We start from the raw sequence: 56,552 nt of genomic DNA, 5'->3' as shown, positions 1-56,552 counted from the left end.
CTCAAATAGGCGCCCGAGTAGTCTTGCTTGGTGTTGGCGTTCGCCACCGTGATCGCTTGAATTATTCCGACATCCTCCGGCGCCAATACCAGCACTTGCTCGAGGTTCCCCCGGTACGTGATCGCGACCTGGCCGACACTGACCAAGTTGGCGAGCACGATCGGTAGCGTCGGTTGCACCCGATCCAGTAATTTGCGAGTCTCGTCGATCGCCGGGCTGCCCTGCTGCAGTAGCCCTTTGAAACCATTGTCGTTGGACTGAATCTGCGAGGTGATGGTCGCCAGGTGAGCGGCCCAGGCCTGGATTGAGTCGGAAGTATCGATTTGGGAGTCGAACACCGGTTTTGATTCGTCGATCAGGGTGACCAACGAGTCCAGGTTCTTTCGCGCGTCGATCGCCAGCCTCGTCGACCCCTTCACCAGGCGGGATACCTCTGGACCAAGCCCGCCGACGGCCGTGTAGCCCTCGTCGACCACTGTCTTCAAGTTTTCACGCGGGATGGCCTTCAGACCGCGGTTCGTCGCTGACAACAGCGAGTTGATGTCGGGCGGAACGTAAGTGACCCCGACAGGGATTACGTCACCGCCCTTTAGAGATGGGCCACTCGAGCTTTGCGGCAACAACTCGACATACTGCTCGCCGACTGCCGTCATGCTGTGCACCTCGACGCGCAAATTGGCTGGGATATGAATATCCGATTTCAACTGCAACACCGCTTCGGCGCCGGTCTGGTTCAACCGCACGGCGTTGACCCGACCCACCTCAACACCGCGGTATGTGACGTTCCCGCCTTCGTAGAGGCCGCCCGCCTGCGGGAGCTGTACCGTCACGGTGTAGCGATCAATGCCGAGGATCCGCGTCGGTATTTGCATATAGACGACCAGGATTACGGCGCTCATACACAGGCCCAGCGCGGCGAAAACAACCAGCTGAATTCTGACTTGCCTGTTCAAGTACATTTCATTTGCCCTGGTCGAAGTGGTAGGGAGCAATTAGCGGATTACCCGGGTTGAACGGACCGCCGGCTGTGCACGGGCTGGGCATCTGGCCGATGGTGCGCCCCCACTGGAGTTCCAGCTCTGTCAGATTGCATTCCCACCGGGTGCCGGTAAAGAACGACGCGTCAATTCGGCTCAGGGTCAAGTCGATCACGGCTGTCGAGTTCGCATAGTCTCCACGGATGAACTTCGTCAGAGTTGGGTTGACGAATGGGATCGTGGTAAATAGATCCAGTGACCTGGTTGCTGCCGGCCCGGCATCGGCAACTGATTGCAGCACCGGACCGAGATCGGCGAGCTCCTTGACCAAATTCTCTTTAGTCTGGTTGACCGAATCCGCTGTCAGCGCACTGAATTTCCCTACCTGATCGAGAGCATCTACGAGGTTCTCTCGAGTGTCTTTCAGCACCGCCAGCGCATCCGGCAGGGTCTTGAGCGCTTTGTCGATCACCGGCTTCTGGGCGGCGAATTGCCCAGTTAGGTTGTTCAGACTGTCCGTTGCCTTAATGATGTCATCTTTCTGATCGTTGACATAGCCGACGAATTTGTCGAGCTGTCCAATCAGGCTTCGCAGGTCCTGCTCGCGCCCAGAGAACGCGGTACTCAACGCTTTAGTAAGGTCTTGCGTCTTGCCGAGTCCGCCCCCATTGAGGAGCAGCGAAATCGCCGCCAGTGTCTGCTCGGTTGTCGGGTATGAACGCCCTGCCGCCAGGGGGATACGTGAACCGTCTTTGAGCTTGCCCTGCGCCTGCACGTCAACAGGAGCCGCCAGCTCGACATGCTTGGACCCCAGCAGGCTGGTCTGCCCCACGGTCGCCGTCGCGTTGGCTGGCAGGTCGACATCGGCGTTGAGCCGCATCGTGATTAGCGCATGCCAACCTTGCCGTTCGATCTTGGTCACGTTGCCGACTGCCACATCGTGGACGCGAACCTGTGAATTCGGCTCGAGGTTCTCAACATTAGGCTCCTCGGCCTGCACGGTGTACGAACCTGGGCCGCCGCCTTTGGTCCCCGGCAATGCAAGCGAGTTCAATCCCCGGAACCCGCACCCTGTTAGTTGGGCAACGGTCAGTAGAACCAAGAGGCTGGCGCCCAGCGGGCGTCGCAGCAATCGCGGCATCCTCATCGCCCGCCTCCTGCGGGCACCATCATGCCGGTCAGGCCTTGGGCCGGATCTGTCACCGTCGGTTGGGACTGCGGTGGCGGAGGCGCCTCAACGGCCGACTCAGCCGCAGGCGGGGCAGGAGCGGTCTCAGCGGGTGGGCTAGTCGCCGGTGGCGGTTGCGGCGGAATGTAATCCGGTCGCAGCCAGTCCTCGCTGTGGGTGACTTCGTTGGGACGAGCCGCGGGTCCCACGAAGGGATTCATCCCCAACGGCAAAAAATTGTATTGCCGATTCTTGATAATGGGGGTCAGATACTGCACACATAGCTTCGCCGATTGCGCGGCGCCCATCCGCGACGCGGCCTGCACTCCCGCGCACAGGAACTGAATTATGTTCGCGAAGTTGTTGAGGGCAAGCACGCCGCTCAGGGTGCTCTGCGCCGGCTGGTACATGTTCTCGACATTCGAGACCACGTTGGGGGCGACATGCAGGGTTTGCTTGAGGTCGTCCAAGCTCTCGACCAGCGCTTGAGACACCGATGCCAACTTGTCCGACGTCGTGCCGATGGCTTCTCGGTTGTCGCCGACGAAGCTTTTGACGTCACCAACGACATCGTTCAAGTTCCGGATCGCATCGCCGACCTCGGCGGGGTCGTTGGACAGCACTCGCGTCACCGCGGCCAGGTTCTCGTTCAGCTGACCCAGCAGGCCGCTGCTGTCCCGCAGCGCCGACACCAGAAGGGATAGGTTCTTCATGGTGCTGAAAAGGTCGTCGCTGTGGTCACCGAGCGCTGAAACCGCTTGAGATAACTCAATTATGGTGTTTCGGATATCAGCACCTCGACCGCGCAGGTTGTCGGCCGTGGTGTTGACGAAACTCCCCAGAGTGCTAACGCCGCCCGGCTTGGTCGGCTGGAGCATATCCGTCAGCTTCTCCAGCTGCTGACGTAGATCGTCATACTCCTGCGGAACCGCCGTCCGCTGCTGCGGGATCACTGCGCCGTCTTTCAGAGCTGAACCGCCGGTGTACGCGGGCGTCAACTGGATGTTGCGAGCCGTCACCAACGACGGCGACACGATCACCGCTTTGGCGTCGGCGGGAACGCGGTACTTGTCGTCGTACCAAAAAGAGATTTTGACGCGGTCGGGCTGCGCTTCGATCTTGGTGATCTTGCCGACCGGAATCCCAAGAATGAGCACATCATCGCCCACGTAGACGCCGGTACTGTCGGCGAAGTATCCGACGACGTTCGTGCGGCCGATGCCTGTAGCAAACCGCACTACCCCTATGACGCCACCGATCAACACGAGCACCAGCGCGATCGCCAACCCGATCCGCGCGGTCCGTGACCTCATCATCGCGTCCCCTCCGATCCTGGTGACGGGGTCGGTCGCGGCGGCTCGCCCGGGGCGGGCACGTACAACGGGCTCGGCGTCGGTTCGGGTGTGGATCCAAGTCCCTGTGGCGGGACTGCCGGCGGTCCGGGTGGCGGGCCGCCGGCTGGCGGTGCGGGGGGCGGTTGCCGATACGGGTAGCAGTGTGGGCCCGGCAACGGAACGCCGGGCATACCGCATGGTTGGTCGCTGGGATTGCCAGTGATGGCGTCGGGCAAAGTGCGTCTGGGTTCCCCGCCCTGGCCGGTCCGCGGATACGGCACCGGCAGCGGCGGCGTTCCAGGCTGACCCGTCTGCGGATCGGAGAGCTGCGACGGCGTCAGGGTCGCCGGATCCAATCCAAGGTCGCCGAATGCCGCATCGATAAATGGTTGAATGAACTGGCCCGGGAGCAGGTTGACGATGTACGCCTTGAAAAATGGCCCAGACGCCAGCGCCTCGCCTAGCGACAAAATGTAGGTGTTGAGCATTGGAATCGCTTCTTGGACACGCTTTTTGCGATTGTCTACCAGGGTCAACACCCCATTCAGCTTGTCTAACGCCGGCTTCATCGTTTCCCGGTTTTCGCCGATGAAACCTTTCAACTGCAGCGCCGCTGTCGAAAGGTTGCGGGAGATCTGGCCGAGCGCCTGGTTTTGGGTTTCGAGCTCGGCCAGAAGCCCGTTGGCGTCGCGGACGAGCCTGACCACCTCGTCGCTGCGGTCCGCGAGAACTTTCGTCGACTTTTTCGCGTTGCTCAACAGGTTTCGCAGCTGCTCGTCGCGCTGATCCAGCGTATGCGAGAACCGCGCCACACCTTCGACCGCAACCTTCAGCGCAGGCGGAGTGTCAGACAACGTGGTCGCCAGCACGGATAGCGAGTTCGACAATTGGCCGGTGTTGAGGTCATTGATGGTCCCACTGAGATCACCTAGTGCATCGGGCAGTTGGTAGGGCGAGGTGGTCCTGTCGAGGGGTATCGGTCCCCGTTGTTGCCCTTCTCCGCGGGAATGGACATCGAGGTACCTGATACCCAGCACGCTTTTCGACTTGATCGCCGCCTCGGTGCGTTCCCCCAACCGGATGTCGTTGTCGATCTTGAATTTCACCAGCACGCGCGGTCCATCCAGCGCGACACTGGAAACATTCCCGACCTTGAAACCCGAAACCTGAACGTTGTTGCCGGGTTTCAAGCCGCCCCCCTCGGCGAAATAGGCCGAGTATTCCTTGCGTGCGGCGATAAATGGCAGCTTCTCGTAATTTAGCGCTATCCAAGTCACAAATATGATGGTGACGATACCGAGCGCGCCGATGATTAGAGGATTACGTTCAGAGAAAGTTTTCATCGAGGCGTGCACCTCCCCGAGCTCTGGCCGGCTAGTTTGATATAGACCGGCTGACCTCCCTTGCCGTTTACCTTCAGGACAAGGTCACACAGGTAGAAGCTGAAAAAGTCGCCGTACAGACCGAGCCGGCCCAGCGTCCGATAGGCATCGGGCAAGGTGTCCAGCAAATGATCGACGTGGTCGTGGTCCGCCAGCACGACTCCGGAGGCCCGATCGGTCTCAGTCATCGTCTTCTTGAGCGGTGGTCGAGCGCGAGTCAACAGATCGGCGATCGACCCGGCGGCCGCGTTGGCATATGCGACCCCAAGGCTGATGTCCTGCTTGCGAGCGGCGAGGCCCTCCACGAGTTTGGACAACGAGTCGACCGCTTTGGCGAACTGGGTGCTCTGGTCACCTAGGGAACCGAGTACGGTATTTAAGTTGTTGACTACCTGACCGATCAACTGGTCTCGGTCGGCGAGCGTATTCGTCAGTGCCGCAGTCTGGCCGAGCACCGAATTCAGGGTCCCGCCCTCACCTTGGAACGCAGCTATCAGCTGACCGGTCAATGCGTTGACCTGGTCGGGGTTGAGCGCGCGGAAGAGCGGCCGAAAGCCACCGACCAATGCGTCCAAGTCGAGTGCTGGGTCGGTCCGGGTCAACGGGATGACATCGCCCGGATTGAGCCGCTTGAGTCCTTCGGTCCCCTGCTCAAGAGCCAGGTATCTGCCGCCGATTAGGTCCTGATAGTGGATCAGCACCTTGCTGCCCTCGGTGAGAACGACTGAGGGATCTGTGGAGAACTCGACGAGCACGGTGGAGTCATCTTGAATCTTGATGTCTTTGACTTTGCCCACTTCAACACCGGCGATGCGAACGAAGTTGCCCTTCGCCAGCCCGGACACATCCGTGAACTTTGCCGTATAGGTGGTCTCCGGTTGGAAACGGAGCTGGGCAAAGACGAGGAACATTGCAGACATGGCCGCCAGGCAAACCAACACGAAGGCGCCGACGCGCCAAAGCGTGCTTGCCAAGTTTCCTCGCACGTGTGTGTCCCTCCTTCGAATTCAGGTCGTGAGCATGTAGTGACTAGGGCGGTGGTGGGCCCGGTGGCTGGAAGGCATACGTGGGTTGCGCCTGGGCCGGGAACGGCGGTGCGAACGGCTCCGAGCCCGCGGGTGGCGGCCCCGGTTCGCGTGGCGCCCCGGGTGGTGGCGCTGGTGGCAAGCCGGGATACAGCGGCGTTCCGTCCGGTGCATATTGCTGCGCGCCGTAAGGTGGGGCGCCCGGGTACGGGATCGGTCCCGGTGCGCCCGGACCCGGATGACGAATGCTTGGCGGTTCCGGCACGCCTCGGGTGACCGGGAAGTAGTTGGCCCATCCCGGGAAACCGATGCCGGGATTCGGCCGCACGTCGATCCCGGTGCCAAATCCGGTGTCGGTGACCAGGTACCGCTGCGGGAAGTTCTTTCCCACGTCGGGCAAAGATCCGCAACCGGGCTTTCCGTCGGGCCCGCCCTTGGCGCCGACGACGGGCAGGTTCTCCGGATACCGGTATGGGTCGTCGCCAAACATGAGGCCGGCGTCCAGAATGGCCGACCTCCCATCGTGGCCGCCCATCATGTCTCCCAATTTGTATTTGTCGAGGGTGAGCTGTCCTCCCACGAGCAAGCACGTGATTTCTGGGTTGTACTTCATCAGCAGGCGTGTCGTGGGTTCGAGCCCGTTAACAGCCTTTATCAGATTGTCCTTGTTCGGGCCCAGAAGGTTTATGCCGCTGTGGGACAGCCCCACCACGTTGAGCAATAAGGAATCAAGCGCCTTCGAATTGTTGGTGATGGTGGAACCCGTGGTGCTTAAAGCGTCCAGCGTTGTCAGGATGTTGGCCGCGGCCGCGCCGTAGGCGTCGCTGAATCCTTTTATTGCGTTGAAGTTCTGTCGGATAGTCTCGCTGCGGGGATTGATCGCGAGCAGCACCTGGTTGAAATCCGTGGTGGCCTGACCAATGGCGTCCCCGTTACCACGAAAGCCGTCGGACAATGCCGATAAAATCGCATTCAATTTCGGGACGTCGACCTGATTGAGCACGTCCATCACATTTTGAAAGACCGTGTTCACCTCGTCGGTGACATTGCGTGATGTCAGCACCGCACCGGCGGCCAGCCGGTTCCGGCTCGGGTGGCTAGGGTCGCTCAGATCTACGTATTTAGCTCCGAACAATGTGGGAGAGACGATCTGCGCGTTGACGTTCGCCGGGATGTATTGCAGCTGGTTTGGATAGAGCTCCAAGCCGAGCTTCACCAATCCGGTTGAGCCGGTCGGCATAATCGAAGAAACTCTACCGATTTGAACGCCTCTGAATTTGACCTTGGCGTTCTGCTCCATCACGAGGCCTGCCCGGTCCGATGTAAGGGTCACCCGAGCGTACGGCTGTAGATCCCTATTGAACCCGAGGCCGGTCAATATGACCACCGCGGCGACTCCCACGATTAGTGACGCCGTCCACCAGGCCGGATGTACACGCCGTCTCTGCTTCATCTCCATATGGCTACGCCGAGAGATGGAAGTGGCCGGAATAGCCGTAGAGAACCAATGTCATCGCCAAGACCGTAAACATGGCGACGATCAGCGAGGTGCGCACCGCGCGTCCAGTCGCCTCACCAACGCCGGCTGGTCCCCCCGAAGCGGTTAACCCGTAATAGGTATGAATCAACATGATGACGACTCCTTCCACGCCCGCCGTCAGGGTCGACCAACAGAGATCGAGTGGGTCCAGGAAGGTGTTGAAGTAGTGATCGTAGACACCAGCTGACTGGCCATACACTTCGACAAGCACGAACCGAGTCGCCGTATATCCCGCCAACATGGCCATGAAAAAGAGCGGAACCACGACGATCACGCCCGCGACAACCCGAGTCGAGGCCAGATAGGCGATCGTCGGAATACCCATCACCTCAAGGGCATCGACCTCCTCGTTGATTCGCATTGCGCCGAGTTGCGCGGTGGCGCCCGCCCCGATGGTGGCGATCAGGCCGACTGTGGCCTGCCCGAGTGCAACAAGACGAGTGTTTGCGAAGGCGGAGAAGAAACCCGCTAGCGCCTCCACACCGAGGTCGCCAAGTTGGGAATGTCCCATGATCCCTAGGGTTGTACCGCCAGCCAGCATCAGGAAAGATACGACGACCATGGCGCCACCAACAGCGGCGAGCGCACCAACGCCGAGGCTCATTTGGGCGACTATGCGCATCGTCTCCAATTTGTAGCGGGTGAGCGCATACCGGATTTGACCGAAAGCCGTGGCGTAGAAAATCATCTGCTCGCCGACTCGATTCCATGCGTCGACCCAGTTCCGTAGAGTACGAATGGATCTCGGCCACCGAACTACAGCGACCTGGCGCAGGCTCACAGCTTCACCTGCACACCGAAGGCGTCTGTCACCGCGAGGATGAGCATCAGCGCCATAAACGAATACACGACAGTCTCATTCACCGCATTTCCGACACCCTGCGGACCGCCGCGCGGTGTTGTGCCCTTGTAACACGCAATCAAACCGGCAGTCATTCCGAACAATGCCGCCTTAAGGAAGCAGACGACTGTATCAGCGAGCCCGCACAGCAAGGCTATGTTCGCCGCGAAAGCACCCGGGGTGACGTGTTGAACATAGACCGAGAAGAAATAGCCGCCGGCGACGCCCACCACGCACACGACCGCGTTCAACAGAATCGAGCACACGGTGAGCGCAGCCACCCGTGGTACTAACAACGCCTGAATTGGATCGACACCCATAACCCGCATCGCGTCGATCTCTTCCCGGATCGTGCGTGCCCCCAGGTCTGCGCACACCGCCGTAGCGCCGGCGCCAGCGACCACAAACACCGTAGTCGTCGGCCCCATAATCACGACCGTGCTCCATCCCACGCCCGCGCCAGAAAGGTCAGTGGCGCCAATGTCGGCAAGGAGAATATTTAGTTGGAAAACGACGAACACGGTGAACGGGATCGCTAAGAAGGCAGCGGGAACGAACGACACTCGCGCAATAAACCAAAGCTGCATGATGAATTCACGCCAGGCGAATGGCGGGCGTATTGCCTGCACCCCAATGTCCAGTGATAATGATAAGAAAGCGCCCGCCTCGCGCACCGCCTTGGCAACAAAACCGGTCGGTCTGGTAATGAGAACTGTCGGCTTAGCCAGGACACTGGTCGGCTTGTCAAGGCTACCAACCGGCTCCGTAAGAAGCTCAATCGCCACGTTAGCCCCGCTCTCGCGTTGTCTGGGTTGGGATGGATCGATTGCTCCCGCGGCATCGCGATAAGCCTGTTGGTGGCACATAGGACGCGCGACCCCGAAAGTTAGCGGTGCACACCCTGAGCATCGACTTTTGGTGGTCTTCAGCCGACGTGGCCGTCCCCGGCACCGCGGCACCGGCAATCGAGAATCCTGCAGGGAAATGCGCGGTCAAAGGGGTGCTTGACCGAATGCACGAACGCGGTACTGGAATGTCAACAAACAGCACTGCCATTGCGGTGGGAACGTCGACCTGGCTCCGATGCGCGGCCACCGGCCTAGAGTGCGACGCGCTCGTTACGCGGTCACCCGATGCCCTACTTTGACGCATATGTAGATTCTCCACCGTAGGCGTATAATTCGTAGGCGCAGCGTATAAGAGGCGGCAGTCGAGGTCAAGGGTGCGGCCGATTGCCGGTTGCTGTTCCCGGAACTCGAGTCTGGGTCCCGTCTGGCCAAGGATTGAGAGCGAAATGAGCACCAGGTAGCGCCGAACGTAAGGCAAGGTGTATCAACATGGTCGTCAAATGTCTGAAACAAGGTTAGGTCACGTTGATGGCCACTGGGGCCGGCTGCCGCCAACTTACGAACTCAACAGTCGATGCCTCTGTAGTAGTGCATCTTTCGCGTTCATCGCGCAGCCCGATCACGGATTTTCCGAAGCATCACGGCGGGAGCGGCATCCGCGGATACGATTCCGGCAGGATCCACGAGTGAGGAGGGCGCGATGAGGAACGTATTGATCACCATCGCGGCCGCCGCCATGATGATCGGCGGTGGCGTCGGCTGCTCGCCGGGCACGACGGCAGCCAAGCTGAAACCTGGGACACTACCGCCGGGCACCGCGCAACTGACCGTAAATGGCAACCACGGCGTAACCACCGGCGCGGTGCAGTGCTCGACCATACGATCATTGACGATAATTACGTCAGGTAACGACACTTCGGGCGCGACGGTGATGGTGTCCAATGCCGAGAAACCCGTCGTTGAGTTCGTCAGAGTGCGCAATCTCAACGACTTCACCGGTGACTACAATCTCGGCCTGGCGGGCAACGCTACAGTCAACATGCGCGGCCCCACCTACCACATCACCGGGACGGCAAGGGGTTACAGCTCAACATCGACGGAACCTACGACGGAACCATTCGCGATAATGGTCTCGTGCTGACCTTAGGCTCCTCCATGCCAGCCCGGAGTCCGTCGCCAAATCAACGACGGTCCTCGATATGTGCGTCAATCCTGTCCGAACGGTCCGAATCTTCGGCTGGTCACAGAACATCGGCATGTCATCGGCATCGAATCCGTAGGTGCTTACGGACCGCTTATGCTTGCGCCGTGGCGCCGCTTCCCCCCCGCTTCGCCACGGTTCTCGCGGCACCAGCCGCAGCATTGGTCCTGTTGTCGTGCGGTAGCTCGACGACCTCTGACGGGCATACCATCACCACGGACAAACCCGTCTTGGCCGGCGAGCCCGCGGGCTACAATCTTGGCGACGTCGCGTTTGCGAACAACATGATTACGCACGCCCAACAAGGCATCGATATGTCGGCGCTAGTCCCGAATCGCTCCGCCGACCACGCAGTCGTCTCGATCAGCGCGAGGATCGCGTCGACCCTGCGGTCGAACATAGCGCCCCTGAAGGTGCTGTTAGTGCAGTGGAACGAAAACCCTGACACCAAAACGGATAACGGGCGGCACGGCGGTGGTGCAGCGAAGGGCATGGCCGATCCTGCCACCATCACAAGGCTCGATTCGTTGGTTGGGAGTGAATTCGATGCGTTGTGGTTGCGGTCTATGATCAGCCGTGAGGAGGGAGCAATCGAGATGGCTGATGAGGAAATCGCAACCGGAAAGAACGTAGACGCGATCGGTCTAGCCAAGCAGATCATCCCAGCACAGCAGACCGAGATCAGCCAAATGAAACAGATGCTAGGGGCTACCTGAAGCATGCCATCCACGCGGCGCTGTCGCTAGCCCCTCCGTCCACAGAGATCGACGCGGCTAACAAGTTTTCAACGTATGCGTCAAGCAGCGACTAGCGCTACAGCTTATTGGGCAAGAGGATTGACGACACAGATGATGACGGTCGGTATCGTTGCTGCTGCCCGCCCAAGCCGCGGTCGCACGGGCATGAAAGCACTGGCCTGAAGTATGGCCGGGACCACGCATGGAATCACGTCAACTTGACGCCAGTTCGCAAAACTTTCTCACTGCGTTCGAGCCAGAATCCCAAAGGGAAAGCCGGGCCTATGTGTTGAGACAGCTAGACGTACCTCAATTCCTAAAGAAACTGTCATCACGCAGACAGCATGCGAACCTTCACCTCGACAGCTTGGATGTTCCAAGTTGCTCAATGACAGATCCGATCAACGTTGCAAGCACCGTCTGCGATAACGAACGATAATGACGCGGTGACCGACAGCGAAGCAATAGACAAAGCGGGCCTGTTGGAGGGTCTGGATGGCCGCATTCGTGAGGAGCGGGCTGAGCTCGTAACCTGGCTGTTGGAGCAAGGTTTTGACGTGGAACAGATCCGCAGTGAGTTGGCACCGATGCTACTGCCCGCACGCCGGGCGCTGGGTGACGACGGAAGCCAGGTGTCTGCGCGCGCGATTAGCGAAAGCCACGGTATCGATTTGGAGCTGCTGCAGCGCGTCATGCGGGCATTAGGGCTGCCGAGGGTGGACGATCCAGACGCGGCTGTCTACCTGCGCGCCGATGCTGAGGCTGCGGCGCGCCAGCAGAAGCTCATCGAGGTCGGTCTGGACGCCGATCGTGTGGTCTTGATGGTTCGCAGGCTCACCGAGGGACTTTCACGCGCGGTCCCCGCCATGCGATATGGCGTGATGTCGGCGGTCTTGCATCCGGGAATCAGCGAGCTTCAGGTATCGAAGGCGCATGAGGCATTAGCGCGCCAGATCGCACCACTGCTAGGCCCGCTGATTTGCGACATCATGTTCGTGCAGTTGCGGCGCGCGGTCGAGGGGGAAGAGCTGAACGCGAGCGAGCGAGCAGCTGGTACTGCCCTCCCTGGCGCTCGTCTCCTCGCCGTTGCGTTCGCTGACATGGTTGGCTTCACTCGGCTGGGCGAGGCTGTGCCGCCGGAGGATCTGGTGGGACTAGTCGAACGGCTGGGTGATCTGGCACGTGACATCGTGAACCCACCGGTGCGATTGGTCAAGGCGATCGGCGACGCGGTGATGCTGATCTGTCCGGATCCTGCAAAGTTGCTCGATGCGATGCTGGAACTGTCGGAAGCGGCCAACCGCGACAAGGCCTTGCCGGAACTCCGAATAGGTATTGCGTCGGGTTGGGCCGTGAGTCGTGCCCGGGACTGGTTCGGCAGTCCAGTTAATGTTGCCAGCCGCGTCACCGAAGTCGCCCTACCCGGCTCAGTACTGGTGGCAGGATCTGCGCGAGATGCGGTCGGTGACGCGGACAGGTTCGCGTGGTCCTTTGTCGGAGCACCGCGACTTAAGGGAGTCCGAGGCAGAACGAAGCTATTTCAGGCACGCCGATCAGCCGGCTAGTGCGGTGGGCCATAATCACTCCACGCAAACGCTCACACCTACCACTCGCGAATATGTCTCACATTGCAGCGCACAAGCTTCCAGCTTCGGGCCCTGAAAGACTGACGTCGCATACACATGTTGTGATGCCCCTGCACGAAGCAACTCGAGGCGCCGACAAGGATGTCCATTGACAGACAAAGGACGGCTCGTTCAGATCGCACAGCGGTACCTCGGCGAGACACACAGCACGCTAGTGCATCGAACCGCCGCTGTGTCGCTCCCAGCACGGCCGTGCAGCGCACTACCCGGTGGAGCTGGCGTGGATCGGCGCCACCAAAGGTAGCGTCGTAGCTGGTCGACAGAGGCGCATGTATTGGGCCAGATTGCACGCAACTCTCCATATCGAGGAGAGTTTCAGAGCGCTCGAATTATATTGCGAAACTGCTTTTCTGGGATCCTACATTCACTTCAGTGCTGCGTTTTTCGGCGTCGGTGGGGTGCACGATCCGGTTCGGGCGAGGACAGGGCCGCTCGGATGGTGCGACTGAGTTGCGCGGCGACGTGGTCGAGCGGAGTGATGTTGCGTTGGGCGCGGCATACGGCGACGGTGCCTTCCACTGCGGTGACGATGAGGGTGGCGATCTGTTCGGCATCGGCCGAGGCCGCGCCCGCGGCGCGCAGTGAGTCGGCCAGCAGCGATGTCCACCGGAGGAATGCCACGGCCGCGGCGTCGCGCGGTGCTGCATGCTCGTCGTCGGGGATGTCTTCTATCGCCACCGCCAGGACTGGACATCCTGCATGGAAGTCGCTGTCAACGACGATTTTTCGCCACATGGACAAGAAGGCTTGCAGGCCCGCTTCGGGGCCTGCGGCTAGTTCCTTGGTGAGCGCGTTCACGGTGAGGTGATCGGCCCAGCGAACGGCCTCGGTCGCCAAGTCGTATTTGCCGCCCGGGAAGTAGTGGTAGGTGGAGCCGAGCGGGACGCTGGCGTGCTTGGCGAGTTCACGCACGCTAGTCGCGTTGAGACCGCGACGGCTGATCATGTCCGCAGCCCCGGCCACCATGCGCTGACGCCCACGACTGTCGTCTGTCATGACGACCCTCCTTGCTATGACGATCGCTATAGCCTACCGTGATCCTCACGCTATAACGATCGTCATAAGGAGTTTGGCCGTGCCGTTGGTGCACGACACCCTGCCGGCCCACGTCGATGTTGTGATCATCGGCGCGGGCCTTTCCGGCATCGGCGCCGGATACCGGGTGCAGACCGACTGCCCCGACGGGGATTATTTGATCCTCGAAGCGCGCCAGCACATGGGGGCACCTCGGATCTCTTCCGATACCCCGGAATCCGTTCGGACTCGGACATGTTCACACTCGGATACGCGTTCAAGCCGTGGAAGGACGCGAAGTCGATCGCCGATGGGCCGTCGATTTTGAGCTATATCCGTGAGACGGCGGCCGAGTTCGGCATCGACGACCACATCCGCTACGGCACGCGCATCGTTTGCGCCGACTGGTCCAGCGCCGATCACGTCTGGACGCTCACCGTGGACCGCGGCGGCAATCAGACGTCCCTGACGTGCGACTTTTTGTATATGTGTGCCGGCTACTACGACTACACCGCGGCCTACACTCCGTCATTTCCCGATCAGGACAAGTTCAAGGGTCGCATCGTGCATCCACAGTTCTGGCCGACCGACCTCGACTACGCCGGCAAGCGGATCGTTGTCGTTGGCAGCGGCGCCACCGCCGTAACTTTGGTGCCGTCAATGGCCTCGGCGACAACACACGTCACGATGCTGCAGCGCAGCCCCACCTGGATCAGTGCGGTTCCTAGCCGCGACACCAAGGCGGACTGGCTGCGCGAACACCTGCCAGAACGTCTGGCGCATCGGCTGATACGGGCCAAGAACGTCGCTTTCGGCATCGCCTTCTATCAGTTCTGCCAGCGCTTGCCCGATCAGGCGCGCAACCTGCTGACGAATCAGACTGCGCGTATTCTCGGTGACAACCGTGCTGTTGCTGAGCACTTCACGCCGACCTACAAGCCATGGGACCAGCGATTGTGCGCCGCGCCAAGTGCCGATTTCTTCAGGGCGGTCAAAGCCGGTCATGCCGAGGTTGTCACCGACACCATCGATGGATTCGTCACCGAGGGCATCCGGTTGAGTTCAGGGCGGGTGCTGCCTGCCGATCTGATCATCACGGCAACCGGCCTGCAGTTGCGGACCTTCGGCGGGCTTATGCCCACCATTGATGGGAACGACATCGATTTCGCTGATGAGTTCATGTGGAACGGGGCGATGGTGTCGGGCATTCCGAACTTCGCGTTTTGCATCGGCTACACCAATGCGTCGTGGACGCTGCGCGCCGACTTGTCGTCCCGGCTGTTCTGCCCGGTGCTCAACTGGATGCACGCCAAGCACTTTCACGCAGTGCTGCCGCGCCCACGCCAGCGCATGACGCAACATAACCTGTTCGGCCTCACCTCGGGTTACGTTCAACGCTCAGTAGCCGCCTTCCCCAAGCAAGGCACCCAACCGCCGTGGCGGATTCATCAGAACTACCTGCGCGACTCGTGGTCACTGCGACGCAGCGACTTTCCTGCCACTTTGACCCCGCTCCCCCGGGCAACCAGAGCTGATCCGTGGGGTCCCTCACCTGCTCGCGGGCGCACCGACAGCACACCCGCTGTGCTACTGCAGCACGTTGACCACCAATCACGCTAAGGAGACCTGATGAGAAGTCTGATGTTCGTCGAACCGGGACGGCTGCGCTTCGATGACGTCGACGCACCGACCCTCGCCGACCCCGGCGACGCCCTGGTACGCCCGCTGGCCGCGACCACCTGCGACCTGGACCACCGTGTCATCGCCGACAAAACACCATTCTCCGGAGTTGGGCCCTTTCCGCTGGGACACGAGTGCGTGGGCACCGTCGTGGAAGCCGGTCCGGGATGCACCACGGTGGCCGTCGGCGACGTGGTCGGGGTCGCCTGGCACATCGCCTGCGGCACCTGCGCCCAGTGCATACTCGGCCATCCAGCGCGCTGCCTGCTCTACGGCGAAGCGCAGTACGGGCTGCCCATTAACGGTCTGTGGGGGGGAACGTTCTCCGAACTGATCCGTGTGCCTTTCGCCGACTACAATCTCGCGCCGCTGCCCACGGGTGTCGATCCGGTCCAGCTGGCCTCGATTGGTGACAACCTCGCGCTGGGCTGGGAAACGGTCATGCCGACCGTCTCGGGCGTCGTCGATGCCCAGGTGGCGGTCTTCGGCGGTACGGGATCGATCGGCCTGTACTGTGTCGACGTGGCCGTGCACTGCGCCGGCGCGCGCACCGTGTACTACGACGACGACCCGACACGCATGTCGGTCGCCGAACAGCTCGGCGCCGAAGTCGCCGACATCAACGGCAAGCGGGAGAAGAACTTTCACCTCGCGGTCGACGCCTCTTGTGACCCCGACCGACTGCGCAAGGCCCTGCTCTCGGTCATGCCCGAAGGGCACGTCAACAGCGTCGGGATTTACTTCGCCGACGTCTCGCTACCCCTGTTGCAGCTCTACCTCCGGGGCGTGCACTTCCACAACGGCAAGGGCCACGCTCGCCCTAACATGACCCCCACCCTTGATGCCGTCGCCGCCGGCGTACTCCACCCCGAACTCGTCACCAGCGGAATCTACGAATGGGACGAGATACCCGAGGTGCTGACCTCGACACACGCAGGACACAAACCCATCTTCATACTCGACCATTAACTGCCGCAACGACATTCCGGCGAACACCAAAAGGACAGGCGCGGCGATGCTCTCGCTACGCCACGCACGCCTGCTGTGCTCCAAGGTCGACAAGACCGTCGACTTCTGAGTCCGCGGGTTCGACGCAACCGTTGTTTGGCGCCGTTGTGTTCGCCGGCGCGCGCAACGTTCTGCTCGCAGTCGGCCGCGGGCGCGTGCACCTCTACGACCAACCCCCTAAGCACATCGGACAGGGAACCGTCCACCACTTGGGGGTGCAGACCGAGGACCTCGCGGCAATCCGAACTCGCCTGCAGGACATGTGGGTATCGGTAACCCCCTTCCGCACCGCCCAACCTGGGGTTGCTCGTTGAGCAAAGCTGTGGGAGAGCTCCATCAGCTACTTCCGTGCGACCGGAAGGATCATTTCTTGAAGCAACGCCTGGTCGATACCAACGGTGTACGGCTACGGGTGACAGCAGCTTGGCGACCCGGGTGCGCCGGCGGTGGTCCTCGCGCACGGCTTCCCTAGCCTCGGATATTCGTGGCGCCGAATTATTGCTGCTCTGACCGCCCCCGGCTATCGTGTGCTGGCGTCCGATCAGCTCGGCTACGGAACCACTTGGGAAGCTCCGACCACCGCGGCGTACCGGAAGATGGTTGGTGACAGCTTTTTGTACATGCTGTATTTCCAGCAGCCTGGTGTCGCCGACGCTGAACTTGACGGCGACCCCGCTCGGGCGCTGCGCCGGATTATCAGCTTTGACCTACAGTCGCTCATTGACCCATCCGTAGCTACCCGCATGATCGCCCCTGGCCCCAGCGGATTCATTGACCGACTGTCCGAGCCAGGCGGTCCACCGGACTGGCTGGATAGCACTGAATTCGGTTACTATGTGACTGAATTCAGTCGCACGGGGTTCGCGGGAGCGCTGAACTCGTACCGTAACTTCCACCGCAATTGGGAGATCGTGGCCACCCCGGCGACTGCCACGATCGCTGTGCCGGCACTGGTGTTAATCGGCACCAAAGACCCCACAATTCACCCCACGCGACCGTGCCGCCCAAGTTGTCACTGGCCCATACCGCGAAGTAGTACTTGATGGCGCGGGGCATTGGCTACAAGAAGAGCGGTCCGCCGAGGTAAACGCCGAATTGCTGCAATTTCTTGCCGACCTGCCCGAATACCGAATCAGCAGCTGACGCGCTTAAAGTCGACTCGCGAGCGGGCGCGCCGGCTAACGCAGTGATGTGGCTCATCTGGCGCCGCTAAGCGTCCCTGCCGGTCAATTTCATGTATGGAGCTAGGACGGTATGACGGTCGCAGGGACGATGCTCGCACGTGTCATCCATTTCGCTACGACGCGACTGGCTTGCGCGGCAAGCGGATGCGGCTGATCGATGACCTGCCCACCAGTGATGCGGGCCATATGCAGGAAGCACTCATTGGTGTCACCGAGGTCATTTGCGTCGACGAAACGCCGAATGTCATGCACGACTTACGGGTGCACCCGGTAGGACACCCCGAGCTCGTGGCACGGGTGGAATTCCGGCAGCTCGCCCTCTACGACCAGTAGGGATGGGTTCGGGTTATAGCCCAAGGTCATGGTCGCTATCGCGGCTCCGGTTGTTGTCGACGTATTCGCGTATCCACCGATTCTGTTGGGCTCGCTCGGCGGCCTGCTGGCCGATCCAGATACGTTGCGCCGCACGGCGTTGAGAGCGGGCGCGAGCTTGCTGAGCCACAGCGCGCGCAACGCGGTCGGGAAGATCGTAGGGGTCGGTTTGGACGGCGACTTGGTGGACGGTTCGGGGTCGGTTATCGCGGCGGATGATCGCGCGGACAAGTGTGGTGGCTTCGTCGCCATCGCCCCGGCGCGTCCGGTGAATACCTGGGGGTGGGTCGCCGTGTTCGTGGTCACCTTCTCCGGCGATGCGCTCGTAGATATAGACACGGTTAAGGTCGCGGCCCCGAGTGAGTCCGACGTAGAGGGTGTTGCGGTCGGTGGTGGCGCGCACAATCGGGTAGGACGTGTCGGCGGTGACACCTTGGGCCGATTGCAGAGTGACCGCGTATCCGTGGTGGACGTACTCGCGCAGGTAGTCCCCGCCAAGCACGGTCACCGCGTTGTCGCCGAGGCGCCGGGCCATGACGCGCGGGCGCTCTTCGCGGGTATCGATGGCTTCGACGATCCAGCGTTGCCCGTTGCGCACCTGGGGAGCGGATTTGCTGGTGTCGAGGCGGCCACGGTGATCTCGCGCGGCCCAAACGTCGATGCGGGCATCGTTTTCACGGGTCACGACGATGTCACCCACGCCGATGTGGTGATCGCGTGCTCCGGTGACCGTGGGTGCGTCGTCGGCGACGCGATCGGCGTGGATCTGCTTGTTGAGCGCATCGCAGAGTTCCCAACTGTCGGGTATCAGCAGGGCGTCTTTGCCCGCGGCGATGTCGGCGCGGTAGGCCTCGAGGGCGTCGTGGGCCATGGTGACGGGGTCACCGCAGCGCAGCCGATCCTGGCGGCGATACCAGTCGATAGCGCGCCGCAGCGGTTGGGGACCCCCGCTGCGCAATGCCAGCGAGGCCGCCCGCTCCTGCGGGTCACGCATCCGCCACACTTCCGAAAGACGTTGCGCCCAAGGCAGATCGGAACATAACTGCTCGAACATTCCGCCGCGTTTGCGCACCGGGGCGAGCTGGTGGGCGTCGCCGACAAGCAGGACTTTTGTCCCGGCTTTGGTGGTGAACTCGAGCAGATCGCGCAGCTGGTTATTCCCGATGAGTCCGGCTTCGTCTACGACGACGAGGGTGCGTGGCGTGAGCGTTAAGCGGCCCTCGCGCAGCTCGCGCAGTGCCTTGTCCACGGTGTGGCCTTCGTCGCCGGCGCAGTCGTTGATGGCGACGTCGACGGCCCGCCCGTGGGGCGCAACCACGATGACAGTGCGGCCTACCCGGTGGGCAGCGTGGCGTAGCGCTTTAAGGGAATGGGTCTTGCCAGCACCGGCTGGCGCAGCCAGTGGCTGCACCAGCCACGGCGTTTCCGCCATGGCTGTCACAGCTTGTTTTTGGTTAGCGGAAAGCCCAACTGTGTCCGCGCGGGTGACCCGCAGAATACTGCGGTCATCGCGCGCGTCCACGAGCCTGAGCAGCTCGATTTCTTCGGCGAGGATCAAGTCGATGGTGTAGCGCTCGTGGCCTTCGCGGTGATGGGCTTGGCGCGGTGCGCTGATCCGTATCGCGATCTCATCGACGGCAGCTTCGATCTGTTCGCGAGGCGGTCGGTCGTCTCCATCGACCTCGACGGGCAGTTGCGCGCCGATGATCTCCACGAGATCAGCACGCGTGAACGCAGCTTTATCGATGCCCGCAGCGATGTCAGCGATGCGCCGCCGATCGAAGCTCACCGTGGCTGCCTGGCGCTGGGCGCGGGCTCGTCGTTGAGCGTCAATGTCGATGCGGTAACCACGCGAATCGGCGCGCCACAGCTGGCGTAATTCAGCCCAAGACAACCCCTCTGGCTTGCGTGGTCGGGTCGCTTTTTGCGCGATCGCCAGCTGACCTTGGGTGGGCCCGTCGATCAGGATGAGGTTGTTATCGGCCCATTCGCGAAGTTGCGTGCTGCGCCGGGAGTGCGCTTTGATCACCTTGGGATCGATGCCGACGAGCTCGGCCATCCCCGTGTGCGGGTCGATTGAGCCCCACTCCGCCCCAATCGACTGCGTCAGCGCCCGGCGCGTGGTGGCTTGGTAGATCACCCCGCCCGCCTTGGCTTCGTGCCAGAGCGAGTCGGTGTCGACGGCGCCGAGCTTGCCGTCGGTGCGGGGCTGTTTGTTGGGCACGATGACGTGGGTGTGCAGGTGGGGATCGCCCGCGCGGGAGGTCTCGTGTTGGTAGGCGGCGGCGACGAGTCCTGGCAAACGCTGCAGGTCTTTTCGGCCGGTGGCGTTGTTGTGCACGCGGGTGTATCCGGCATGTTGGTGAACGTATTCCATGGCTTCGCGCACCCCGGTGTGGTGCGCATCCAGCACCGCTTTCTGTACGACGTCATCGCCGAACGCCCGCAACAAACTGAGACTTTTCGGCGCGCAAAACGTCATGTCGATTCCGTGGTTGTCGCTCTCAGCGAACCGCCGACCACAGCACCCATTGGGCGCAATACCGGCATCGAGCCAACGCTGCACCACGTCCAAATCGGCCAGCCCGCCGGCGCGTTGTTCGCCGGACAAACCCACCAGCGCGGCAGCACTGAGGGCATCGCCGGCCACCAACCACACCGGCGCACGGGTGTCATGTTCGGAGTAGTACTCCCCCAGACCACCGTTGGCTGCCACCGCATCCTTGGCCGCCTGACCCGCCTCCCGCGCGGTGCGGTTGTAATAGTCAATCGACCACAACTTCAGCGGCGAACACGTCAGCATCTGCCACCGCCTCACATCACTGTTTCGGGCGCTCAGCCGCGCCGAGGTTGGGCACACCAGGGTATGCCCAACCCATACTCGCACAAATTGTGCAAATGTGCCAGGCGATCGGATGCTACGATACGAGGCAAGGTCGGGAAAGCTGGAAGAAGGCCCCATGAAGGGGCGAGAAGAAGCACGATTTGGCAGGGGAAATGACTTGCGAGTAGACCTGGTGGCGGTAGAACGTCACGTCGAACGGTGCGTGGCCAGGCTGTCGACCTCAGACCGGCGCGCGGTCCTCGACGCGCTCAACAACAGCATGCTCGAGGGCTACCAACCGACACGAGATGGGATCGCGCTGCTCATTGAGTTCGCGGCCGATGAGATCACCTTCGAGCAATACAAGGCGCGCGTACTCGACCAACTCGGTGCGCATCACAAACCGGACCGAATCTGATCGAACAAGGATCACCGTGCGCTACCCACTCGAACAATCACGTTCCCCACAAAGCCGTCGGGTTGGGCAACGAGATCCGTGGCCGGCCGCGACAGATTTTCGCGCCGCGCTCGACGACTACAGAGTTACCCAACATGGTCGCCGAGGAGCTGATTGCGCCGCGGCATGCGCAACGATTTCCGCGCAGCCGTCGGTGCCGACAGCTTGCACCGTTGGGCATACAGAATGCACGTCCCATTCACCGCTCACACCTGCTGTCGGACGCCCTAACACCGCACCGCCATACGCGGTTGCTCATCTTGACGACCTTCGTCGATGGCCGCCCGCCCTGACGCCGGCGCGGGCCGACCAAGAATCAGAAAGTGCGCGACGACGGTGACCGACCAGGATCGAGGCTTCGACACGTTCACCGAACGCGTCATAGCGTCGTGGGGCACACCCGACTTTGGGTTCAACGAGCTTGTTGCCGGCATCACGGCCCTGTATGAAGCGCGACTGGAATTTCCTGCGGCTTGGCCTCAACACCGCCAAGACGCGTTTGTCACCGCGCACGCCAACGCGGCCGCGACTGAACTTGCAGCCCTGCTCGACGATCTCACCGATACCGTTATCGAGCGCTACGGCCGCGAGAATTACCGCCTCCCCGACGCCCAAACCCTCAGCGAGCTCATCAGGGCCGAGCGATCGGCCGCCCTCGACGATGTCGAGCTCAGCGCCTCGCATGACTTGCCCGACGAGGTCGTACGCGCGACAGCCGCTGACCCCGGACACGGTGTGGCAAGCATGACCGCATGTGGTCCCGGCCGACGACCACCGACAACCACCGTGCACCTCCAGCGTCGTCGCGGTCGCGGGCGACCGTGAATACAAGCACAGCCATCACGGTTCCTTTATCTATCGGCTGTTGTCAGTGCAAGAAACGAGACTTAGGAACATGACCGACTGGCAGGACGTGTTTACCCCCACCCCCGTGCGGCTGCCCGCGCGCGAGGCACACGCCACTGCGTACCCGCAATCAGTTGCATTGAATTGCGCAGCCCCTTCCCCAGGCAGTCCCTGGCAGCAATGGTGGACCTACGCGCGCGCGACCGCTCGAATGGCCTATCACCACCCGGCCGTAATCCCGCCGCGCGTTGAGGTCTATGGCCCAGTCCTGGATCCCGACGAAACAGCGTTACTGAGCACCCACGCCACCTATAGCCGCTTCTACGCCGAGGACGAAAGCTACCAACACTCTGATCTGTTCGTGATCGGCCATCCCGCCGTCATGATCGCTGCGATGGCCGGCAACGCCATCCTCAATGCCCGCCGAAAAGCCCACGCCCGCAACGCCGCCACACCATGCTGGCGCTCACAGCAGCCTTGTCAGATCATCGCGACCAACCACCGCCTGCTATGCCACATCGCCGTGCACGGCTGGCTCAGCTTCTACTACCACGCGATCACCGAGTTTTACCCCGATCTCAACACCTGGACCCTGACAGCGGGCTTCGACGACCACTGCGCCCCGCTGCGACTCACCGGACCACCGGCGCCCGCACTCTCACTCTGGACCGCCATCGGCATCGAAGGAGCCCGCTGGTACACAGATCCGCGCCTCGGCGCACTGCTCACCTGATCCCGGCGCTCACACGCGGACCCCCGCCTCCCCGATCATTTTCGGCGATACCATACTCATCTGAGCTACTCGGTCCGTGCTGGTCAGGACTAGTTTCTGGGGCGCGGATGTCTACAACCGCCAGAAGTGTCCACACGTCGCGTTACGGTAGGCCCATGATGACTCTCGACAAACTCACCACTGGACATGGATATGAGTTTCTCGCCGACCACATCGCTGCCTCGACAGCCGAAAAGCACTGCCACACAATGCTCGACAACACCGAAAAGGAACAGCCTTGCGAGCACTGGGCGGGTCATCGACGCGAATCATGGCGTGCAGCTCACGCAGGGCGCCCCACGGCCGCGCGTGGTGTCCTGCATTGTCGAAGGGGTGACATCGATGTCATCAGTCGGCCGCCGCGTACGCGGTGATGGTCTAGCACTCGACGATGCGCCGCGGATCGGAGCGATCGGCCGCGGTCACGAGCGGTGCGTCTGGCGCAACTGCGCTACGAATCCGTCCTGCTGTTGGCGCCGGTACTGACACTGGGATCTCGACAGCCGCGCGACGTCGCCGTCGAGGATGTCGTCGTGCGCATCGTAATCAGCGACGTTGATCCGCAACTCGAGGTCAACTGCGGCCAAGATCCGGGCGAGCACCGGCAGCGAGGGCTGCCGGGTCCCAGACTCGATCCTGGCGATGGTCGATTGCGGCACGTGCGCGGCCTCGGCGAGCTCGCGCTGCGACAGGCCGGCGCGTGTCCGCGCTATCCGCAGGACGTTTCCCGCCAACCGCTCCACGTAGCCACTGGTCGTCGGCCCCATACTCGCCACAAGGCGATGATAGCCGATTAGGTATCGCCTTATCGCCTTATCGCCTTCTCTCTGCTTCAACTGCGAGGAGCCAACGACCCCCGCCGCCCCGGAGAGCGAACCTCACCTTCGCAAGCCAACCCGTGTGGCTAAATACTCATTTTACGCAATCCGTGAACAATAAATGTGTTCACGGATTGCTTTATTTCGGCCTACAGAGGCAGTTTTTTGCAGCATGTTGCACAAATGCTGCAGTGCAAGCAATAAGTGAGCCTAAAGCGTTCGGCACGTGCCTTACACTGCGCACATGGACAACAAGTCGTCGAGGATCCATCACGTTCGTCAGCGTGCGATGCGCAGCCGTGGCGCGGAGGGTGTGCGAGATCGCTTCGCGGCGCACGCCTGTCGTGACCTCGCCAGCGGTAGTCGATCCTGGCGACTCTGTCCTGCCACGCACCCCGACGCGCCAGGCATTACTCCGCAGTTTTTTCCGAAGCCATTAGCAACGTCAAATTACGCCACCATAAAAGTTGCTCCGAAATAAGCAGCAAGGACTAGGGTTGAGATGGGAACAAAAAATCACCGAAAGGCGGCCACGCGAGCCAACATGGGGCAACCCACGTTAATGGAGCGCGGCCAGGCCGAGCTCAAGACTCAACGTGGAGCACAATCCGCCTTGCCAACGCAAGATCCGGATCGCCTTGCGGCCATCGCTGGGCCCGACGCACTAGCCGACGCTCTTGTTGCTCGCCACGCGGCACGGATAGCGAACCTGGAGAGCGTCCCGGAGCAGCGTTTCGAAAAGTGTTACCGCCAGTTGTATTACCTGCATGACGTCAGTGTGGCGTCCGGGATCTTTCTCGACGGTCAGTTTTTGTTGCGTCGCGACTCGAGCAATACCGCCGATTACATGTTGTGGGCGGCACAAAGTGCGATCGCAGCGATTCGACTATTACTTGCCGGCCAATTTGTTGGCGCGGCTATCCTCGCGCGACAGCAACTAGGACGATGGACGCTACTGCTAGCCGACAGCGCGGAAGCGGCGTTCGACGGGCCCGATCGACCCAAGTCGACCGACGAGCTCATGAAGCGAGTCTGGACGGAATCGGCAATCACAGCGCTTGGCAGACGCGTCGCTGACGTACTAGCCGAAGGCCGTTTCGACGACATTGAGGACACCGACGAACCACTCGCCGGGCTTTCGACGACAACATTCGCGCGCATCCGCCTAGCCAACGGGCGAAGTGTCTGCCCGGTCGCCATATACCGACAACTCTCTCAAATCTCTTCTGGAACAGTATCTTCGGCCGCCGCTCGTTGGGAATGTCTGCAGAAACTTGATCCTAAACAGATTCCGTCGGCCGTCGACGCTGTCGTTAGTTGCATCTCGGACGGACTGGAACTCTGCATCCTGAATTTGCAACATGCTGTCGGTATCTTTAGCCGAGCCTTGCAGCAACACAACAGCGCCGAGGAATTCTGGCTTAAAGCATCGGCGCCTGAATCAGATGTCGTCCCCAGCAAAGAGTTCACCGTGCGGCTGCCTGAGCTCTGCGACTCAGAAGTGCCAACCCTCACACCGGGTCTGATACCGATCACGCCGGTCGAACTGGCAGCTCCACACAATTGGGACTACCTGGGCGATTTTCATGGCCAATATTGCAGGCGACCCGACTTGTCTTTTATAGCAACTCAACCCGCGCGAGCAGAGGTCGCAAAACTTGCCTTTCTTGCTCACCGATACACGCGGTTGAGCATTGTCGAGGAATCCCAGCTCGCCGATCTCAAGAGCATGACAGGCGACGTTGTCGTGCCACATATTTCGCCGAAGTGCGCCTACATCCTGACCGCAGAACTCGCGGTCATGTGCGCGAGGTGGAATCGTTCACGACACGAAATCGCTACTGCGGCAATGCTGATTTCGTCGACTCTGCGCTCAGGCTATTGGCTCTGGCTCGAAGAGGATGACAGGGCGATGGGGATTCTCAGGTGGACACTCCACCACGCCGCCCGGTTGAGGAGCTGGCACATCAATGCCGAGCTGGCTCGCGAATTGGAATCGGGATCGCTTACCAGTCATAGGGATTGGATCATCGCAGCCGGCTGGCAAGATTTGCTAAGTTTGGATCTTGCGCTGTTTGAATTCGCTCACGCAAATCCGGACAGTCGCGCAGATGCAGCAGGGTCACTCCATGACGACCCGTCCAGCGGCAACGACGATTTAGTTCGTACGCGGCGAGCGCGTCAAGAAGTGCTCGACCAAGTGACGGCTCTGGCCGCTTCTGAAATGATCAGAATCATTGCTGCCCGACAGTCAATGTCGATCGCGCAGACGATGCAGGACATGCTGCGAATGCAAGGATTAGACATCCGTTGCGATCTCCAACAGGAAAGAGAAACTTACGAAGTCACGCAACTGGATGTCGACGCCAGTGTTCGCCGCAGCCCTCGGTCTGCGAGCGGGAAAGCTAGGAACCAGTGACTATTATCAGGTCGAAAGATCGACGACGGCACCGAAGGCGAGTGGGTCTGGATATGCAACCGCCCCGGCGACACCGGCGCAGGCTAGACCACGTGTTCCTCGCTGTCAACCAGCCGTCCGGCTTGTCTGCTGCCGTCCGAACATCACCTAGGACAACAGGTGCATGATGCTCGACAATCAAGGGGAGCTGATCACCGTTCAATCCGCTGCCGACCGGCTCGCGGTCAGCCGGTGGATGATCTACCAATTGATTTGGGATCAGAAAGTCAAGTCCGTACAGATCGGTCGGTGTAGACGAATCATCCGAAAGTCATTGGACGACTATGTCGCCGGCCTCATCGATGGAGTTGCATGATGGCCCCTCGACAGCGACGAAAGAAGAACGCCAACGGAACAGGCGGCGTCTATCACCGCGCTGACGGCCGCTGGGAAGCGAAGACATTTGTCGACATGCCCGACGGCCGACGAAAACGGATCAGCGTATACGGCGGCACCGAGCGAGAAGTCCTCGACGAGCTAAGCAAGCTACGCGACCAGCAACGGCGAGGAATCCCCGTAGCGACCACAACGATGACGGTCGCCGAATACATGACCTACTGGCTCGAACAAGTCGCGGAGCCCGCTATCCGCCGCACCACCTATGCCACCTACGAAGGCGACATCCGCCTGCACATTGTGCCCGGTATTGGTAAGCGCAAGCTCAAGACCTTGCAAGCTAACGATATTCGAACCTGGCTCACGCGATTGCGGACGCTGTGCCAATGCTGCGCGCAAGGCAAAGACGCGGCGCGAAAAGAACCCCGGTGCTGCGCCATGGACCAACCCAAATGCTGCCAAGACGTCCTCTCTTCCAGCTCGATCCGCCACATTCTGCGCGTCCTGCGCGCAGCGCTACAAGACGCGGTCGACGAAGAGCTATTGAGCCGGAACGTCGCCAGACTCGTCCAATTGCGCGTAACCGACGATCGCAAGGTCCGCAGCTTCACCCGAGACGAGGCGCTCCGGTTCCTCAGAGCAGCCGAGGATCACCGACTGTACGCGTTGTGGGCGGTCGCACTTGCAATGGGACTTCGGCGGGGCGAAGCGCTGGGTCTTGCCTGGTCCGATGTCGACCTCGAGAACGGCCGCCTGACGATCCGCCAGGCGCTCCACCGGGTCGACAGCGAGCTTCGACTGGAGCAGGTCAAAACGGAGGCGTCGGTCGCCGTGCTGCCCGTTCCCGCCCCGCTGGTGAGCATTCTGCGCGGGCACCGAACTAGACAGCTCGAGGAGCGCTTCATAGCTGGCGTTCAGTGGCGCGACACTGGGCTTGTCTTCACCACAGCAAGTGGCGGCTTCCTCGAACCACGCAATGTCAACCGCACGTTCCACAGCCTGTGCGCGCGAGCAGAGGTTCCGCAGCTGCGTGTACACGATCTCCGCCACTCGTGCGCCACACTGCTATTCACGATGGGTGTGCCGCCGCCAACGGTACAGCGGATCCTTCGGCACAGTTCGATCACAGTGACTACGGGAACCTACGTCGAGGTGATCGAGGCCGTACAGCGTGATGCCTTGGACTCGATGGGCACCCTGTTCGAACAAGCTGGCGACGAATCGCCGGGCCGGTTGTCGTCAAAGAAGTCACGGTTGTCGTCAGGATTGTCGTCAAACGCTCGAAAATCAGGCCTCTGAAACCGCATTTTTCCTGGTGGAGCTAAGGGGACTCGAACCCCTGACCCCCACACTGCCAGTGTGGTGCGCTACCAGCTGCGCCATAGCCCCAAGTCGTGCTCATCGAAGCTACACCACCGGTAACCGTCCTTCAAAGTTGCTGTTCAGGAAGATTCAGCGTGTGCGGAGACGGCAGCGGATCGGGCTCCGGCTCGGGCACGGTGCGGGTTTCCGGCGCGACCACCCAGCCGACCGCGGCGATCAGCAGAACGATGCCGCTGATGGTGAAGCCCCAGCCGTAGCTCACCCGCTCGGCGACCCAACCCAGCGTCATGGAGCCGACGATGGCACCGAGATCGGACATCATCTGCACCGCCGCGACCGGACTGCCCGCGCGCGCCTCGCTGCCCAAAATGTCGGCGACCGCGGCCTGCATCGGCGACATGTAGATGCCCGTTACCGCACCGACCGCGACCGCCGCGGCCAGAAATGTCGGCAATGACGACGCGACGCCCAGGAAGATCGTCGCCGCGCCGGACAGCGCCAGCCCCACGATCATCAACGTTCGCCGTCCCATCCGGTCGGACAGGTAGCCGCTGGGGATCATGGCGATCGCGTTGCCGCCGGCGAAGGCCGCAAGCGCAATGCCGATGATGCCGACGCCGCGTCCCATGACGTCGGTGATGAACAACGGGACCAGGGCAACCCGAAGGCCGAACGCCGACCAGCCGGTCGCGAAGTTGGCTCCCAGCGACGACCAATAGGCGCGGAAGCGCAGCGCCTCTCGCATCGTCACCGTCGACCGCGTCGGCGGCCCCGGGGCGGCCAGCGCCGAATTCCGCAAGCCGAAAAACAGCACCACGGCCACACCGAGCAGCGCGACGCCGTACACGATGAACGGCGCGGTGAGCCCCCAACCGGCCGCCAGGGCGCCGACGGCCGGACCGCCGACCGCGCCGACCATGAACGACGTGGTGAACAAGCCCGCGACGCGTCCGCGCGCGTCGGGCGGGCTGATGTGAATCATCAGTCCCAGCGCCGATACGTAGAACATCGTCGATCCGATGCCGCTGATGACGCGGAAAGCCAGCAATTGCCAGTAAGCGTGGGAAAACGCACACGCGGCGGTGGAGACCGCGACGATCACCATGCCGCCGATGTAGATCCGCCGCTCCCCCAGCCGCTGCACCAGTTGCCCGCTTATCGGGGCGAAACACAGCCGGCTCAACGAAAAGACGGTGACCAAGAAAGTCACCGCCTTAATGCTGACTCCGAAACTGCGGGCGAATGACGGCAGCGCCGGTGAAATGACCCCATAACCTAGGGCGACCATGATATTTGCCCAGCTAAGGATCCAAACTTCGCGCGGCAGGCGGGTCGAACGCGGCGCGCGTCCCCCCGGGCGGGCAAGGCGGGGGGAAAGGGTCACCCAATGACTTTATTAACTACCTCGCGCGCAGTTTCTTGGACCTCCGCTAAATGCTCGGGTCCGTTGAAAGATTCCGCATAAATCTTGTACACGTCCTCGGTTCCCGACGGCCGCGCGGCAAACCACGCGTTGGCCGTGGTCACCTTCAATCCGCCCAATGCGGCGCCGTTGCCCGGCGCCGCGGTCAGCTTGGCGGTGATGGGTTCGCCGGCCAGTTCGGTTGCCGTCACCTCGTCGGCGGACAGCTTGGCCAGCCGGGCTTTTTGGTCGCGGTCGGCCGGTGCGTCGACCCGCGCGTAGAACGGCGTGCCGTACTCGGCGGTCAGCTGTTGATAGCGCTCCGAAGGGCTCGACCCCGTGACGGCCAGCATCTCCGAGGCCAGCAAGGCGAGGATGATGCCGTCCTTGTCGGTGGTCCACACGGAGCCGTCACGCCGCAGGAACGACGCCCCGGCCGACTCCTCGCCGCCGAATCCGATCCCGCCCTCGATCAGGCCGTCGACGAACCACTTGAAGCCGACCGGCACCTCGACCAGCTTGCGGCCGAGGCCGGCGACCACCCGGTCGATCATCGACGAACTGACCGCGGTCTTGCCGACCGCGATGCCGCCCGGCCACTCCGGCCGCTGCGTGTAGAGGTATTCGATGGCCACCGCGAGGTAGTGGTTCGGGTTGAGCAGGCCCGCGTCGGGGGTGACGATGCCGTGGCGGTCCGAGTCGGCATCGTTGCCCGTGGCGATCTGGTAGCGGCCGGGGTTGTCGGACATCGCGCGAATGAGTCCCGCCATCGCGTCCGGCGAGCTGCAATCCATCCGGATTTTGCCGTCGTGGTCGAGCGTCATGAACCGCCACGTCGCATCCACCAGCGGATTGACCACGGTCAGATCGAGGCGATGCCGTGCGGCGATCTCTTCCCAGTAGTCCACGCTCGCCCCGCCCAGCGGGTCGGCGCCGATGCGCACCCCGGCCGCGCGGATGGCGTCGATGTCGACCACGTTGGGCAGGTCGTCGACATAGTTGCCGAGGTAATCGTGGCGCTGCACGCTCTGCAGCGCGCGAGCCAGCGGGACGCGCTTGGCGCCCGACCCGTCGCGCAGGATCTCATTGGCGCGCTTGGCAATCGCGTTGGTGGCCTCGGTGTCGGCCGGGCCGCCGTGGGGCGGGTTGTATTTGAAGCCGCCGTCCGATGGCGGGTTGTGTGACGGTGTCACGACGATTCCGTCGGCCAGCGCGTCGGTGCGCCGACGGTTGTAGGTGAGGATGGCGTGGCTGATCGCCGGGGTCGGCGTATACCGGTCACGGCTGTCCACGACCACTGCCACGTCGTTGGCGGCCAGCACCTCCAGCGCCGAAACCCAGGCCGGCTCGGACAGGCCGTGCGTGTCCCGGCCGATGAACAACGGCCCCGTGACGCCGTGAGCGGCGCGGTACTCGACGATGGCCTGGGTGATCGCCAGGATGTGCGCCTCGTTGAACGCCCCATTGAGCGCCGACCCGCGATGGCCCGACGTTCCGAATGCCACCCGCTGCGCGACGTCACCGGGATCGGGCTGGATCGAGTAATAGGCCGTCACCAGGTGGGGCAGATCGACAAGGTCTTGGGGTTGGGCCGGCTGACCGGCGCGAGGGTTGGCCACCATGGTTACCAATTCTGCCCGTGTCCGACTCCCCCCGGCCTGCGCCGGTGGGGACTCGCGCCATACGCTGCGTAGCGCACCGGCAAACGAAGGGAATCGACGCCAGTGGCTCAACGGGACTATCGCGAATTGGCCGCGGTGTTTGCCGGTGGGGCGCTGGGTTCGCTGGCCCGCGCCTCGCTGAGCGCACTCGCCGGCGGCGACCCACAGAGCTGGCCGTGGCCGACGTTCACGGTCAACGTCGTCGGCGCGTTTCTGGTGGGATACTTCACCACCCGTCTGCTGGAGCGGTTGCCGACGTCGAGCTATCGGCGTCCCTTGCTCGGCACCGGATTGTGCGGTGGTTTAACGACTTTCTCCACGATGCAGGTCGAGACGGTGCGGATGATCGAACACGGCCATTGGCGGTTGGCGCTCGGCTACACCCTCACCAGCATCGCGCTCGGGCTGCTGGCGGTGCACCTGGCCACCAAGTTGGTACGCCGGGTACGGGTGCGCCGATGACCGCCGCGACGACGGCGCTGGTCTGGTTGGGCGTCGCGCTCATCGGCGGTATCGGATCGGTGCTGCGCTTTGTCATCGACCGTGCCGTGGCGCGCCGCGTGTCCCGACCGTTTCCGTTCGGCACCCTGTGCGTAAACGTCACCGGCGCAGTGCTTCTCGGACTTCTCGGCGGCCTGGCACTGAACAAGGAGGCGGCCCTGCTGGCCGGCACTGCCTTCGTCGGCGCCTACACCACGTTTTCGACCTGGATGCTGGAAACGCAGCGACTCGGCGAGGAGCGCCAACTGCGCTCCTCGCTCGCCAACCTTGTCGTCAGTGTCGTGTTGGGCGTAACGGCGGTGTTCATCGGGCAGCGCCTCGCCGAGCTGATCTGAGTCAGGCGTCGGGCCGACGGGGAAGGTCCTTGGGGGTGCGCGGCAGCACGTAGAGCGCCATGCGCCGATTCGCCATGTCGTGCTCGCCGAGGAAGGCGCAGCCGCCGCGCTCACAGAACTTGCGCGCCAACGCATTGCGGTGGTCGGGATCGAACATGATTCGGCGACACCGCGGGTCGAGGGTGAAGATGCTGCCGACCAGATGCGGCAGCAGATAACCGACATGTCCTCGCTGGATGTAATCCAAATCGGCGACCGCGACGTGCAAACCCAAATCGTGGGGATCGTGATCGTAGCGGGTGGCGATGGAATCCTTTGCGGCCCTGTATAACTCGATATATGCGCGGTCGACCCCGTCGTGCATCGCCAGGAACGGGCGAGAAAAGCCACCCTCTCGCTGCGCGCGCAGGTAGCGATGCCACCGCGCCACCGGCCAATGGGACTCCCAGGCCTCGATCAGGTGCGGGCGGCCCATCCACTCGGCGATCATCGCGGCGTCGGCGTCCGGCTCGGCAAGACGCAAACCGTACGGCTCGGGCAACTCCGGGACGGGCGGCGGCGGGACCCTGCGGACCTCCTCGGGAAGGTCGGTCAGCTCCCGGGGAAGGATGGGTCCGGCGTCACTCATTGCTGCATCCGAGGTCGAGCGGGTTTCAGCGCGCTCTGAGGAGCTTCGCCAGGACGGCCGCCTGGCTGATGTCCACCTCGCGCGTGGCGGTGACCAACGTGACCGGCCCTCGCTCGGCGCGCTCGCGCAACTCCGCCAGCGCGGCGCTGTCGCCCAATTCCGCCTTATAGCGCGAGGCGAATTCGTCGAACCGTTCAGGCCGGTGTTGATACCACTCGCGGAGATCCTTCGATGGTGCGACCTCCTTGCACCAGATGCCCACCCGGGGGTCGTCCTTGCGCACTCCGCGCGGCCAGACCCGGTCGACCAGCACGCGCTGACCCTCGTCGGGGCTGACGTCGTCGTAGACCCGCGCCACTCGGATCCGCCCTTTGGCGCTCACATTCCCAGCGTAGCCACGGGCGCTTGTCGGTGGGCCAGATTAATATCGAAAATATGTTCGATGAATTGGTCGCCGTCGACCCGAGCGCCGACGAATCGTCGCTGGTCGAGCGCATTGCCGAGCTGGAGACGATCAAGTCCGCGGCGGCCGCCGGCCAGGCTCGGGCGGCCGCCGCCCTGGACGCGGTACGCCGGGCGACCGAGGCCGCCACCGGGGTGCCCGCCGCGCGGCGCGGACGCGGCGTGGCCAACGAGGTCGCCCTGGCCCGCCGGGATTCGCCCGCGCGGGGTGGTCGGCACCTGGGTTTTGCCAAAGCCCTGGTGCACGAGATGCCGCACACGCTGGCCGCCCTGGAATGCGGCGCGCTGTCGGAATGGCGGGCGACGCTGATCGTGCGCGAAAGCGCGTGCCTGGATCTCGAGGACCGCCGTGCCCTGGACGCGGAGATGTGTGCCGACCGCGCGAGCCTGAGCGGCATGGGCGATGCGCGCGTGGCCGCGGCCGCCAAGGCGATCGCCTACCGGCTCGATCCGCATGCCGTCGTCGAGCGGGCGGCCAAGGCCGAGGAAGACCGCACGGTCACCATTCGGCCGGCGCCCGACACCATGACGTATCTCACCGCGTTATTGCCAGTGGCTCAAGGGGTTTCGGTGTATGCGGCGCTGCGCCGCGAGGCGGACACGTGCGGCGACGGGCGCCCGCGGGGGCAGGTGATGGCGGACACCTTGGTGGAAAGGGTCACCGGCCGTAGCGCCACAGTCCCCACCCCGGTTGCGGTCAACCTCGTGCTGTCCGACGAGACGCTGTTCGGCGGTGGCAATGTGCCCGCCGACATCGCCGGCTACGGTCCCATCCCGGCGGCGGTGGCCCGCAACATGATCGCCGCCGCCGCAGATCGGTGTTCGCGAGCCACACTGCGCAGGCTGTATGCCCATCCCCAGTCCGGGGCCCTGGTGGCGATGGAGTCACGGGCACGCCTTTTCCCGCAGGGGCTGGCGGCGTTCATCGGGCTGCGCGATCAGCGCTGCCGCACTCCCTACTGCGACGCGCCGATCAGGCACCGCGACCACGCGCAACCGTGGGCCGACGGCGGCCCGACCACCGCGGACAACGGTCTGGGGTTGTGCGAACAGTGCAACTACGTCAAGGAAAATGCGGGGTGGCGGGTACGCACCGGTGTCGACGAATCTCACACCCATGCAGCGTTTTTCACGACACCAACCGGAAAAACTTACCGTTCGACCGCCCCGGCGCGCGCCCCCGCGATCACCATCGGCAAGCTGGAAGTCCGCGTCGGTGTCGCGCTCGCGCGACACGCGGCCTAGCGCTCAGTAGTGGTAGGTGTCAGACGGCGCGGGTGAGTGATCACGTTCTTCTTCGTCGATGTCCAGCGCCTCGATGCCGTACGCGCGAGCCAACTCGAGGATCTTGGTGGCCCGCGCGATGCGGGGCAGGTCAGAGCCGTTGCGGATCTCCCCCCCGTCGCGTTCGAACTCGGCGAAAAACTCTTTCGCCCAAGATATTTCGTCCTGGGATGGGGACAGACCTTCATTGACGACGGCGCACTGGTCGGGCGTCAGGCAAATCTTTCCGGTCATCCCGAACTGTGTGGACACCGCCGTGGCCTCGATCAGTTTCAGCGGGTTGGAGCCGATGGTCGGACCGTCGATCGCGCTGGGCAGGTCGGCGGCCTTGGAGGCGATGGTGAAGCGAGACCGCGTGTAGGCCAGGGTCGCCGGGTCGTCCCCAAAGCCGGTGTCGCGGCGGAAGTCCCCGATGCCGAACGCCAGCCGGAATGTCCCCTTGGTCGCGGCGATCTCGGTGATGCGCTCCAGACCTCGCGCGGTTTCGACCAACGCCACGATCGGCACATCGGGCAGCCGTTTCGCGGTCTCGGTGACGTGGTCGACCGATTCGACCATCGCCAGCATCACCCCGCCGACCGGCGTCGCGGCCAGGGCGGACAGGTCGTCCGCCCACCAGGGGGTGCCGAAGCCGTTGATGCGAACCCAGTCGACATTGCCGGCGCCCAGCCAACTCACCACGTTGTCACGCGCGGCGTGCTTGTCTTTGGGCGCGACCGCGTCCTCGATGTCGAAAACGACGACGTCGGCGCGAGAATCCACCGCGGACTGGAACCGGTCCGCATGGGTGCCGTTGACCAGCAGCCAGCTTCGGGCCAGCACGGGGTCGATCCGAGAGCCGATGTCTTCGGGGTCGGCGGCGCTGCTGTTGACCTGTTCGTACATTTCAGCGCTCCGTCATTTGTGTGAGTTGTGTGTGGGCTTCTGGTCCCTAACCGTAACGATTATCCAGAACCGGTGGTCCGGGATTCACCGCGGACGCAGAGACGCTGGAGACCGACCGATGCGCAGCGACGCGCCGATGGAGACCAAACCGCCGGCGAGCGCGACGAAACCGGTTGTGCCACAGCGCGGTACGTCCGAGACACCGGCCCGACAGCGCGGCCCGCGGCCACGCTCAGCGTTTAGTGGCTTGCGCACCGGGTATGCCTGCCCCCAAGTCGCACACAGCCCACACGTGCGAATTCGACTCCCCCACTCAGGAGGTATCGGCGATGGCCGAGATGATGATCCAATCCCCCGACGAAGTCGTCGCGTTCCTGAAAGCGCAGCACAACCTCATCGAGGACATGTTCGACGAGGTGCTGCACGCAACCGATCCGAAGGCCCGTGAGAAGCCGTTCGCGACGCTGCGCCAATTGCTGGCCGTCCACGAGACCGCCGAGGAAATGCTGGTGCACCCACGGGCGCGCCACGAGGCGGACGCCGGCGACGCCATCGTCGACGCTCGCCTGAAAGAAGAGCACAGCGCCAAGGAGCTGCTGTCGCAGATCGAGAAGCTCGATGTCACCTCCGACGAGTTCATCACCGAGGTCACGAAGCTGCGCGACGCCGTGCTGGAACACGCCGAGCATGAGGAAAACGAGGAATTCCCGGTCCTTGCGCGGCAGCTCAGCGACGACGATCTCAAGCGGATGGGGACGGCGGTGCGCGCCGCCGAGGCCATCGCACCCACCCACCCCCACCCCGGCGTGGAGTCGGCAAAGCTGAACTTCGCACTCGGCCCATTTGCCTCGATGCTCGACCGCGCCCGCGACCTCATCGGACAAGCCATCGGCTGAGTTTCCGTAGGCTCGATCAGATGAGCGTTGCCCCGGATACCACGGTTGCCCTGCAGGACCGGTTCTTCCGCGAATTGCCGGAAATGGCGGTCCGCTGGCAAGCGGAGACGTTCCCCGAGCTGCGGCTACTGGTGCTCAATGACCGGCTGGCCGACGGGCTCGGGCTGGATCCCGCCGGGCTGCGCGGCGACGACGGGCTGCGTTTCCTGGCGGGCAACCTGGTTCCCAGCGGCGCCGCGCCGGTCGCGCAGGCCTACGCGGGGCATCAGTTCGGCGGCTTTGTCCCGCGACTCGGCGACGGACGCGCGCTCCTCCTCGGCGAGCTCGTCGACACCGACGGGCGGCTGCGCGACATCCACCTGAAGGGTTCGGGTGCCACGCCCTTCGCCCGCGGCGGCGACGGCCTGGCCGCGGTGGGGCCGATGCTGCGCGAATACATCATCAGCGAGGCGATGCATGCGTTGGGCGTGCCGACGACACGATCGTTGGCCGTGGTCGGCACCGGTCGCCCGGTCTATCGCGAAGCCACCCTGCCGGGAGCCGTGCTCACCCGCGTGGCCAGCAGCCACCTGCGGGTGGGCAGCTTCCAATACGCGGCGGCCACCGGCAACAAGGACCTGTTGCGCCGCCTCGCCGACCACGCGATCGCCCGCCACCATCCCGCCGCGGCCGAGGCCGAGCGGCCTTATCTCGCGTTGTTCGAGGCGGTCGTCGCGGTTCAGGCCGCGCTGATCGCGCGGTGGATGCTGATCGGATTCGTTCATGGCGTGATGAACACCGATAACACGACGATCTCGGGCGAAACGATCGACTACGGGCCGTGCGCCTTCATGGAGTCCTACGACCCTGACACGGTCTACAGCTCGATCGATTTCTGGGGCCGCTACGCCTACGGCAACCAGCCGGTCATCGCCGGTTGGAACCTCGCGCGCTTCGCCGAGACGCTGCTTCCGTTGCTGTCGGACAGCACCGAGGAGGCCATCGCGCTCGCCGAGCAGTCGTTCGGGGTGTTCCAGGCCCACTACGACGCGGTGTGGGCGTCCGGGATGCGCGCCAAACTCGGCCTCTCCGCCAACGTCGACAGCGAATTCGCCACGGCCTTGGTGGAAGAACTGCTCGTGCTGCTCAAGCAGAACCACGTCGACTACACGTCGTTCTTCCGCCGGCTCAGCCAGGCGGCGCGCGGTGATGTCGAACCCGCGCGGGGGTTGTTCATGGACCTCGCCGGCTTTGACGGTTGGTTGGCGCGCTGGCAGGCCCTGGGCCCGGACGCCGACGCGATGGATCGCACAAACCCGATCTATATCCCGCGTAACCATCTGGTCGAGGAAGCCCTCACTGCGGCGACGGACGGCGACCTCGCGCCTTGTGAGCGGCTGCTAACGGCGGTGACCGAGCCATACACGGAACGGCCGGGTTTGGAACGTTACGCCAGCCCCGCCCCCGAGGATTTCGGCAAGTATCAAACCTTCTGCGGCACTTAGCCTTACGCCAGCTTACCGAACTCGGCCCGCAACGCGTCGAGGCGTTGCAGCGTCTGATCGCGCGGCTCCGTCGGCAAGTCCACCAACAGGTGCTGCAATCCCAGATCTCGGTAGCTCGCGAGTTCCCGCGCTGTCGCTTCGCCGCCATGGAAGTGGATCACCGGCACGTCCCGGCCGACCAGCTCGCGCAGTTGGTCCAGCTGAGGCGACAATTGCGCTGCCGAGCCCGTCATCGAGAGCCATCCCGCGTTGAGCCGGGCGATGCGTTTGAAACCCGCGGGCCCACAGCCCAGGTACAGCGGCGGATACGGCTGCTGAACGGGCTTGGGCCAGCTGTAGATCGGGTCGAAGTCCACGAATTCCCCATGGAATTGGGCCTTTTCGTTCGTCCAGATCTGGATCATCGCGTCCAGGCGCTCGTCGACCACGCGCCCCCGCACGGCCGGATCGACACCGTGGTCCGCGATCTCTTCGCGCAGCCATCCCACGCCCACGCCGAAGCGGAACCGCCCCTGCGACACCCGATCCAGCGACGCCACCTCCTTGGCGGTGTGGATCGGATCGCGCTGCGGCACCAATGCGATGCCGGTGCCCACCACCAGACGTTCGGTGACGGCCGCGGCCGCCGTCAGCGCCACAAACGGATCCAGCGTGCGGAAGTACTTCCGCGGAATCGGGCCGCCGCTGGGGTACGGAGTTTTCGCGTCGACCGGGATGTGTGAATGCTCGGCGAGAAAAAGCGATTCAAAACCGCGCTCCTCGAGCGCCTTACCCAGGTCCGCCGGACCAATGCCCTCGTCGGTAACAAACGTCAGCACACCGAAGCCCATGACGCTTAGTCAACCGCCTCTTCATCCGCCCGCTTGGCCGGACGTACCGCCCCCCACAGCCCCGTGGCGATTCCGACGGCGGCGCCGCCCAGCCCGATCAGTTGCTGCGAGGGCTTCAACTCGCCGTGCACGCTCAGCCCCCCGACCAGGTCGGCCACGTCGGCCCCGGCGGAGGCCAGGAACCAGCCGCGGGTGTTCTTCCCGCGCAGCGCCGCGGCCGCGAGCAGCGCACCGATCAGCGCGTCGCGATAACCCATCGATCGCAACAACAGCCGCGCCGTGGGCGTCGGCTCCTCCGGGTCGCCCCACAACTTATTTGCGCGCAAGGGGTCAACGAGAAACGAAACGCCAGAGGCAAATCGGATAGTGCCCGCGGAGAGGCCGAACCGGTCGATGGACATGGTCTGAGAGCCTAGGAGCAAACCGCCCTCCCGCGCATGCATTCGGTCCGAAAGTCGGTCAAGGAACCGGGCACGCGGCGGCGATCTGCAGTGCGGCCGGCCACAGCACCGTGGCCACCCCGAAGGCGATGGCGTCGGCGCCGGTGGGCGACACCATCTCTATCCGCGTCTGAATGCGCTGGGTCTGCTCGGGGTGAAAAACGGTCCACGCGAAGCCAATACAGAGGTACGGGATCGCCAGCCACACAGCCAGCTCGATCAGCGCGCCCACGCTCACCTTGTGTCCGAGGATGCGCCGAACGGGGTCCATCGCGTGTTCGATGTGGCCCATCACCGCACTCCCCGCTACCGCAGCACCAGCTTCAAAGCGTAATCGACGACCGCGTCGAGGTCACTGCCCAAATGACCGGCGAGCCATTGCTGGGCGAGTTCGGCCATCGCGCCGGTGTACATCGCCGCGGCAACCTCGGCGGCCACCGGATCCGAGCCCGGGTTCAGACGCCAGCCCTCGGTCAGCACGCCCTGGCGCAACATGTCCTGGGTGGCGCGGCGCCGGGCGGCCAGCACCGGGTTGGTGCGCGCGTCGGTGAACAGCACGCGGCCGCGGCGCGGATCGGCCGAGGAGAACCCCAGCACGGCCGCGATGCCGGCGCGGGTCCGGGCGCGCAGCGATTCCCCCGCCTCCTCGATGGCGGCGGCAATCACTTCGCTGAGCTGCTCACTCACCCGGTCGTAGACCGCGCCGAGCAGGTCGTCGGTATCGCCGAAGCTCTCGTAGAAATACCGCGTGTTCAACCCGCATTCCCGGCAGACCGAGCGCACCGAGACGGCCGCCTCGCCGGCGCTGCCGAATAGGCGATACGCGGCTTCGACCAGCAGCGCACGACGCTCGGCGCGGCGGTCCTTGAGCGGGACGCCGGCCCACCGGGTGGGACTCGACATCCCTACAGCCTAGGTCGAGGGGGCGCGGGTCTTGTCACACCTGTAACCAAAACATATTCTGGTTACAGTCGTGACCAGAAATCTAAAGGGAGTGATTCGTGTTCCTGCCACACCAGATAGTCGGGCAGATGATCAACAAGCGGTTGGACGACACGATGCGGCGGCACTTCTTCCGCGGCATGGAGTTCGCCGCGCCCGTCGGCGATCCGGGCTGGTTCGGTCCCGACAGCGCCGTATGGCGCGTGCATTCGCACCTGCCCGCGCTGATCTTCGGCCTGTATTGCGCCGCCTTCATGGAATCCCTGGACCCCTCGATTTACTGGATGGGCATGCACCACTCGCGGCTGATCAAGCGCGACAGCAACGGAAACCCGATATCGCAAGTGCCGCAGATCGATCCCGAAGGCGCCGCGACGCGCCTGGGCCACTCGGTCGCCTTCTTCATCGGCACGGCGTACGGGTCAACGGAAACCGCCGATCGCCTGGCGACGTCGGTGCGCGCGATGCACCACACCATCAAGGGCACCCGTCCCGACGGAGCCCGCTACGACGCCGACGACCCCGAATGGCTGCGCTGGAACTACGCGACGGTCGTCTGGGGACTGGCCACCGCGCACGAGCTGTACCACCCAATGCCGTTGCGCGGCAAGAAACTCGACCGCTACTACGGCGAGTTCGTCCGGGTCGGGCACGCCCTGGGTGGCACCGATCTGCCCACCACCAAGGCCGAGACGCTCGAGTGCCTGGAATCGTACTTACCGAAATTGGCTGTCACGCATGGGAAAGCCATGGGCACCGGCCCCAACGTCGCCATGCCGCAGGCCGCCGTCGACTGGGCCATTCGTGACACGATGCCGAAATGGGCCAAGCAAATGTTGCAGCACCGCGACTGCAACATCATCGAACGCACCGCCCGCCGTACCGCGGTGTGGTCGATCATCAACGGGATCAACGCCGCGACGGGCCCGGCTCCGGAGTTTCGGCAGGCCCAGGCCAGGGTCAAGGGAGGCACCACGGTCCCCCACACCGTGCCGTCCTACGTGCCCGGCACGGATCAGGTGCGCACCCGCTCCGAGGTGGAGCTCAGCTTCCAGTCGGTGTAGTCGCCTCGCTGACCGGCTGGCCCAGGTGCTGCGGGCAGTAAGCGCTCGCGGCGATCATGGTGAACTGGGCGGCACCGTCCACCGTGAACCCCGGATTGCTCGACGACACGTTGTGGATGACGTCGACCTGGGGATGGCCCAGGTCCATCAGTTCGCATGCCCTTTTGCCCACCCCGACGGCGGTGGCCGGGCTCTGATAGGTGATGCCGGCCTTGTTGAGCGCGGCGAGGAAGCTCACATCAGAGGCCGAAGTGCCGGGCGGATCGGCGTGCGCCGGCGCGGCCAGACCGATGAGGGCGACGACGCCCGCGAACACTCCAAGGATGCGCATCGCTTCATCTTCGTATAGGGCCGTGGCGCTGCCAACGGCAACCCGGGTCGGCGGGGCGAAGCGCCTGGATGTGGTACACAGTGGCTATGTCCGCGCTGCAACATCAACATCGTTGAGAGCCCCAGCGTGCACGACGATCGCCTGCTGACTCCCGGCCAGACGTGCTGGCGCACGGCGCACGCCGAACGGTTCGCTCCCATCATCGATGCGGCGGACTATTTCAAGTACGTCAAGGCGGCGATGCTGCGCGCCCGCCACCGAATCATGCTGATCGGCTGGGATTTCGACTCCCGGGTGACGTTCGAGCGCGGCCGCAAGACGCTGCCCGGCCCGAACCAGCTGGGCACCTTCCTGTATTGGATGCTGTGGAAGCGGCCGGGTCTGGATATTTATCTGCTGAAATCCAACTTGCGCCTGCTTCCGGCGTTCGACGGCCTCTGGTTCGGGCTTGCCCCCGTATCGCTGGTGAATCAGATCAGCAGTAAGCGAATGCATTTCGCCATCGACGGCGTCCACCCGCTCGGCTCGGTGCATCATCAAAAGATCGTGGTGGTCGACGATGCGGTGGCGTTCTGCGGCGGCATCGACCTCACCCTAGACCGATGGGACACCCGCTCCCATGAACATGTCAGCCGTCAGCGCCGGACGGGGGGCCGCGGCTACGGGCCGCGACACGACGTCGGTACCGCGGTCGACGGTGCGGCGGCCCGGGCGCTCGGCGAGCAAGCGTTGGCGCGGTGGCAGACGGCGACGCAACAATCGTTGGCGCCGGTCGAGGCGCGGCACAGCGCGTGGCCCGGCAGGCTGGAGCCGACGCTGCGCAACGTGGACGTCGGGATCGCCCTCACCCTGCCCGAACTGGACGATCGCCCCGAGGTCCGCGAGGTCGAGGCCCTCAACCTTGCCGCCATAGCGGCCGCCCGCGACACCATTTATGTCGAGAACCAATACCTGGCGTCGCGCACCATCGCTGATGCGCTGGCTGCGCGGCTGCGGGAAGGCGACGGCCCGGAAATCGTCATCGTGCTGGCCCGCAAGGGCAACAACCCGCTCGAGCGGGGAACGATGGACAGCGCACGCCACCGCCTGCTTCGACAGCTGTGGGAAGCCGACGAGCATGGCCGGCTGGGCGTCTACTGGCCGGTGACCGACCGCGGTGCACCGATCTACATTCACTCCAAGGTGCTGGCGGTCGACGATCGGCTGCTGCGGATCGGATCATCGAATTTCAACAACCGCTCGATGGGGTTCGACAGCGAATGCGACGTGGCCATCGAGGCGCGGCCGGACTTTTCCGAGCATGATGACGTGCGCCGCGAAATCACCGCGGTGCGAAACGAATTGGTGTCCGAGCACCTCGGCGTGCCGCGCGACGAGCTCGAAAAGGCGATCACCGAACACCGATCCGTGCACCAGGCCATCGAGGCACTTCGGGGCGACGGCAAAACCTTGCAGCCCTTCACCGAGAGCACCGTGGCCAACGAGGCGGGTCCGCTGGCCGAGAACGAGCTGATGGATCCCGACCATGTGCCGCGGTCGCTGAGCCGAAGCGTGCAACGCTTCATCACGGGCCTTCGTGGTTGACGCGTCGGCGATTGGGGTGTGTGTCGAGTCCGACTCGGCCTAGTGTGGGCAGAAGTGCCAGTGGACTAAGGACGAGCACCAATGAGCATCGACGACGAATCCGTCACCACGTTGGAAGACCTTCGGGGCGATCTGGCGCAGCGGTACAAGCGGACTCCGACGGGCGGGAGCTCGGTCGAGGTCGCGATCGCCGAAGCCGACATGGCGGCGCTCGATCGCGACGGCTACGTCATCTGGGAGAACCTACTCAGCGCCGAGGAATGCGCACAGATTCGTGAGACCGTGCGGCCGTGGCTCGGGCATACGGGACGCAACTCTTTCGAGGGCCGACGTACCCAGCGGATCTACAGTGTGCTGAGCAGGACACGGGTGTGTGACGGGCTAGTCGACCATCCCCGGGTACTCGCCGCGCTCGACCGGCTGCTGATGCCCAACTATCTGCTTTCGGCGTTGCAGGCCATCAACATTCAGCCCGGCGAGGCGGCGCAGCTGGCTCATCATGACGACGGCTTCTACCCGATTCCGCGCCCGCGGGCGCCGCTGGCGGCCGCCACGATCTGGGCAATCGACGACTTCACCGCCGACAACGGCGCGACAGTCCTGTACCCGGGCAGCCACCGCTGGGGCAAGCGCCGGCCCGGCTCCGACGACCGGGCGCTGCCCGTTGTAATGCCCGCCGGCTCGTGCGTCTTCTTCGTCGGCACCCTGTGGCATGGCGGGGGCGCCAACAACACCGATGGTGAGCGGCTGGCCGTCACCGCTCAATACTGTGAGCCGTGGCTGCGGCCGATGGAGGCCTATACGTTGTCGGTGTCCCGCGACATCGCGCGCACGGTCTCCGATGACATTCGCCGCATGCTCGGCTACAGCATCCACCCGCCGTTCGTCGGCAATGTCGATGGCCTGCATCCGTTGCGGCTGTTGGGATCTTCTCCGGAGTCGTAGATCTGCCTCTGCAAGAATGGCTTGATATGTCGCGCTCATTCGACGTCCTGACCGAGTCGCCCGCCACCGTTGAGCAGATACATGCCGCGTTCGGCCGCGAAGATTATTGGCTGGCCCGCATCGCGGCCGGTGCCGCTGATACCACCTTGGATTCCTTGGTGGCCGACACCGACGGCACGGTGACGGTGCGCACCACCCAGCGCCTGGGGCGTCAGCTGCTGCCCGGGTTCGTCGCCAAATTCGTTACCGGTGAGGTGAAGATCGTGCAGACCGAGACGTGGCGACCGGATCGCCACCGCCAGGTACGTGGACACGTCACCGTCTCGGCCTCCGGTGGATTGGGATCGGGCCACGCGGACACGTGGCTGGGGCCTAGGGACGACAGCGGCTCGCAACTGCGCGCCGCCCTCAAGGTGGACGTCAAAATCCCTTTGGTGGGTGGCAAACTCGAGAAGTCCATCGGGGCCGGTTTGGCCGAAGGCATCCCCGAGATGCTGCGGTTCACCACCACATGGATCGCCGACAACACCTGAGGCAGATTTCTCGTCCGCGTCCTGAGGACGTGTCCGCGTTGGAATGATGCGATTCGGCTTCGCGGAGTCCGATGCGGTATTACGCTCCCTCACCATGAACCCGAGAGCGTCCTCGTGAATCAGCCACGGCGACAGAGCGGTTCACCCCGTACGCATCGATGGGAGCCACCCATGATCCTCAAAACCCTGTTTCGGTCGGCGCTGATCGCAGTGCCCCTGACCGGGTTGGTGTCGCTCGCGCCAGCAGCCCACGCCGACCCTGATCCCATCTCGGTCGGCGCGTATCTGCACACGCTGAACGTGCTGCATGTGCCCTACGACAATCCAGGCAGGATGGTCGACATCGGAAACAATGTCTGTGCGCAAGCGCGCGGCGGCACCGACTTCGACACCATCTATCCGACGGTTGCGAGCAATGGCTATGCGGCCGCGCAATCGGGTCAGATCATGGGGGCTGCCGTAGGGACGTTCTGTCCCGACATGGAAGCGTCGTTCGACCACTGGACCAATAGCTAGGCGGAAAAGCCTGTCACAGCGCTTCGCCAATGTCGGGGAGCAAGCCAATGTCTTCTGGTTGACCATATCGGCGAAACAATGCCGCAGTCTCCCGAACATTTCTGACAGCCCAGACAGCATTGAACTGGCTTAGTACCTGGTACTCATATTTAAAACGCTGCGCTCGATCTCCCACTCGTTTAGCCGCTTGGCTCGTAACCACGCCTTGGGTGTACCAGTAGAGAAGATCATCGAGGCTGCCCGCCCGATCGAAACCGAGTTTTCCCCGCTCGTAGAAAGTGAAGTGATAGGAGCCGTCGTCGTCGGCAACGTAGATATTAAGACCATCATTTGTTAGGAGTCCGATAGGCATAGGACAAACTCCAAGCCTTTGCGACAACCGATCGATCTGAGATTGGAGTTCAAGGGATCGATTGTCCATGGTGCGGTCCGCCCTTCGCGCCCGCCTCGCATACGGTCGTTACCCACTACTTTGACTCCGGTTCAAACTTAACGCATCTGAAAGGTATAAAAGTTGCCGATAGATTCGAGCGCCTGTGGCGTGAGGCTCGGATGCCTTTCGTGCATCACAGCTTCGACAAAATCGCCTGCTTCATTCAGGGTCATGCTGTTCCAATCGGGTTCCAACCGCATTGCTTCGTTAAGAAGCTCATGCACCTTATCATTTGCAATCGCGGCCCTAGATCCGAAATGCGACTCGAACTCGACTCGGTTACTGCCGGGGTAACGCCGCAGGTATAAAACGATAGCTTCGTTCACGTCAATATCATCATTCGCCAACGTCTAGCTCACCCATGCCTCTCAAAGATCGTGACCGCTTTTCCTGTGTCTGGATCGATCTGCACAATACGACTTATATCAGGATTCTCGATCAGACGAGGTATCTCAATATTTTGCCAGACGTTGCCCGGGCGCAAGTTGGAACCAATAATTGCTGTGACTTCACCTCGAGCATTCTCCGCATATGCCGTCGAAGCATTATCCCAGAACTGTACCGATACTGGATCATGGCGATTCCAGACTGGCAGTGGGTCAACTCCGTTCTCAACAAGCGTCATTTCCAGGGTTTTGCCCCCCGAACCGTGAGCGATCAGTTCCGCTACCCCTGAACCGTCGGGGCCGACTCCGATCCCGTCGGCATTCCTACCCGACCAGTAGAACGCGCTGTTTGGTTCTGTCGACGTCATGCCTTGAAGCTGCTCATACGACGGCAAACTCCCGGGCACATAGTGACCCACGCCGTCCATGGGGTAAGGGTCATAGCCGACGTTCCCATCCAGGATGGAATGGTCAGCCCCCAAAGGATCGTGATGCCCGCCAATTGATGTGGGCAGGTGATTGTCGGCACCAATCGGTAGATGCCCGCCGGATAAGTCATGTGAAAGACTGGCGGCAGCGTCAACGTCAGCCAATTCGCCGACACGTAAGACGGCCGCCCCCTCCCCGCCAAAGAGCATCGTGGGCAACGTGGTAGCAGCGTCGGAGGTCTTGCCTCCCAAGTAGTAGGCGAGACTTGGTGCGTCCATTGCGCTCTTTACTTCCGTGAACGCCGTGCCCACCGGGTTCAGGGCCGTCGCGGCAGTGCCTTTGAGCATCTGCTCCCACGACTTGAGCACACTCGGGGCTCCGGGGCCTCCCTGCCCGAAAAGGTTTTTGATCCCCTGCTCGGTAGCAAACCAGCGGTCACTGAATCCTTCGGAGAATCCCGGTGGAGGCGGTGCCTTTGGTTCGGGGGGAACGTAGTTGGGCATCCCGTTGTCGATCCACCGCTGCGTTTGGCTCGCAACGTCATTCAGACGTGCCTCGATCTGATTCGGCGGCACACCGTCGCGGATCATGGTTTGCCGGGCCATCGCCTTGAAGCTCTCCACATCTGCAGAATTCAGCCGCGGCATCGGGACACCGCCACGCCCGGGTCCGGCAGGTCCAGCCGGCAACAACATGTCTTGCAGCGACGGCGGCTTGCCAACGGCGCCAGCCGGAACCGGCGGACCCTTCGGCGAGGCACCGTCGGGCCCAGGTTCTGCCGGGCCATCGGGTAACAACATGTCTTGCCACGTCCGTGGCTTGCGCCCGGTCGCCGGGCTGGGCGAACCTTGCGGTGGTGCACCACCACTTGGCGGGTGACCGTTGTCATTCAGTGGGACCTCGCCCACGGCAAAGCGGACGGCGGCGGCAAGCTCGTGGTCGGCGCTGTGGGCATGCACATTCGATGCAATCAACCGATCCTGCAACAGCTGTTGCTGGGCGGCAAACTCTAAGGGATCACGCCCAATCCACGTGTCGCCCACGTCGATTCGCCAATCCGGCGTGATGGTCCAGCCGTTGGCTTCGGCAGCCCGCTCAATGTCCCCGAGTTCGCGCTTGCACGCGCGCACATCCCCCTCGGCGCGCGACACCGCCGCGGCTACCAGCCGGGACTCCTGACCGTCGGCCTCGATGTCGCGCCGAGCCTTGCCCAAGTCGGCGCGAAACGCCTCTCCAGCCTCCCCCTGCCAGCCGCTGAGAACGCTATGCACCTGCTGGAGGTTCTCCCCCAACAGCTGCAAGGTATTGGCGCGTCCGTTGGCCGTCTCGAACACTTTCTGGATCGCGCCGAGATCCCAACGCTTGACGTCATTGGGGGTCAGCTGCCCCACTCGTGACCCCTATTCCCGCACCGACCGGAAGGCTCGCGCCGACTCGTCCTCGTTGACGAGGTAGTCGAGCATCGCCTCGGCGACGTGCGACCCCAGGCCGTCCACCTGCAGCTGGTGATGGTCGTGGCGCGTCTGCCACCGGGCCGCGAGCTCGTTCAGTGCCAGCTCAGAGGATCCGACCCAGCCCGGCGCAGCTACCGCCAGGCCGTCCTCGTGGCTGAAGAAATCCAACGCGGCCTCGCCGATCGCGTTGAACATGTCGTTGCTGCCGACGTGCAGGGCGGCGGGATCGACCTTCAATCCACTTGCCATAGATGTTCCCTTCGGCTCGCCGACATTGCGCTCCGAAGCTTAATTTGTTGTGCTGACCCGCGCACTTCACCTTTTTGGCGATCAAGCCGCTGACCTGCGCGTTGGGTCGACTGTGAACACTTGCACGGCGGCCGACTTGCCCTTCAACGCGTGGGGCCCCCGATCGATGAGCCCGCGAGATCGAGAAGCGAGCGCGTCGACGCACGACCGGGTGAGCAGGATCGCGTCGCCCGTCACCTTGGTTAGCTGCTCGACGCGCGCGGCGACGTTCACGGTGTCGCCGATGAGTGTGAACTCGAGCTTGCCGCCGCCGCCAATGGTGCCGGCGATCACGACTCCGGTGTTGATTCCGATGCCGATCCGCAGCGCGCCGCCGAAGCGCTCCCCAACGAGCCGCTGGATCCCGACGGCGACAGACACCGCAGCATCGGCATGTCCCGCAAGGTCGTTCGGTGCGCCGAAGACGGCCAGGGCTCCGTCGCCGAGGAACTTGTTGACGTGGCCGCCGGCGTGGACGACGGCCGGCACGACTATCCCGAACAGGGCGTTGAGCCGGGCGACGGTGTCTTCGGCGCTGTTCGCCTCGGCGAACGGGGTGAAATCGCGGATGTCGACGAACATCACGGTGACCTCGCGCCGCTCGCCGGTGAACACGTCGTCGCCCTGTTCGAGTAGCCGCGCCGCCAGTGCCGGGTCGACGTAGGTGCCGAAGGCGCCCTGAAGTCGTTGCCGCTCAGCCAAACCCGCCTGCATGCGATTGAACGATGCGGCCAGGGCGCCAAGGTCGTCATCCTGGACGACGGGCAGGCGCTGGCTATAGTCCCCGGCCGCAACGCGTTCGGCGCCCTTAGCGAGGTCGCGAATGGGCTGCAGCGACCTCGAGAATCCGAATCCGACGGTCACCGGCACCGCGAAGGCAATCGCCATCGCAGCGCCGATCACGATCGCCAGGATGGGCGTGGCACTGACATTGGACGCTCCGGCAAGCAACGCTCCGCCGGAGGCGTATGCGAACGTGGCGGCAACCACCGATACGTTCGATCGCCTAGCGAACGTCGGGCGGGAGCGTGGCAGCGAATCACCGAGTCCCGTGTCGCCCGCGAGCGCGATCCTGGCCGGGCGAAACGCTCCCTCGACGATGTTGTGATAGGCGACAAGCTGGATCGCCGCTACCACGACAGCGGCCACAATCCCGTATTGCAACAGCCGTGTCCCACGCGCGCCGACCATCACACCGACGACGACCGCCAACGCGGCGGCCCAGGCGGCGGCGCCCCATACCGCGCGGACCGTCGCCTTCCGGGCGTAGACATAGGTGCCCTCGATCGCGACCGCTCGATCGACGTGGTGGCCGGCCGCCCACCGCTCCGCAGGGCGCACCCACCGGCGACCCGGAAAGATGAAAAGGCACGCGAGTACCACCACCGCGCCGATGGTGACGGCTGCGACCCCGATGTAGTGACCGGACTTCTCGAACGCGACGATCGGCAACGAAATGAGTACGGAGTAGATCGGGAGCGAAATGACAAACGCGAGCGCCCAACACGCCAGGAGAAACCGCGGGCCGAACCGATCCCACGTCCACTGAATGAAGCGGTCCATAACAGGAGATTAAGCGCCCTCTACCTGCGGCACGGCCGTTCTGATACCTCTCGGTCAGAACGTGTTCCCGTGCAACTCAGCCAGGGCGTGAATCTGCTCGAGGTAATGCTCGAGCGAATGGTGGATGAACCGGGCCGACAAGGTGGTGGTGCCGGCGGCGGCGATGGCGTGCAGCGTGTCCTCCGTCATCGCCGGCTCCCCCACCGGGTCCAGCGGTTGATCGGCGGGCAAGACGACCTCGAAGCCGGCGGGCAGCTCGCGCTCCCGCAGCCACTCGGCGGCGGTGGCGACGGACACGTAGTACGGACACCAGCCGTCGGCGAGCGTGAGCGCTCGACGCAACGACCGCTTGGTGCGCCCGCCTACCCAGATCGGCATATGTGACTGCAGCGCACAGGGATCGATGGTGAGTCCCCCGAACGAGTAGTACTCACCGTCATATACCGGCTCGTTGGTGGGCAATGCCGCGCGCAGCGCCCTCAGCGCATCATCTGCGCGAGCACCGCGGTCGTCGAACGGCGCGCCCAGCAGGTCGAATTCCTCCCTGAGGCTCCCGACGCCGACACCCAGGATCACCCGACCGTTGCTGACGTGATCCAATGTGCCGTAACGCTTTACGATCGCAAGCGGGTGGTGATAGCCCAGCACCAGGGTCATCGTGACGAGCCGGATCTGGCTGGTGCGTGCGGAGACAAACCCGAGTGTGGCCAGCGGATCCCAGTACCGGGAGCCGCGCCGGCCGGCCTCCGCCGAGGGTATGCCGATGTGTTCGCTGCAGGTGAGGTGGTGATAGCCGAGCCCGTCCACCGTCTCGGCGACGCGGCCGATGTCTTCGATGGTGGCCGTCTTCTCCCACGTCAACGCCGCGCCGGCGACGTTCGTGACGACGGGTGTCGCGATGCCGAGTTTCAATCCAGCGGCTCTTCACCCGCAAGGACCGTGCGGTGCATGAGCCGACCGCTGTCAGCGGCATACGGCAGGGCCCGGTGCATCGTGCCGGTGTTGTCCCACATGAGCAGGTCGCCCAGCTGCCATTCGTGGCGGTAGACGTAGCGCGGTTGGGTCGCCCAGTCACGAAGGCGTGCAAGCAATGCGCGACTTTCTTCTACCGGCAGGTCGATCACATAGTCTGCCGTCGCACCGAGTAGCAACGACTTGCGCCCGGATTGGTGTGTCCAGACCATCGGGCAAGATTTGGTGGGCGATTTCTGCCAGAACGCGATCTCCTCGTAGCTCATCTCGGGTCGCACGTAATACTGCGAGCGCTCCGCGCTGTGAACCACCCGAAGGCCGGCGATCGCCTCCTTGTCGGCCTCGGGCAATTCCTCGTAGGCCGCGTAGGTGTTGCAGAACTCGGTCTGGCCGCCGGAGTCGGACAACTTCATGGCCCGCAACAGGGTGGCCAGATTCGGATAGGGCTGTAGGGAGCCGTCGAAATGCCAGAACAGCGAACCTTTCAGGTACTCGGCCCGCTGATTCACGTTCGAGTCGAGCGAAATCTTGTAGATCCCGCCCTCACCCTCATTCCGCACAATGCTGCCAAGGGTTTTCGCGATAGCGACCTGCTGCTCATCGCTGATCTGCAGGCCACGAAAAAAGACCACCCCACGCTGCTCGAGGATTGCGCGGATCGCCGTTGCTTCGCGGCCACCAAGGAGGGTGTCCAGATCGGTCTTTATCTCGCTGCCGATCAACGGCGTGCAGTCTTTGACGTCGAGTCGTGCGGTGGAAAGGCCCATGCGTCAGCTCAATCTCGTGAGAATGGTCTTCGCCGAATGCTTTACCCGCGGCTGCCTCCACAGCTCCACCGCCAACGAGACGGTGATCAGCGAGTACAGCAGGTTGCGTAGATTCGCGACGTCCTCGGGCAGCGGCTCGGCATAGTCGAACTTGTCGATATAGGCGACGGCCTCCTCGGCGTGCGGAAACACCTCGTCGTAGAACGCCTGGATCTCGGCCATCGAGCTGTTCACCCGTTTCACGTAGCGCTCGTGCCCATCCTCGATGGCCCACTCGGCCACCAGGTGCTCGAGCTGCGAGAACTCGTGCGGCAAAAGAGCATTCATTGTCCGGCCTTCGCCTTCTCGCCGGCCGCCACGTAGTCACCCACCACCTTGTGCAGGTGACGCAGCAAGATCTCCTCGTCGTTCATCGTGAAATGCGTGAGCGCACCGCTGTTCAGCATCGCCTGCAACCCTTCAGAGGGGCTCGCGTCTTCCAGGATGATGTCGTTGAGGAACGTCACGGTGAGCTCTTGTCCCAGCCGTTCCTTGTGGGTCTTGGGTGGCTGATAGAACATCTCGACTTCGAAGACGTGCGAGTGCGGGCCCGTCGGCCAGTGCGTGTGCGTGCAGAAACCCGATGATCCGAAGATCACCACAAAATTGGGAAAGAACTGGAACGAATCGAAGCCGTATTTCTCCGAACGCGTGGGATTGAGCCCCGCCGGCATCGGACCGCGATCAGTGCGCTTGGTCCACGGACCGGCCGCGCTCGCTTCCATCACGCATTCGATGGGCTTGGAGTACGGCGTCTTCTGCGACGGCTCGCCGGCGAAGGAAAACATCCGGTGTGGACCCTTGAGCTGGTAGGCCAGCGCGTCGGTGAACGGGTTCGGCTGGTCGAAGGCGTCTCGGGCCTCGGCGGTGAGAGCGCCGAACGAGGACGCGTGCAGATACGGCCCGTGGTAACTCTCCGCGAATCCGTCGACGAAAATCTTCCAGTTGCACTGCAATTCGACCTTGAAGCGATACACCTGGTGTGGTCCCGCGAACGGATAGCCTTCGATGCCGTGGGCCAGCTCGCCAAGGTAGGACCGCAGCGGCTCGGTGTTGTGCGGGTCGAGGTTGACGAAGATGAACCCCTCCCACACCTCACACTGAATCGACGGCACCCTGCAACTGTCGGCGTCGAAGTCGAGCAGCAGATCCTTGCGGGTGGCCGCGTGCAGCGAGCCATCCAGCTTGTAACGCCAGCCGTGGAATCGGCAGTACAGCACCGGGGCGCGACCCTGCACCTCCTCGAACGGATCGTCTTCCCACAGCATCTTGTTGCCCCGGTGTGGACAGATGTTGTGGAAGGCGCGGATCACGTCGTCCTTGCCCCGCACGATGATGATCGACGTGTCGAGGAACCTCAGCTCGCGAGTGAAGTAGCTTCCCGACTTCGGCGCCCGCTCAACCCGTCCGACATAAAGCCATGTCTTCTTGAAGACGTGCTCGCGTTCCTTCTCGTAGAACTCTTCTGAGACGCAGTCCTCGAGTGACACTGGGCCACGGCCCAATTCGGGATAGGCATCCGTCCAGTGCCCGCTTGACGGCTTCGTCACCAAGACGTCCTGACTCATCGGGCCCTCCTCCGCCTCTCGGCCGAAGGTAGCACTTGACCAAATGCGCAAATAGGCCTTCAATTGCAACACCCTGTTGCAATTTTGGAACACCACGTGGAGCAGAACCTGCCGTTCGACCTTGACGCCCTGCTGGTATTCGGCAAGGTGGTCGAGTGCCGCAGCCTGTCGAAGGCGGCGGCGCTGCTGGGCATGCCCAAGTCCACCGTCAGCCGTAAGCTCAGCAAGCTCGAGTCAGATCTGGGGATCAAGCTGCTGCGCAAGAACACGCACCAGCTCACCGTCACCGACCTGGGCGAGAAGATCTACAGCCACGGCGTGAACATCTTGGCCGAGGCCAACGGGGTGCGGGCGCTGGTGGAGGGCAGCAAGCTCGAGCCGCAGGGTGAACTGCGCGTGGCCATCCCGGTCTTCGTCGGCATCGACTACGCCTCACGAGTCGGCGCCAAATTCTTGATGCAGTATCCGCAGTCGAGGCTGGATATCCGCCTGGTGGACAACGTTGTCCATCCGGTCCACGACGGGTTCGACGTCGTCTTCGGCACGGGGCCGCTGCAAGACTCGACGCTGATCGCGCGCAAGGTCTTCAGCCTCGACCTGTTCCTTTGTGCATCGCCCGAGTTCATCCGCGAACTACCCGAACCCATCACCGCTCCCGCACAGTTGGACACCGTGCCCTTCATCGACTGCGGAGTCAGCGAGGGGCCGCGCCGGCTCACCCTCGCGAAAAACAAGCGGCGCCATGAGCTCACGCCCTTGGTTCGGGCGCGCGCCAACAACTTTCAGGTGTGCAAGCAGTACATCCTGCACGGGCTCGGTATCGGTGCGATGCCGAGCCAGATCATCGTTACCACCGAATTGCGGGATGGCAGCATCGTGCCGGTGCTGCCGGACTGGCGCCTCGAACAGCTCGATGTCTACATGATTCATCCCTTCCAGCTCTCGTTCTCCACATTGATCAGCGCGTTCTACGAGACGGCGTGCGACATCATCACCGAGAACACGGCGCGAAGCTAACGCCGGACAGCGCGAGAAAGCGGCGCCGACCTGGGCAATCGGGCGGCGAAACCGGGCGTCGCGACGGATAACGCGAAATAGTGAGCGCCTGCTCACTGCGCGTCCAATACTTAGGTGATGAGTAGGCCTGCACCGCCCGTGCTGACGGTTCAATCGGAGTGGTCACAGCGCAGCTTCGCGCCGGGCCACGATGTGGTGGTCGGAAGCGACCTCCGTGCCGATATGCGCGTCGCCCATCCCCTGATCGCCCGCGCCCACCTCCTGCTGCGCTTCGACGGCGCCAAGTGGATCGCGATCGACAACGGTTCGCCCTCAGGCGTTTTCGTCGATGGCCGGCGTGTACGAGCGGTCGACATCCACGACCGCCAGAGCATCAACCTCGCGAGGCCGGACGGTCCGCGCCTGCGCTTTGGGATCGGTCGGCACGACGGGACGGTCGGCCAACTACCGCCCACGCTCGAGGCGGTACCGGTGATCGCGCCACCGGGCGGCCCGAGGCCTCCTCGTCCGGAACCGCCACGGCGGCCCGGTATCTCGCCGCCCCACATCGCGCGTCCGCAGCCCGCCCCGCCGCGCTATCCGCCACCACCCAACCGGCCGCCACGCGCTCCCTACCCGGCACCGCAGCCGGCGGGGCTCCAGCCACTCACCGAGATCGGCGCCGAGACCCTAGAAGCTTCAGGGTTCGACAGCGCCGACCTGCGGCGCGCCGTGCAACGGTCACGGTCGAGGCTCGGGGCTCCGCCCGCGGGCGCTGCCGTCATCGGTCGCGCCGAAGACAGCGACCTCGTCATCGCGGACGTTTTGGCATCGCGGCATCACGCCTACCTGGTGCCGAGCCCCACGGGCATGGAGATCCACGACGCGCAAAGCATCAACGGGACTTTCGTCAACGGCACCCGCATCCTGTCGGCGCCGCTGACCGAGGGTGACGTCGTCACGATCGGCAACGTGGACCTCGTTTTCAACGGTGAAATCCTGTTCCGGCGCGCGGAAGCGGCTACCCGCACCGGCGGGCTCGAGGTGCGCGAGGTCGACTTTCAGGTCGACAACAAGCGACTGATCCAAAAGGTCTCCCTGACCGCGAGGCCCGGCACGCTGACCGCGCTCATCGGCGGGTCAGGGGCGGGCAAAAGCACGCTGTCCCGGCTGATCGCGGGAGCCACCTGTCCCACCTCGGGCTCAATCACCTTCGAGGGCCACGACATTCACGCCCAGTTCGCGTCGCTGCGCAGCCGGATCGGGATGGTGCCCCAGGACGACGTCGTGCACCGCCAGCTCACGGTGACCCAGGCGCTGAACTACGCGGCCGAGTTGCGGCTGCCGACCGACACCAGCAAGTCCGACCGCGCGCAGGTCGTCGCGCAGGTGATCGAGGAACTCGGATTGACCAAGCACGCCGACACCCGCGTCGACAAGCTGTCCGGCGGACAGCGCAAACGCGCCTCGGTGGCCCTGGAGCTGCTCACCGGGCCGTCCCTGCTGATCCTCGACGAACCGACATCGGGTTTGGATCCGGCGCTGGACCTGCAGGTCATGACGATGCTGCGGCAGCTGGCCGACGCCGGTCGGGTCGTGCTGGTGGTGACGCATTCGCTGAGCTACCTCGACCTGTGCGACCAGGTGTTGCTGATGGCACCGGGCGGCAAGACGGCCTACTGCGGTCCGCCCGACGACATCGAGGCGACCATGGGAACCACCAACTGGGCCAAGATCTTTGGGATGGTGGGTGCCGACCCCGACGAAGCCAACCGTCGATTCCTGGCCCAAGCCAAACCGCCTCCTGCCGTGGCCGACGCGGATAAACCGGCCGACCTCGGCGCCCCGGCGCGCTCCAGCACGTGGCGTCAATTCTCGACGATCGCCCGCCGGCAGATCCGGCTGATCGTCGCCGACCGCGCCTACTTCGTCTTCCTGGCGCTGCTGCCGTTCGTGATGGGCGCGCTGGCGCTCACCGTGCCCGGCTCGACGGGGTTCCGCGTGGCCGATCCCAGCGGCGACGGCTCCGACGAACCCGGATCGGTTTTGATGTTGCTCACCATGGCCGCGGTCTTCATGGGCACTGCGCTGACGATCCGCGACCTCATCGGCGAGCGCCCGATCTTCCGCCGCGAACAGGCGGTCGGCCTGTCGACCAAGGCCTATCTGCTCGCGAAGATGGCGGTCTTCTTCGTGTTCGCCATCATCCAATCGACGATCGCGACCACCATCACCATCCTGGGGAAGGGAGCGCCGACCCGGCCGGCCCTGCTCCTCGGCAGCGCCACGCTCGAGCTGTACGTCGCCACCGCCGCCATGTGCGTGGCAGCGGCGACGATCGGCCTGGTGCTGTCCTCGCTGGCGCGCTCGAACGAGCAGATCATGCCGCTGTTGGTGGTGTCTCTCATGTTGCAGCTGGTGCTCTGCGGCGGGATGGTCCCGGTCACCAACCGGATCGGGCTGGATCAGATGTCCTGGGCGGTGCCCTCCCGGTGGGGGTACGCGGCGCAGGCGTCCACGGTCGACTTGTGGACGATCGAGCCCGGGCCGCTCGCCCCGAAAGACCGCCACTTCAAACACACCGCGGGGACATGGCTGTTCGATGTCGGCATGCTGGCGTTGTTGACGGTCGTGTACGCGGGCGTGGTGGGGTGGCGCAGCCGGCTCAAGCGCCATTGACCCGCCGTTAGAGGAAGTCCAACGCCTCAACCGTCGCGACGGGGCCTTCGTGGGTGGGCCGGTTTGCGCCACCGATGCAGTACACGGTGTTGCCGACCGTGGCGACCGCCTCGGCGTGGCGCGGAGTCGGCATCGGGGGCAGCGTCGTCCACTTCGCGTCGGCGATGTCGTACATCTCGGCCACCCCCAACACCTGCGTGGGTTCCTCACCACCGACCGCCACGATCCGGCCGTCGATGAACGTGGCGCCGTAACTCCCACGCGGGGTGGGCATGTCGACCAGCTTGGTCCAGGTCCCGGCTTGGGGGTCGAACCGTTCGAACGCCGCGGAGTTCTTGTCGGAGGACAAGAACCTCCCGCCGACCGCGTACATGTAGGTGCCATCGGACGCGGCGGCCAGGTGTTCGCGCGGGGTGGGCATGTTGTCCGCGTCGCGCCACGAGCTGCCGTCGAAGACCTCGGTC

General features: G+C 63.5%; 55 protein-coding genes, 1 tRNA gene and 1 pseudogene (2 of these 57 running past the window's edge). 25 read left to right on the top strand and 32 right to left on the bottom strand.

Annotated features, from left to right (window positions below; all coding sequences use genetic code 11):
- The 8 genes from ACZ50Z_RS01660 to ACZ50Z_RS01625 form a co-directional block, all read right to left on the bottom strand.
- Positions 1-959 carry the 5' portion of an MCE family protein gene (locus tag ACZ50Z_RS01660; RefSeq protein ID WP_464481979.1) on the bottom strand. Its footprint begins 559 nt before the window's first position, so only the first 959 of its 1,518 coding nucleotides appear in the window; it begins with the start codon at positions 957-959; the stop codon falls past the left edge of the window.
- A 1-nt stretch (position 960) separates the two neighbouring features.
- A complete protein-coding gene (locus ACZ50Z_RS01655) occupies positions 961-2,118 on the bottom strand; it encodes an MCE family protein (RefSeq protein WP_464481978.1) in 1,158 nt (385 codons plus the stop codon).
- Positions 2,119-2,120: 2 nt separating this feature from the next.
- A complete protein-coding gene (locus ACZ50Z_RS01650; RefSeq protein WP_464481977.1) occupies positions 2,121-3,458 on the bottom strand; it encodes a virulence factor Mce family protein in 1,338 nt (445 codons plus the stop codon).
- Entirely contained in the window at positions 3,458-4,822 is a 1,365-nt protein-coding gene (locus tag ACZ50Z_RS01645) for an MCE family protein (RefSeq protein WP_464481976.1), read from the bottom strand. Before ACZ50Z_RS01645 ends, ACZ50Z_RS01650 begins: the two co-directional genes overlap by 1 nt.
- The gene (locus ACZ50Z_RS01640; RefSeq protein WP_464481975.1) at positions 4,819-5,847 is read right to left on the bottom strand and encodes an MCE family protein; all 1,029 of its coding nucleotides are present in this window, start codon (positions 5,845-5,847) and stop codon (positions 4,819-4,821) included. Before ACZ50Z_RS01640 ends, ACZ50Z_RS01645 begins: the two co-directional genes overlap by 4 nt.
- Positions 5,848-5,890: 43 nt before the next feature.
- On the bottom strand, positions 5,891-7,339 hold the full coding sequence (locus ACZ50Z_RS01635; RefSeq protein WP_464481974.1) for an MCE family protein: 1,449 nt from the start codon (positions 7,337-7,339) through the stop codon (positions 5,891-5,893).
- 10 nt (positions 7,340-7,349) lie between these two features.
- On the bottom strand, positions 7,350-8,114 hold the full coding sequence (locus ACZ50Z_RS01630) for an ABC transporter permease (protein ID WP_464481973.1): 765 nt from the start codon (positions 8,112-8,114) through the stop codon (positions 7,350-7,352).
- A gap of 89 nt (positions 8,115-8,203) precedes the next feature.
- Positions 8,204-8,995: an MlaE family ABC transporter permease gene (locus ACZ50Z_RS01625; RefSeq protein ID WP_464486041.1), complete on the bottom strand. Its 792-nt coding sequence runs from the start codon at positions 8,993-8,995 to the stop codon at positions 8,204-8,206.
- 820 nt (positions 8,996-9,815) lie between these two features.
- Here ACZ50Z_RS01625 and ACZ50Z_RS01620 point away from each other — a divergent pair.
- The 3 genes from ACZ50Z_RS01620 (at position 9,816) to ACZ50Z_RS01610 (ending at position 12,618) form a co-directional block, all read left to right on the top strand.
- Positions 9,816-10,256: a lipoprotein LpqH gene (locus tag ACZ50Z_RS01620; protein WP_464481972.1), complete on the top strand. Its 441-nt coding sequence runs from the start codon at positions 9,816-9,818 to the stop codon at positions 10,254-10,256.
- A gap of 167 nt (positions 10,257-10,423) precedes the next feature.
- Entirely contained in the window at positions 10,424-11,032 is a 609-nt protein-coding gene (locus ACZ50Z_RS01615; protein WP_464481971.1) for a DUF305 domain-containing protein, read from the top strand.
- Between the two features lie 467 nt (positions 11,033-11,499).
- Complete coding sequence (locus tag ACZ50Z_RS01610; RefSeq protein ID WP_464481970.1) at positions 11,500-12,618, top strand: adenylate cyclase regulatory domain-containing protein; 1,119 nt, start codon at positions 11,500-11,502, stop codon at positions 12,616-12,618.
- A 450-nt stretch (positions 12,619-13,068) separates the two neighbouring features.
- Here ACZ50Z_RS01610 and ACZ50Z_RS01605 read toward each other — a convergent pair whose 3' ends face one another.
- Positions 13,069-13,695 (bottom strand): TetR/AcrR family transcriptional regulator, encoded by a 627-nt coding sequence (locus ACZ50Z_RS01605; protein ID WP_464481969.1) that lies wholly within the window; start codon positions 13,693-13,695, stop codon positions 13,069-13,071.
- 273 nt (positions 13,696-13,968) lie between these two features.
- Between ACZ50Z_RS01605 and ACZ50Z_RS01600 the strand changes: the two genes are divergently transcribed.
- From ACZ50Z_RS01600 to ACZ50Z_RS01585, 4 genes and pseudogenes are all read left to right on the top strand, one after another.
- Complete coding sequence (locus tag ACZ50Z_RS01600) at positions 13,969-15,333, top strand: flavin-containing monooxygenase (protein ID WP_464481968.1); 1,365 nt, start codon at positions 13,969-13,971, stop codon at positions 15,331-15,333.
- A gap of 9 nt (positions 15,334-15,342) precedes the next feature.
- A complete protein-coding gene (locus tag ACZ50Z_RS01595) occupies positions 15,343-16,362 on the top strand; it encodes a zinc-dependent alcohol dehydrogenase (protein ID WP_464481967.1) in 1,020 nt (339 codons plus the stop codon).
- A gap of 409 nt (positions 16,363-16,771) precedes the next feature.
- Positions 16,772-17,544: pseudogene (locus tag ACZ50Z_RS01590) on the top strand (alpha/beta fold hydrolase).
- A gap of 95 nt (positions 17,545-17,639) precedes the next feature.
- Positions 17,640-17,918 carry a DUF7161 family protein gene (locus ACZ50Z_RS01585; protein ID WP_464481966.1) on the top strand — a complete coding sequence of 93 codons (279 nt, stop codon included), beginning with the start codon at positions 17,640-17,642 and terminating at the stop codon, positions 17,916-17,918.
- A gap of 13 nt (positions 17,919-17,931) precedes the next feature.
- Here ACZ50Z_RS01585 and mobF read toward each other — a convergent pair whose 3' ends face one another.
- Positions 17,932-20,760, bottom strand: coding sequence for a MobF family relaxase (gene mobF, locus ACZ50Z_RS01580; protein ID WP_464486040.1), 2,829 nt, complete (start codon positions 20,758-20,760; stop codon positions 17,932-17,934).
- Between the two features lie 214 nt (positions 20,761-20,974).
- Here mobF and ACZ50Z_RS01575 point away from each other — a divergent pair, with 214 nt between their 5' ends.
- The 3 genes from ACZ50Z_RS01575 to ACZ50Z_RS01565 all read left to right on the top strand — a co-directional run bounded on the left by ACZ50Z_RS01575 (position 20,975) and on the right by ACZ50Z_RS01565 (position 22,817).
- Positions 20,975-21,199, top strand: coding sequence for an antitoxin VbhA family protein (locus ACZ50Z_RS01575; RefSeq protein WP_464481965.1), 225 nt, complete (start codon positions 20,975-20,977; stop codon positions 21,197-21,199).
- 375 nt (positions 21,200-21,574) lie between these two features.
- Positions 21,575-22,063: a hypothetical protein gene (locus ACZ50Z_RS01570; RefSeq protein ID WP_464481964.1), complete on the top strand. Its 489-nt coding sequence runs from the start codon at positions 21,575-21,577 to the stop codon at positions 22,061-22,063.
- Between the two features lie 70 nt (positions 22,064-22,133).
- Entirely contained in the window at positions 22,134-22,817 is a 684-nt protein-coding gene (locus ACZ50Z_RS01565) for a hypothetical protein (protein WP_464481963.1), read from the top strand.
- Between the two features lie 461 nt (positions 22,818-23,278).
- On the opposite strand, the gene ACZ50Z_RS01560 is transcribed toward ACZ50Z_RS01565, so the two are convergent.
- Positions 23,279-23,623 (bottom strand): helix-turn-helix transcriptional regulator, encoded by a 345-nt coding sequence (locus tag ACZ50Z_RS01560; protein ID WP_464486039.1) that lies wholly within the window; start codon positions 23,621-23,623, stop codon positions 23,279-23,281.
- 553 nt (positions 23,624-24,176) lie between these two features.
- On the opposite strand from ACZ50Z_RS01560, the gene ACZ50Z_RS01555 reads away from it, so the two are divergent.
- The 3 genes from ACZ50Z_RS01555 to ACZ50Z_RS01545 all read left to right on the top strand — a co-directional run bounded on the left by ACZ50Z_RS01555 (position 24,177) and on the right by ACZ50Z_RS01545 (position 27,767).
- Positions 24,177-26,093, top strand: a complete 1,917-nt coding sequence (locus ACZ50Z_RS01555) for a hypothetical protein (protein WP_464481962.1) — start codon at positions 24,177-24,179, stop codon at positions 26,091-26,093.
- 163 nt (positions 26,094-26,256) lie between these two features.
- Complete coding sequence (locus ACZ50Z_RS01550; RefSeq protein ID WP_464481961.1) at positions 26,257-26,448, top strand: excisionase family DNA-binding protein; 192 nt, start codon at positions 26,257-26,259, stop codon at positions 26,446-26,448.
- The gene (locus tag ACZ50Z_RS01545; RefSeq protein WP_464481960.1) at positions 26,448-27,767 is read left to right on the top strand and encodes a tyrosine-type recombinase/integrase; all 1,320 of its coding nucleotides are present in this window, start codon (positions 26,448-26,450) and stop codon (positions 27,765-27,767) included. Before ACZ50Z_RS01550 ends, ACZ50Z_RS01545 begins: the two co-directional genes overlap by 1 nt.
- A 14-nt stretch (positions 27,768-27,781) precedes the next feature.
- Here the strand turns inward: ACZ50Z_RS01545 and ACZ50Z_RS01540 are convergent.
- From ACZ50Z_RS01540 to pgm, 3 genes are all read right to left on the bottom strand, one after another.
- A tRNA-Ala gene (locus tag ACZ50Z_RS01540) sits at positions 27,782-27,857 on the bottom strand.
- 40 nt (positions 27,858-27,897) lie between these two features.
- On the bottom strand, positions 27,898-29,175 hold the full coding sequence (locus tag ACZ50Z_RS01535) for an MFS transporter (RefSeq protein WP_464481959.1): 1,278 nt from the start codon (positions 29,173-29,175) through the stop codon (positions 27,898-27,900).
- Positions 29,172-30,815 (bottom strand): phosphoglucomutase (alpha-D-glucose-1,6-bisphosphate-dependent), encoded by a 1,644-nt coding sequence (pgm, locus tag ACZ50Z_RS01530; protein WP_464481958.1) that lies wholly within the window; start codon positions 30,813-30,815, stop codon positions 29,172-29,174. Before pgm ends, ACZ50Z_RS01535 begins: the two co-directional genes overlap by 4 nt.
- 102 nt (positions 30,816-30,917) lie before the next feature.
- Between pgm and crcB (ACZ50Z_RS01525) the strand changes: the two genes are divergently transcribed.
- Both crcB (ACZ50Z_RS01525) and crcB (ACZ50Z_RS01520) read left to right on the top strand, forming a co-directional pair.
- Positions 30,918-31,316, top strand: a complete 399-nt coding sequence (gene crcB / locus ACZ50Z_RS01525; RefSeq protein ID WP_464481957.1) for a fluoride efflux transporter CrcB — start codon at positions 30,918-30,920, stop codon at positions 31,314-31,316.
- Positions 31,313-31,690 carry a fluoride efflux transporter CrcB gene (gene crcB / locus ACZ50Z_RS01520; protein ID WP_464481956.1) on the top strand — a complete coding sequence of 126 codons (378 nt, stop codon included), beginning with the start codon at positions 31,313-31,315 and terminating at the stop codon, positions 31,688-31,690. Before crcB (ACZ50Z_RS01525) ends, crcB (ACZ50Z_RS01520) begins: the two co-directional genes overlap by 4 nt.
- A 1-nt stretch (position 31,691) precedes the next feature.
- Here crcB (ACZ50Z_RS01520) and ACZ50Z_RS01515 read toward each other — a convergent pair whose 3' ends face one another.
- On the bottom strand, positions 31,692-32,318 hold the full coding sequence (locus ACZ50Z_RS01515) for a GNAT family N-acetyltransferase (protein WP_464481955.1): 627 nt from the start codon (positions 32,316-32,318) through the stop codon (positions 31,692-31,694).
- Positions 32,319-32,343: 25 nt separating this feature from the next.
- Complete coding sequence (locus ACZ50Z_RS01510; protein WP_464481954.1) at positions 32,344-32,700, bottom strand: DUF488 domain-containing protein; 357 nt, start codon at positions 32,698-32,700, stop codon at positions 32,344-32,346.
- Between the two features lie 53 nt (positions 32,701-32,753).
- Here ACZ50Z_RS01510 and ACZ50Z_RS01505 point away from each other — a divergent pair, with 53 nt between their 5' ends.
- Positions 32,754-34,025 (top strand): HNH endonuclease, encoded by a 1,272-nt coding sequence (locus ACZ50Z_RS01505; RefSeq protein ID WP_464481953.1) that lies wholly within the window; start codon positions 32,754-32,756, stop codon positions 34,023-34,025.
- A 3-nt stretch (positions 34,026-34,028) separates the two neighbouring features.
- Here ACZ50Z_RS01505 and ACZ50Z_RS01500 read toward each other — a convergent pair whose 3' ends face one another.
- Positions 34,029-34,949 (bottom strand): HpcH/HpaI aldolase/citrate lyase family protein, encoded by a 921-nt coding sequence (locus ACZ50Z_RS01500; protein WP_464481952.1) that lies wholly within the window; start codon positions 34,947-34,949, stop codon positions 34,029-34,031.
- Positions 34,950-35,278: 329 nt separating this feature from the next.
- Here ACZ50Z_RS01500 and ACZ50Z_RS01495 point away from each other — a divergent pair, with 329 nt between their 5' ends.
- Entirely contained in the window at positions 35,279-35,845 is a 567-nt protein-coding gene (locus ACZ50Z_RS01495) for a hemerythrin domain-containing protein (protein WP_464481951.1), read from the top strand.
- Positions 35,846-35,865: 20 nt separating this feature from the next.
- The gene (locus ACZ50Z_RS01490; protein WP_464481950.1) at positions 35,866-37,329 is read left to right on the top strand and encodes a protein adenylyltransferase SelO; all 1,464 of its coding nucleotides are present in this window, start codon (positions 35,866-35,868) and stop codon (positions 37,327-37,329) included.
- Between the two features lie 2 nt (positions 37,330-37,331).
- Here the strand turns inward: ACZ50Z_RS01490 and ACZ50Z_RS01485 are convergent, their stop codons facing one another.
- The 4 genes from ACZ50Z_RS01485 to ACZ50Z_RS01470 are packed head-to-tail and all read right to left on the bottom strand — an operon-like array spanning position 37,332 to position 39,502.
- On the bottom strand, positions 37,332-38,159 hold the full coding sequence (locus tag ACZ50Z_RS01485; protein WP_464481949.1) for an LLM class F420-dependent oxidoreductase: 828 nt from the start codon (positions 38,157-38,159) through the stop codon (positions 37,332-37,334).
- A gap of 5 nt (positions 38,160-38,164) precedes the next feature.
- Positions 38,165-38,560, bottom strand: coding sequence for a DUF4267 domain-containing protein (locus tag ACZ50Z_RS01480; RefSeq protein ID WP_464481948.1), 396 nt, complete (start codon positions 38,558-38,560; stop codon positions 38,165-38,167).
- Positions 38,561-38,618: 58 nt separating this feature from the next.
- Positions 38,619-38,891 (bottom strand): hypothetical protein, encoded by a 273-nt coding sequence (locus ACZ50Z_RS01475; RefSeq protein WP_464481947.1) that lies wholly within the window; start codon positions 38,889-38,891, stop codon positions 38,619-38,621.
- Between the two features lie 14 nt (positions 38,892-38,905).
- Positions 38,906-39,502: a TetR/AcrR family transcriptional regulator gene (locus tag ACZ50Z_RS01470; RefSeq protein WP_464481946.1), complete on the bottom strand. Its 597-nt coding sequence runs from the start codon at positions 39,500-39,502 to the stop codon at positions 38,906-38,908.
- Positions 39,503-39,600: 98 nt separating this feature from the next.
- On the opposite strand from ACZ50Z_RS01470, the gene ACZ50Z_RS01465 reads away from it, so the two are divergent.
- Complete coding sequence (locus ACZ50Z_RS01465) at positions 39,601-40,605, top strand: oxygenase MpaB family protein (RefSeq protein ID WP_464481945.1); 1,005 nt, start codon at positions 39,601-39,603, stop codon at positions 40,603-40,605.
- Here ACZ50Z_RS01465 and ACZ50Z_RS01460 read toward each other — a convergent pair.
- Positions 40,586-40,936: a DUF732 domain-containing protein gene (locus ACZ50Z_RS01460; protein WP_464481944.1), complete on the bottom strand. Its 351-nt coding sequence runs from the start codon at positions 40,934-40,936 to the stop codon at positions 40,586-40,588. The genes ACZ50Z_RS01465 and ACZ50Z_RS01460 overlap by 20 nt on opposite strands.
- Positions 40,937-41,062: 126 nt before the next feature.
- Between ACZ50Z_RS01460 and ACZ50Z_RS01455 the strand changes: the two genes are divergently transcribed.
- The 4 genes from ACZ50Z_RS01455 to ACZ50Z_RS01440 all read left to right on the top strand — a co-directional run bounded on the left by ACZ50Z_RS01455 (position 41,063) and on the right by ACZ50Z_RS01440 (position 44,514).
- Positions 41,063-42,520: a phospholipase D-like domain-containing protein gene (locus ACZ50Z_RS01455; RefSeq protein WP_464481943.1), complete on the top strand. Its 1,458-nt coding sequence runs from the start codon at positions 41,063-41,065 to the stop codon at positions 42,518-42,520.
- Between the two features lie 81 nt (positions 42,521-42,601).
- Positions 42,602-43,465, top strand: a complete 864-nt coding sequence (locus ACZ50Z_RS01450) for a phytanoyl-CoA dioxygenase family protein (protein WP_464481942.1) — start codon at positions 42,602-42,604, stop codon at positions 43,463-43,465.
- Between the two features lie 26 nt (positions 43,466-43,491).
- On the top strand, positions 43,492-43,998 hold the full coding sequence (locus tag ACZ50Z_RS01445; RefSeq protein WP_464481941.1) for a DUF2505 domain-containing protein: 507 nt from the start codon (positions 43,492-43,494) through the stop codon (positions 43,996-43,998).
- A gap of 171 nt (positions 43,999-44,169) precedes the next feature.
- The gene (locus ACZ50Z_RS01440; protein ID WP_464481940.1) at positions 44,170-44,514 is read left to right on the top strand and encodes a DUF732 domain-containing protein; all 345 of its coding nucleotides are present in this window, start codon (positions 44,170-44,172) and stop codon (positions 44,512-44,514) included.
- Positions 44,515-44,527: 13 nt separating this feature from the next.
- Here the strand turns inward: ACZ50Z_RS01440 and ACZ50Z_RS01435 are convergent, their stop codons facing one another.
- The 9 genes from ACZ50Z_RS01435 to ACZ50Z_RS01395 all read right to left on the bottom strand — a co-directional run bounded on the left by ACZ50Z_RS01435 (position 44,528) and on the right by ACZ50Z_RS01395 (position 52,413).
- Positions 44,528-44,866 (bottom strand): hypothetical protein, encoded by a 339-nt coding sequence (locus ACZ50Z_RS01435; RefSeq protein ID WP_464486038.1) that lies wholly within the window; start codon positions 44,864-44,866, stop codon positions 44,528-44,530.
- 137 nt (positions 44,867-45,003) lie between these two features.
- On the bottom strand, positions 45,004-45,273 hold the full coding sequence (locus tag ACZ50Z_RS01430) for a hypothetical protein (protein ID WP_464481939.1): 270 nt from the start codon (positions 45,271-45,273) through the stop codon (positions 45,004-45,006).
- 29 nt (positions 45,274-45,302) lie between these two features.
- A complete protein-coding gene (locus ACZ50Z_RS01425) occupies positions 45,303-47,153 on the bottom strand; it encodes a hypothetical protein (protein ID WP_464481938.1) in 1,851 nt (616 codons plus the stop codon).
- 9 nt (positions 47,154-47,162) lie between these two features.
- A complete protein-coding gene (locus tag ACZ50Z_RS01420; RefSeq protein ID WP_464481937.1) occupies positions 47,163-47,465 on the bottom strand; it encodes an RNA 2'-phosphotransferase in 303 nt (100 codons plus the stop codon).
- Between the two features lie 81 nt (positions 47,466-47,546).
- On the bottom strand, positions 47,547-49,067 hold the full coding sequence (locus tag ACZ50Z_RS01415; RefSeq protein WP_464481936.1) for an adenylate/guanylate cyclase domain-containing protein: 1,521 nt from the start codon (positions 49,065-49,067) through the stop codon (positions 47,547-47,549).
- A gap of 54 nt (positions 49,068-49,121) precedes the next feature.
- Positions 49,122-49,979: a TIGR03619 family F420-dependent LLM class oxidoreductase gene (locus ACZ50Z_RS01410; RefSeq protein ID WP_464481935.1), complete on the bottom strand. Its 858-nt coding sequence runs from the start codon at positions 49,977-49,979 to the stop codon at positions 49,122-49,124.
- Complete coding sequence (locus ACZ50Z_RS01405) at positions 49,976-50,806, bottom strand: TauD/TfdA dioxygenase family protein (protein ID WP_464481934.1); 831 nt, start codon at positions 50,804-50,806, stop codon at positions 49,976-49,978. The genes ACZ50Z_RS01410 and ACZ50Z_RS01405 overlap by 4 nt, the downstream gene beginning before the upstream one ends.
- A gap of 3 nt (positions 50,807-50,809) precedes the next feature.
- The gene (locus ACZ50Z_RS01400; protein ID WP_464481933.1) at positions 50,810-51,133 is read right to left on the bottom strand and encodes a hypothetical protein; all 324 of its coding nucleotides are present in this window, start codon (positions 51,131-51,133) and stop codon (positions 50,810-50,812) included.
- A complete protein-coding gene (locus ACZ50Z_RS01395; protein ID WP_464481932.1) occupies positions 51,130-52,413 on the bottom strand; it encodes an aromatic ring-hydroxylating oxygenase subunit alpha in 1,284 nt (427 codons plus the stop codon). The genes ACZ50Z_RS01400 and ACZ50Z_RS01395 overlap by 4 nt, the downstream gene beginning before the upstream one ends.
- 96 nt (positions 52,414-52,509) lie before the next feature.
- Here ACZ50Z_RS01395 and ACZ50Z_RS01390 point away from each other — a divergent pair, with 96 nt between their 5' ends.
- Positions 52,510-53,430 (top strand): LysR family transcriptional regulator, encoded by a 921-nt coding sequence (locus ACZ50Z_RS01390; RefSeq protein WP_464481931.1) that lies wholly within the window; start codon positions 52,510-52,512, stop codon positions 53,428-53,430.
- Positions 53,431-53,547: 117 nt separating this feature from the next.
- On the top strand, positions 53,548-56,088 hold the full coding sequence (locus tag ACZ50Z_RS01385; RefSeq protein WP_464481930.1) for an ATP-binding cassette domain-containing protein: 2,541 nt from the start codon (positions 53,548-53,550) through the stop codon (positions 56,086-56,088).
- 7 nt (positions 56,089-56,095) lie between these two features.
- On the opposite strand, the gene ACZ50Z_RS01380 is transcribed toward ACZ50Z_RS01385, so the two are convergent.
- Positions 56,096-56,552, bottom strand: partial view of a Kelch repeat-containing protein gene (locus tag ACZ50Z_RS01380; protein ID WP_464481929.1) — the final stretch only. 2,687 nt of this gene lie beyond the right edge of the window; the window shows 457 of its 3,144 coding nt (coding positions 2,688-3,144); its start codon lies beyond the right edge, outside the window; the stop codon is at positions 56,096-56,098.

Source organism: Mycobacterium sp. NTMscope_MAC_269 (assembly GCF_976985695.1).
This window is presented reverse-complemented; position numbering and strand designations above follow the sequence as displayed.

Coding starts and splice junctions, on each gene's coding strand:
- ACZ50Z_RS01655 (WP_464481978.1), bottom strand. CDS start 2,118: ATGCCGCGATTGCTGCGACGCCCGCTGGGCGCCAGCCTCTTGGTTCTA.
- ACZ50Z_RS01650 (WP_464481977.1), bottom strand. CDS start 3,458: ATGAGGTCACGGACCGCGCGGATCGGGTTGGCGATCGCGCTGGTGCTC.
- ACZ50Z_RS01645 (WP_464481976.1), bottom strand. CDS start 4,822: ATGAAAACTTTCTCTGAACGTAATCCTCTAATCATCGGCGCGCTCGGT.
- ACZ50Z_RS01635 (WP_464481974.1), bottom strand. CDS start 7,339: ATGAAGCAGAGACGGCGTGTACATCCGGCCTGGTGGACGGCGTCACTA.
- ACZ50Z_RS01630 (WP_464481973.1), bottom strand. CDS start 8,114: ATGATTTTCTACGCCACGGCTTTCGGTCAAATCCGGTATGCGCTCACC.
- ACZ50Z_RS01620 (WP_464481972.1), top strand. CDS start 9,816: ATGAGGAACGTATTGATCACCATCGCGGCCGCCGCCATGATGATCGGC.
- ACZ50Z_RS01605 (WP_464481969.1), bottom strand. CDS start 13,695: ATGACAGACGACAGTCGTGGGCGTCAGCGCATGGTGGCCGGGGCTGCG.
- ACZ50Z_RS01600 (WP_464481968.1), top strand. CDS start 13,969: ATGTTCACACTCGGATACGCGTTCAAGCCGTGGAAGGACGCGAAGTCG.
- ACZ50Z_RS01595 (WP_464481967.1), top strand. CDS start 15,343: ATGAGAAGTCTGATGTTCGTCGAACCGGGACGGCTGCGCTTCGATGAC.
- ACZ50Z_RS01585 (WP_464481966.1), top strand. CDS start 17,640: ATGGAGCTAGGACGGTATGACGGTCGCAGGGACGATGCTCGCACGTGT.
- mobF (WP_464486040.1), bottom strand. CDS start 20,760: ATGCTGACGTGTTCGCCGCTGAAGTTGTGGTCGATTGACTATTACAAC.
- ACZ50Z_RS01565 (WP_464481963.1), top strand. CDS start 22,134: ATGACCGACTGGCAGGACGTGTTTACCCCCACCCCCGTGCGGCTGCCC.
- ACZ50Z_RS01560 (WP_464486039.1), bottom strand. CDS start 23,623: ATGGGGCCGACGACCAGTGGCTACGTGGAGCGGTTGGCGGGAAACGTC.
- ACZ50Z_RS01555 (WP_464481962.1), top strand. CDS start 24,177: ATGGGAACAAAAAATCACCGAAAGGCGGCCACGCGAGCCAACATGGGG.
- ACZ50Z_RS01550 (WP_464481961.1), top strand. CDS start 26,257: ATGATGCTCGACAATCAAGGGGAGCTGATCACCGTTCAATCCGCTGCC.
- ACZ50Z_RS01545 (WP_464481960.1), top strand. CDS start 26,448: ATGGCCCCTCGACAGCGACGAAAGAAGAACGCCAACGGAACAGGCGGC.
- pgm (WP_464481958.1), bottom strand. CDS start 30,815: ATGGTGGCCAACCCTCGCGCCGGTCAGCCGGCCCAACCCCAAGACCTT.
- crcB (WP_464481956.1), top strand. CDS start 31,313: ATGACCGCCGCGACGACGGCGCTGGTCTGGTTGGGCGTCGCGCTCATC.
- ACZ50Z_RS01515 (WP_464481955.1), bottom strand. CDS start 32,318: ATGAGTGACGCCGGACCCATCCTTCCCCGGGAGCTGACCGACCTTCCC.
- ACZ50Z_RS01505 (WP_464481953.1), top strand. CDS start 32,754: ATGTTCGATGAATTGGTCGCCGTCGACCCGAGCGCCGACGAATCGTCG.
- ACZ50Z_RS01500 (WP_464481952.1), bottom strand. CDS start 34,949: ATGTACGAACAGGTCAACAGCAGCGCCGCCGACCCCGAAGACATCGGC.
- ACZ50Z_RS01495 (WP_464481951.1), top strand. CDS start 35,279: ATGGCCGAGATGATGATCCAATCCCCCGACGAAGTCGTCGCGTTCCTG.
- ACZ50Z_RS01490 (WP_464481950.1), top strand. CDS start 35,866: ATGAGCGTTGCCCCGGATACCACGGTTGCCCTGCAGGACCGGTTCTTC.
- ACZ50Z_RS01485 (WP_464481949.1), bottom strand. CDS start 38,159: ATGGGCTTCGGTGTGCTGACGTTTGTTACCGACGAGGGCATTGGTCCG.
- ACZ50Z_RS01480 (WP_464481948.1), bottom strand. CDS start 38,560: ATGTCCATCGACCGGTTCGGCCTCTCCGCGGGCACTATCCGATTTGCC.
- ACZ50Z_RS01475 (WP_464481947.1), bottom strand. CDS start 38,891: ATGGGCCACATCGAACACGCGATGGACCCCGTTCGGCGCATCCTCGGA.
- ACZ50Z_RS01470 (WP_464481946.1), bottom strand. CDS start 39,502: ATGTCGAGTCCCACCCGGTGGGCCGGCGTCCCGCTCAAGGACCGCCGC.
- ACZ50Z_RS01460 (WP_464481944.1), bottom strand. CDS start 40,936: ATGCGCATCCTTGGAGTGTTCGCGGGCGTCGTCGCCCTCATCGGTCTG.
- ACZ50Z_RS01450 (WP_464481942.1), top strand. CDS start 42,602: ATGAGCATCGACGACGAATCCGTCACCACGTTGGAAGACCTTCGGGGC.
- ACZ50Z_RS01445 (WP_464481941.1), top strand. CDS start 43,492: ATGTCGCGCTCATTCGACGTCCTGACCGAGTCGCCCGCCACCGTTGAG.
- ACZ50Z_RS01440 (WP_464481940.1), top strand. CDS start 44,170: ATGATCCTCAAAACCCTGTTTCGGTCGGCGCTGATCGCAGTGCCCCTG.
- ACZ50Z_RS01435 (WP_464486038.1), bottom strand. CDS start 44,866: ATGCCTATCGGACTCCTAACAAATGATGGTCTTAATATCTACGTTGCC.
- ACZ50Z_RS01420 (WP_464481937.1), bottom strand. CDS start 47,465: ATGGCAAGTGGATTGAAGGTCGATCCCGCCGCCCTGCACGTCGGCAGC.
- ACZ50Z_RS01415 (WP_464481936.1), bottom strand. CDS start 49,067: ATGGACCGCTTCATTCAGTGGACGTGGGATCGGTTCGGCCCGCGGTTT.
- ACZ50Z_RS01405 (WP_464481934.1), bottom strand. CDS start 50,806: ATGGGCCTTTCCACCGCACGACTCGACGTCAAAGACTGCACGCCGTTG.
- ACZ50Z_RS01400 (WP_464481933.1), bottom strand. CDS start 51,133: ATGAATGCTCTTTTGCCGCACGAGTTCTCGCAGCTCGAGCACCTGGTG.
- ACZ50Z_RS01395 (WP_464481932.1), bottom strand. CDS start 52,413: ATGAGTCAGGACGTCTTGGTGACGAAGCCGTCAAGCGGGCACTGGACG.
- ACZ50Z_RS01385 (WP_464481930.1), top strand. CDS start 53,548: ATGAGTAGGCCTGCACCGCCCGTGCTGACGGTTCAATCGGAGTGGTCA.